Genomic DNA, 57,671 nt, shown 5'->3' with positions numbered 1-57,671 from the left:
ACGTCAGTGGATATGACCTTCCACGGATCTACTTTTGCAATTCTTTCCATAACTTACACGTCCTAACTGAAATAGTGGGTATTGAGTTTACTTTTTGATCGCTTCCAGTAATACTTTGCGTTTTTTAGCACGGTCGCGTTTTTTCACCAGTCGTTCTTTTCGTTCTTCCTCTTCATCTTCGTAGTAAAAGATGGAGAATCCGTTTTGAGACAGCAGCGTTTCATCGTTATCGGCCACGTCGTTCAAACTGAATACTTTTTTCGCGCCTCTAGGAATGAGTGGGATGAACGCTTCTTCTTCATCCTGATTAAAGAAGAAAAATAATTCTCTATTTCCCAGTTTTCTCTTGAACCCTAAGAATTGTTCATCATCTCTCACGTCATGCCACTCAGTATCGCCGGTAATCAGGATATCGGAATACATTTTACGGAATTTAATCAGTTCTTTTGTGAAAGCCAGCATATCCTGGTCCTGCTTGTCTTCATCCCAGATCATGCATTTACGGCAATCAGGATCCATTAATCCGTCCATGCCTACTTCTGTTCCGTAGTACAGACAGGGTGCTCCAGGCTGGGCATATAAAAAGGCCATCGCAGACTTCACTAAATTTTTGTCATTTCCTGCTTTTGACAGCACACGTGGTGTATCATGAGAATCCAGTAAGTTGAACATTACTTCTGTGGTCTGCTGACGATACAGCATCAACTGCGTGTTCAATCCTGAGACCATGCGTGTAGGTGACAAAAACTTCTTGAAGAAGTAGTTTTCGATCGTATCTGTAAAGGCATAGTTCATAACCGCATGGAATTCGTCCCCGTTTAACCAGTTTTGAGATGAATGCCAAATTTCTCCCAATATATATAAATCTTCTTTTATCGCTGTGGTTTCTTTAAAGAATCGTTTCCAGAAGTAGTGATCCACTTCATTGGCAACGTCCAGACGCCATGCATCAATGTCGAACTCTTTGATCCAGTAGGTGGCAATATCCAGAAGATACTCCTGCACATCCGGATTGGCTGTATTCAGTTTCGGCATATGTCCAGTAAACGCAAACGTGTCATAGTTTACACGGCCCACATTTTCCAGTGCTTCTGTACTTAATCCAGCGACATCATCCACTGGGAATGAGTGAATGTAGAACCAGTCTTTGTAAATAGAGTTTTCCTGATTTTTAAGGACATCCAGCCACTGAGGCGAATGAATCCCAACATGATTAAATACAGCATCGATCATCACACGGAAGCCCCGTTTATGTGCTTCATCTACTACTTTTTTGAATAATTTTTTGTCTCCAAAATCTGGATCGACTTCTTTATAATCGATCGTGTCGTATTTATGGTTAGAGTGAGCCTTGAAAATCGGCGTAAAATAAATGCCATTGATGCCCAGATCTTCCAGGTAATCCATATGGTCTAATACGCCTTGGAGGTCTCCTCCATAAAAATCATCACGTGACGGATGCTCTCTGCTTCCCCATGGTAGAGTCCCTTCAGGATCATTTGAGGGGTTCCCATTCGCAAATCGTTCAGGGAAAATCTGATACCAGATTGTTTCGGTTGCCCATTGCGGTGCCCGGAATGCATCTATTTCATGAATATACGGTACACGGAAGTAGAAGTTCATCTGACTTAAGAATGTTTCCTCGAATGGATACACGCCCTGATCAGAATAAAAGATTTCAATTCCATCTTTTCCAATAACTCTAAATCCATACGCCATACGTTTTGTCGGCTCGTGGGTGTCGATCATCCAGTAGTCATGCATATTGGTTGAGGCTATTTTCTTCATTTCTTTTCCTTTTAAAAACCATTTTTCATGATCCAGTGCATAAGGATCTCCACTGATCAGTTCAACGCTTTGAACGTCTTTTGCTTTTGTACGGATTCGAATATGATAGTGTCCCCGTTCATATAAATAAGCATACTCGCTCTCGGCACGGTGATAAATTGCTGCTGTGTCCATAATGATGTCCCCTTCCTTAATAACGGTTTAGTAAAAATAGGTGATTAGTCTTTGTTTTCATGAAGCGGTTTCAATTTGATTCTAGCACTCCCAGTAAAATAAACAAGCGCTTTTAAAGTGTTATCGGTAACAGAAAAATAAGGATTAACAATTTCTCTCCTAAGTTGAAAAATCAACTCATCAATCGATTTTCCTGACTGACAGTATACTACTGGGACCATAAAGCAAATTATCAAAGTTCAAACTCGCCTTTTAGACGAGTGGACTGAAGGGGAATCCCCTTCATACAGCTCAAGCTTTTTCTCTTTGGAGTTTGCTTAACTTCCACCTTCTTTGGCATACTCACACTTGCGGTTAGCCGAGTGGACTGAAGGGGAATCCCCTTCATACAGCTCAAGCTTTTTCTGTCTGGAGTTTGCTTAACTTCCACCTTCTTTGGCATACTCACACTTCCTGCTAGACGAGTGGACTGAAGGGGGTCCCCCTTCATACAGCTCAAGCTTTTTCTGTCTGGAGTTTACTTAACTCCCACCTTCTTTGGCATACTCACACTTCCTGCTAGACGAGTGGACTGAAGGGGAATCTCCTTCATACAGCTCAAGCTTTTTCCTGTCTGGAGTTTGCCTAACTTCCACCTTCTTTGGCATACTCACACTTGCTGATAGCCGAGTGGACTGAAGGGAATCCCCTTCATACAGCTCAAGCTTTTAAGGACTTCGCGTTTGCTTAAGTTATCACATCAAATCTTATTTAATCTGAGCATCAGCTAAAATACAAAAAACCCGAGAAATGTAGTCTCTCAAATGATTGATAGACCTTCTCAGGTTAAGCCTATTTAATTTGGTTCTATAATAATTGATGTGGGTCATAGAACCTTTAATTTTTGTGCTGAATTAAGTTTATAGAAAATGCATCAACTATTCAAATGTGAAAGACTCATTTTCCACCTTTTTATATGGTATTCGTTCTGCCTGATCGCTTCAGCTAAAATGCCCTCCGAAATAGGGTATGGCAGATTATGGATCCCTGGATCATGCTCAATCGAAAGCCAAGCGAGTTTTTCATACAACTCAACAGTTGTGTCCAAACCAAGGTCTTCAAGACACACCGGAAGATGTAAGGACTGGAACAATTCTGCAACTGACGATATCTCGTCTACTTTGTTATTCAAAACCAATTGAACCATTACGCCATAGGCTACCTTTTCGCCGTGTAGCAAGTGATGCACAGAGGGAAAGAAAGTCAATCCATCATGAATCGCATGCGCTGCAGTTGTACGCGCCAGTTCATCTCCAAATCCACCGACCAGTCCGCCCGTCATAATAATGGTTTCGACAATTTTAGTATATGCGTTAGTAAGGTTCCTATTCTCCGCATCTTTTACTGACTGAACCCCGTATTTTTCAATTGTGTCTTTACACATGGCTGCCACTGAACGTGCAATCATCAACGCCGCAGAATCATTTCCTGGTAAAGAAAGGTTAGGTTCTGATTCATACCATTTAGCCAGCGTGTCCCCAATTCCAGCTGCAAAATACCTCACAGGCGAATCCAGAATAATCTCAGTATCCACCAGAAGGAGTGATGCCTGGCGGTGGTGGAAGTCATAGCGTATAAATTCTCCATCGATCGAATACATTACACTTAAGGAGGTCCACGGCGCACAGTTACTCGCAAGAGTCGGGATAAGAATTGAATGCAGGGAGGGCACTTCTGCCGCTACGTATTTTACTGTATCCATAATTTTACCGCCACCAATCCCTATAACAACATCGGCTTTTACAGTTTCAGCTATTTTTTTAAGGCGGGCAACTTCTTCGTAGCTGCATTCACCTTCGAATGTGACCTCTTCAATCTGCTTTAAATCAGCTTCATTTAAAATGAGACTGACTTTAGATTCCACCTTTTCCCAGGACGTTTTCCCGTGAACGATCAGCACACGTTTGAATGCTCTATCGATCAGATAGTCCTTTAAAACTTCAATAATACCCGGGTTACACCTGTAAGCTTCCGGACCCGGTCTGACGGTTAACTGCTCATTCAAACGTCTTCCTCCTCAAATTTACTTTTAATCTAATACTTCATTTCTAATCTCATTTTAATATAGAGAACAGTCTAACAATTGCTTAGGCTCAAGTCAATACTGCTACTTACTAATACTAAATAAGGACTGATTATTAAGCATCAGCCCCCTCTTTCAATTAGTTACTCTTCACTTTCCTTAGTAAACTCAGCTTTGATCAGATATATTGCCTCGTATTCCTCAATTTCCTCTCTATTCTCTTCCGCGTCAGTATAAAAACCACTAGATAATGTGCTTAATCCGTCATCCATACTAGCTGCGATGAGACTTCCCAGAATAATTTCACCACTTGTCAGGTCAATGGTCTGGTTAGATGATGTTCCCCAAATCGTGTTTTCAGAAAATCCATCCTCGTCAGTTTCAGTCCCCAGGTCTGGTAGTGAATCTGATGTCGTCCCATAGTGAGAACTCGTCCCAGTACTGATTCCAACAGTCAATAAAAGCTGATCCTCAGTACCATATAATTCAGCAGGAGTAAACACTATATAGCCACTGTCACTGCCAGTTATTTCCATTGAAACGTGCATTATATCCCATTCAGTCTGTTCTCCGAATTCATACTTTTCGATCCAGACAGCACCCGTATCGTAACTGCTGTCTACAGTATAATCGAATATCAATGATTGATTGTGTACTCCCTGAAGGATAGCTTCTTCTCTCTCAGTAAGCTGAGATTCCGCGATAGTGTTTGTTTGAGTCTCTTCCTCACTCGTTCCTGCAGTGTCACTCTCGTTCTCATCAGTCACTTCATTTGCACATGCACTATGTAGTATAGCTACCGTTAAACCCAAACTTAATCTTTTCATAATACCCTCCAAAATTTTTCCCCATCCACAGCTAGTCATCCTGATTGCTGTCATCTACCTCATTAAATTCCGCTTTAAAAATATAGACGGCCGCATAGTCTTCAATTTCTTCAAGGTTCCCTTCGATGTCTTCATAAAATTCTGGCGAGAGTGACTGCATGCTATTACCTTCCATTGAAATAGAATAGCTGCCTAATAGAATCTCTCCTTCTGGAATATCCGTCTCATCAGTAACAACACTTGCCCAAGTCGTCATTTCAGTATCTGCTTCCTCGCCGATTATTTCATCTATTGAAGTCCCTCCACCACCGCCAGATTCTCCATACACGCCCATGTTGATGGCTTTTTCTCTTGGATTTATATGTGTATCAGAGAATGTAAAAAGGATAAATCCACTGCCTTCGACGTCTGTCCACATTCGAGAAAGATGAGACTCAACTAATTCACCAAACTCGTATTTTTCAATCCAGATGGATGCTTCTTTACTGTCATTGCCCAAATTAAAATCGTATACAAATGATTGATCAGAAGTTGCGAACAACATATATTCTTCTCGCTCAGTCAGTTCAGCTTCTGCAATGGTATTGGGAGACGCAGCTTCATTCCCGTTACTGCAAGCACCCATCAATGATATCAGACCTATTAGCGGAATGATTTGCTTTTTGTTCATTTTATTCCCCTTTTATGAGAACAGTCTCATCTTATTTAGTTTAATTTATCATACATTATTTAACGCCATAAAAGAAGGTACCCTCAACTTTTATTTCAAAATTGAATTCACATCAAAAAAACTAAACCAATCATTACCTGATCAGTTTAGCCTTTTACTTGTTTTATTCACTTCTCGATTGTTTCGGTGGAGTCATTATTCCGGGTAGTCCCGCCCAGTTTCAGTTCTGTTTCAAACAGGAGATTCCCCTGGGGCTCGCCGTTTTCCTTTACTTTGTTCAATACCATCCGTGCACAAGCCGCGCCCATTTCTGCAATGGACTGCTTCAACGTGGTCAAATGCGGATAGGCAATCTGGTCCAGAAAGACCCCGTCATGCCCGATGACCCCGTAGTCATTAGGGATGTCATATCCCCGTTCTTTGATTTCACGGATCACGCCCAAACCTAAACGGTCGGAGGCACACAGAAATAAAGTGTTCTTAGGAAATTGTTCCCAATTCTCTTTAATGAAGGCCGCTGAATACCTGGAGCGGTTTTCAAGACGATACACACATGTTTCAAAGCCATGTTTATCCATCACTTTTGCATACCCTTTTTCCCTAGAATGGGCGAAAGGCTCATCGACATCGATACCAATATACACGATTTTTTCATACCCATTTTCGATAGCGTATTCGGTTGCCCGCTCCATACTGCTTTCATTATTGCTGTCTACAAAGTCAATCCCAAAACTGTTCTGACCAAAAATAACAGTCGGTTTCGTGAGCGTTTCAACCAGCTCTTTATCTTTTTCACGCATGCCACAGACGATATACCCATCCGATTCGCCGATTTGAATATTTCTGTGAGTCAATAGCTGTAAACTATATGCATGTTTGTCCAATTCATTCGCAATGCCTGTTAATAAGAACATGTAGTACGGTTCTGTAGTGTCCATCTCTTCCAGTATCAGTAATTTAATAATTTGAGTCCGATTGTTCGCTAATGCTTTAGCCGCTGCGTTAGGACGGTAATTCAACTCCTGCATCGCTTCATACACTAGCAGTTTCAACTCATCGGTTACTTTTTCCGGGTGATTGATGACACGAGAAACAGTCATTTTGGAAACATTTGCTTTCTTAGCAACGTCGCTTAATGTAACCAAACGCTCTCTCCTTTCTATCTCCCTTATTGCACTTGTTTACTCTTTTATGATAACAAGAATAAAGGACTTGACTGCACACACTCTCAATAAAAAATTGTGTGCATTTTTATCATACACTAAATGTCTACATCAATTAACTCTTCAGTTAAAAACGTCACTTAAAAAACTCATTTTCACATTATTTCTCTACAATTCTTACTTCATAAGGAGCGAGCTCCAACGCTCCTGCAACTGTTTCACCTGACTGAACATCTTTAACTGTTTCCAGAAGTAAAACAGGCTGACTTTCTTCAGTAAAGTTCATAATAAAGATTGTCTGTCTGCCTTCAGCTTCTCTTGCCTGAATGGAAACGCCTCGATTGTGTGTTGCATCAAGAGGAGCTGTCAGACCCAGCGAATCAATCAGTTCACCGTAAAAGTCACGGTGGAAATCATCTTCCATGCGTGCACCAATGTAGAAGGTCTGTCCATTATAATAGGTATGCTTAGTCACCGCTGAGGTATTTTTGTAAAAATCTGCCTCATATGTGCCCAGCGTCTCGGCTTCGTTCACATCAAGTAAAGTCGCGTAATCTCTTACCTCATAAGACTTGCCATTATAGAGGACAGCGTTGCGGTCTGATGGGTAAAACGTATCTGTTTCTGTCGGTTCAATTCCAAAGAGGGCTTTCAGCGGTTTATACCATCCGCCCATATAGGTCAAGTCTGATTCGTTGACCAGTCCAGTGATGTAGGTAGCGACGAGTGTGCCGCCATTTTTAACAAACTGTTCCAGCTTCTTGACAGTTTGCTCTGACATCATGTAGAGCATAGGAACGAGCAGAATTTTATACGAATCAAACGTGTCTTCTTTAGACAGCACATCCACAGCAATATTTCGCTCCCAGAATGCCTGGTAGTGTTTCTGAAGCGTCTCACCGTACTGTTTCGTTTTCAGCCCGAACCCCTGTGTATCTTTCAAAGCCCAGTCACTTTCGACATCATATAAAATACCGACTTCAGCTTGTCTTTGATAGCCGACGACGTTTTTGGAAATGTCTTCCATTGCTTTTCCTAATCGAGCCACTTCTTTAAAGACGCGATTGTCACTCGACCGATCATGATCGACAACTGCACCATGGAATTTTTCTGACGATCCTCGTGATTTACGCCACTGGAAATACAGAATGCTGTCTGACCCATGCGCCAGCATCTGCATAGATGATAAATAATGCATCCCCGGTCGTTTTGCTTTATTAACGTCATGCCAGTTGACCAGACTTGGAGTTGATTCCATCAGTAAAAATGGCTTGTGTTTCATGTTGTAGAAATGATCATTCAAGAAAGCAACCCTTGAAGCCAATGTCGCCGTATCTTCCTGATCATTATGCCAGGCAGGGTAAGCATCCCAGCTGATGACGTCGACTTCTTTCGCGAACGCACTGTAGTCCAATGCTGTAAACGGCACAAACTCAGGATTGTCCGACATGAAATTAGTCGTGATCGGTACTTCAGGTGTCTGTTCTCTTAATGGCACAATCTCGTTTTTGTAAAAATCAATGGTCTGGTGCGACACAAATCGGCGCCAGTCCAGGTTCATGCCATGAACGGCACTCTCCCCAATTGGAGAAGGTGATTCAATCTGTTCCCACTCAGTAATTGTGTGACTCCAAAACGGGCCCCACCATGCGTGATTCAGTTCATCCAGGTTATGATTATATTTATCTTTCAACCAGCTTCGGAAGTTATCCTGACATAAGTCACAGTGACACTCTCCCCCAAATTCATTGGATATATGCCACATCAAAAGTGCCGGATGCTTGCCGTAACGTTCTGCCAGTTTTGCATTCATTTCCTGCGTTTTTTTACGGTAATAAGGCGAAGAAAAGCAGTGATTGTGACGAGCACCGTGAAGCTGCTTGCGTCTTTCAGAATCTACCCGCAGAACTTCCGGATGATTTTTTGACATCCATGCCGGTCTTGCTCCACTTGGTGTTGCTAATATAAAGCGACCGCCAATAGACTCGATCCGCTCGATCACCTTATCCAACCAGTCAAACGTATAGGTTCCTTCTTCAGGTTCCAAAGCTGCCCATGCGAAAATACCGATTGAGAACGTATTGGTGTGTGCCTTTTTCATTAACTGGACATCTTCTTCGAGCACGTCCGGATAGGTCAGCCACTGGTCAGGGTTATAATCGCCTCCGTGCAGTAACCGGTCTTCATTCGTTACATTAAGTCGTTTCATTAAACTCTTCCTTTCCTCTTTGTTATTTACTGTAAAATCGTTTTAAGTCATGAATGATATCATCCACTACATTCATCTGGTAGCCAGGCTGTCGGCGGTCTTTCATTTCATCTTTCAGACAGGCGAGGTAATCTAGATGATGCTTGTCCAAAAGCTTACAGTCTGCGTCCCTTAGATAATCGGTCAGATCTCGTGCGTTTAAATAGGTTTGAATATCCATTTTCCACGTTCTGGACTGGGTTGGATAATGCAAAAGCAGCTCTTCAGCCCGTACAATACTCTTCGGTGTGAAGTCCCCGACAAAGCGCAGTTCAAATCCACTCTCTTCAATGCGGTCAAACACTTCCCACGTTGCACAGTCCCACTTCTCTCTAGGGCAAATCATCGGAATCGAGGGCACTTCATCTAATATGCGCGTAAACAGCTCCGGATTGTCAATCACCCAGACGATGCCTTTCTGATGAGCTGGATAGACAGCCGTCAGTTTAATGACTTCTCTCAGCGGCACTGTCAAGACGCTCCTTGTATGAACGGCCGCTTCCCACATCGCATGATAACCTTTCTGAGTCTCTGCGTAGCAGTTCACGACTGTCACAGCGTCTGATATATCTTCTCTAAAAAGATTGAAATCCTGAAGCAGCTTGTCTTCGGCCCGTTTTGAACCGGGCAAGGTGATCGGTTCGATAGCATGGAGGCGTTTCGTTTCGGATAACACATGCAGCCACAATTTGCCTAAAGGCTGAGAAGGTTGAAAGGCGTCAGCATCCAGAGTAATAATCTGACTGAACACAGACAGCCTGATCGGGCGACTCGGCAGCAGTCGGATCCCTTCTGACAAGTACAGCACGTACTGCTCAAACTGGTGACTGGATTCTTCAATCAGATCCTGAATCCATCTCGTATCGTGAGTATTGCGTCTCAGATAGGCTATCCAGTCTTTAAGCAATGAAAACTCTTCTTCCAGATTCTTAAGATAACCCTTCCGCTCTTCTTTAGTAGACAGAGACAGCAGTTTTTCATCAAAATAAGCTTCAAGCAGTTGTGTCAGATCAAGACCGTTGAATGGTGGACTGTCCAGTTTTCGGTCGAATGCTTCCAGATCGACTCGTCCTTTATTTTTGAGTGACGCTATAGAGACTTGAAAAAAGTGCGCTACTGATTCCAATTCCACTGGGTTAAAAGTTTCTAGTTTGACGTACCCTTTAATTTTGCGGTGTTTAAGTAGTTCCTGTCTGAATAAACTGAATAGTTTGTCCATCCCCGGCTGAGAATGGAAAAATTGAATCGCTTTTTCTAAATCGCTCATTTTAATGAGGTCACACCTTTCCTTCAGCTGATATCCCCTACATAATACCATTAAAATTATTATATCGGCATTTTTTTAACAAAATGTGACAAGACTCTCACATTTCCGATTTTTATAAGACCTTTAACTCATCTTCTACACGTCACTTGTGATAAGATACGGTTAATGATGTTAAAATATTACTAAAGAAAGCTATCAAATAAGTCTTTTTCTGAAAATGTCAGTTGTGAATTCAGTAACTCACTTATGTTTAATTTAGTTATAAATAAAGGAGATAACGTTTAGTGAATAAAAAATGGTTGATCACATGGAATACTGTTTGTACACTCATTTTACTGTTGAGTATTCTGATTCCTTCTACCGGTGCTTTTGCTAGTGACCGTCATTTATCTGATGAGTACATAGATATCATTGTAAGATATCTTGATGAGGTGCCTGATGAAGAGGATTTGGATCCGGACTTTAAAAATGTTCGAACGATGACTCTGATGCCCGTGCAACTGATGACTGTCCCAGCTTCATCCATAAAAGACATCAGCCAGATGGAAAACGTCAGACGTGTCACATATGATCAGGAAATGACGACGACCCAATCCGGTCAAAATGAGTTTATCTATTCTGATGACTGGAACCAGGATATGATTGGTACATTTGACGCCTGGGAAGAAGGCTATACAGGAGAAAATATTCGCGTAGCCGTCCTTGATACCGGCTTTTACAATCATGAGGAAATCACTTATGCCGGTGGATACAGTATCTTTGGTGAAGATCATACAGAAGGCCCAGACAGCTGGGATAACGACCATGATGGACATGGAACACATGTCTCCAGCATCATTGGTGCTCATCAGTACACACGTGCTCAGGGGGTTGCTCCCGGAGTAGACTTGTTTGGTGTTAAAATTTATCATTCAGCTGAAGGAAACCGGACAAATGCCAGCAGTCTCATGGAAGGACTGCAGTGGGCTATCGAAAATGACATGGACATTATTACCATCAGCTCAGGCTATCCCAGTCATAGTGAAGATATTTATGAAATGATTCAGCAAGCTTCCAGAAATGGGATCATGATTGTTGCAGCAAGTGGAAATATGACTGAGAATAAAACTGAAATCGACTTCCCTGCTGCCTATGAAGAAGTCATCGCTGTTTCTAGTGTTGATCAGAATCAGCATCATGTTGAAGATTCAATGATTGCTGAACAAAATGAACTGGCTGCACCCGGCAGGTCGATTCTTGGATTGAACAATCAGCCTGGAGATTACACCACAATGTCCGGGACATCTCAGGCGACCCCACACGTTGCCGGTATAGCAGCACTATTAATGCAGAAATACCCTAATGAAACTGCGGGTCAAATTAGAGCCCGTATGATTCAAAAAGCGCGAGACCTGGGACAAGACGGCCGGGATGAGCTATACGGCTACGGCCTGGTCCATTTCCTCGAAGAAGTTGTCCCAGAACCCGAACCAGTCGAAGAGGATGAGGAAACACCTGAAGAAACCCCAGACGACAGTTTAGAAGAAAATGGTGAGGAGCCTCAGGAACCAGTTGATGAAGACGACTCAGCGTCTGATGAAACAGAAGACCTTCAGACCCCGGATGATGTAACGGAAGAAGCACCGGATAACGAAGAACCTCAAGAGGATACTGACGGTGAGGACGCCGAATCAGATGATGAGGATGACCAGGTCGAAGACAGTGAACCCGATGATACTGAAGAGGAAGAGGATCAAGCTCCTCTTCAAACGACCGTCTGGATACGTCCCTCTGATACAAATGGCATTGCCACAATTGATGACGATGACATTTTAGCCGTTGCTGACAGTGGTGTGCTCGCGATTTCTTTTGATTCAACATTGAACCATATTCAAAATGTCAGCTTAACGTCTGACCAGATCGATCTAATCAGAGAACGCAACATTACATTACTGATTGCCCGTCTCGACATGGAATGGGTCATTCCTGCCGGCAACTTCCAAGCAGGAAATGCTTTTCTTTCTTTTGAGTCACTTGATACTCCTATGGAATACAGTGAGGTTGCTAAAAGTGATCTGATCGATTTCTCAATTGAACAAGACGGTGAAATGATTACGGCTTTCCCTGAAGAAATGGCCTATCGATTCTTTACAGATGAACCTGAACTGAATCAGGACAGCCTCTACCAGTGGAATGCGGCCCAAGAAGAGTGGGTGCTGTCAGGTGAAACGTACACGAACGGTGGAGTTGTCGCAAATACAGCGTCAGTTGGCACCTTTGCTGTTTTTAATCCAAATGAACTGGCCTCAGCCATTTTAAGCGGATCAGAAGACAGTGAACCGGAAGATGTAGAAGATCTACTTCCTGATGAAGAAACGACGCTTGAAGAAGAGGATGAGACCGATTCTTCCGATACAACAAGCTCCTCCTTCGGACAGTCAGACGGTGAACTGCCCGTCGTATTAGTCGGAGCAGTCGTGATTCTAACCTCAGTCGGTGGAGGATTTTACTTCTTCGGCGGTAAATCAAAACAATAAATTAAGAGAATCCTCGTCTCCGGACGAGGATTTTTCCTTTTTATACTTTAACTTCATGCTCAGCTGTTCTTGGAAACTGAGATGGGGGCTAAAAACCATTTAGTCTGCAGCTCGATGTGATCACTTGAGCGAGCTGCACTTTGTGACTACGACTATCCCCTACTCACCAAAAAAAATCACCGAGTTGAAAGCTGTCGTCGCCACTATCTTTAACTCGTCAGCAGCCAAAAAATGAGCAGACTATAAAACAACTGACAATCTTTAACTCAGCAGCACTTCTAAACGAGTAGCATCTAACGTTACTGATAGCCATTTACTCAAAATGATGCAGCACCGAGTTGATGTTAACCAAATGCATTTCGGTAAATACAAAAGAAGCGCTGATCAGCTCATTAAAGTGAGTTGATCAGCGCTTCTTTCCTATTCTATTTATAAGAATACGTGCTGCGTCTTCTGGTTTTGTTTCTTAATTTGTAAACGATTGGGTTTAAAATAGCCAGTACAACTATCCCTATGAACATGTAAAGCGTCAGGGAATCACCGTCCAGGGTAAAGTCTTCGAGAAATGCGTTTTCTACGACCAGCAAAGCTGTCCCAATGACTAAATGCGTAATGGAAATAGCGAGTACTGAGAAGAATGTAACGATAGAGTCTCTGCCTTTTGGAAGAAGAGAAAGAATCAGGAACAGTGCCAAAATAACTAATATAATGCCGAACACCAATCTAAACTGCGTAAATATTTCTAATTCCATTTTATAGTCTCCTTTAATTCGTTTACACCTTATATTCTACAAGGGTGCCAACGAAAATACAATCTTTTTAAATACCGGTCATGCAAAGTCCCTCAGTTCAATAAAACTGACGTCCAAACAACCAGCCCCCAATCATATTCGTCACCGATTCGGGAGATTGTGTCATATCTGTCTCGACCTCTTTCTCTTCTTCGGTCAAATGGAGCACTTCAAATATGACCTGATGCTCGTTATAGAATCCAATATCCAAAAAACGCTCATCCGTCAAACGATACTCATTTCCTATAAGTCTGTTTTCATCTTCAGACCAGTTAACCTCTCCATCCATTCTAATAATAAATTCGTCAGTCTCACCGTATGTAAAATAATGCTGATTATCTCGAGAGCCTATATAGTCGTAGGGAAACCCGCGTGTCACTCGTGCACTTTCATACATATCCAGAGCAGTCAGATTCTCCCCGAGAGTAGCCGATCGTCTGTAGGCGTTAACGATTGCGGGATCTTCCGTTGTTTCAAGTCCTAATATAGTCGCCCGATCTCTGACCCCAGGATGAATATACTCATTTTGGCTCAACCAGCCGCGGTGAGTCAGATGACCGACTGCACTATATGCTACAGCCAATATAAGCAGACTGAAAAAAATGCGGTTTCCGATTTTGCTAGCTTTCGTTCCCTTCTCAGTGTAAATGAGGACAAAAATATACACACTGACGAACAGCACCATGAATATGACTACAAGCGGTATGAAAAAAGTGTAAAAGCGTTCTGCCGCCATCCATTCTTCAAACATTTGACCCTCCTAAATATTATAATGGATTTTTTAAAACTGCTGACTCCCGAATGTCCAGCCGCTGAAGATATCCTCTGTTGACACCATTTGAAACCCAGTCAAATCCTGCAATTCTCTTTGTTCATCCACTGGTAAATATAAGGAGTCAAAAAAAGTATTGAATTGTCCGGTAAAGCCGATCGTTTCAAACCGCTCATCGGTAAGCTGGAACTGCCAGCCTTGTATTTCACGCGTATCATCCGTCCAGTTAATGTCGGTTCGGATCCTGAAGGCATACTGGTCGTCTTCACCAAATGAGAAGTAATGCGTCTCATCCCGTGAGCCTAGGTAATTGTAATTGAAAACCTGCACTACTTTTTCAGCTTCATACATATCCAGCTCTGTTAAGTTTCTCTGAACAGAAGATGCCCGCTGAAAAGCCTGAACAAGCTGCTCATCTTCATCTGTCTGAATTCCCAAAATATAAGTGTGTTTACGGATTCCTGGATGAATGTGATCGTTCTGTTCGACCCAGTAACTATATTCGTTGTGCCCATAGATAAAATAACCCAGACTGAAAACCATCATCAAGCTAAAGCCACCCGTCATCAGTCGTCTGGACTTGTGCCCTTTTTCAGTATAGGACACCACAAACACATATCCAAAAGCCAGGGTTAATAAGATGATCACAATAATAGGCATCGTGAATGTGTAAAAACGTTCTGCTTCCAACCAAAATGCATACATGAGGGTCTCCTCTCAGTTTTTATCCAAAATCAGCTGATTAACCATTGGCAGATATAAGGTGTCTCCTTCAGTTAAAATAAGGGTCGGTTTCGTTTCTTCAAATCGTTCACGGTTCAGTTCGTTCATTTCAAACATATCAGGCGTAATCTGCCTTAAAGTCAGTAACTCCTGATTGTCTTCTTCACTGACGAGATGATAGGGGTTCAAACGTGAATGCAACTCAATGATGTTCTGGTCTGACTCACCTGAAAAAATATAGAGTTCAGATGACCGTGGGCTGATGACGCCTTCTATCGTATATTCTCCTGCCTCGATCTGATTTCCGACTTCGTAATGACCGGCTAAAAGGGTGATTGTCTCCGTTTCTTCTAGTAACGGTTCTGATGCTGCAGTTGAGTCGTCCGTATAGCTGACAAACAGAATCGGATCATTTCCTGTCACTGTAATCGTCTGGCCTTCTCTTAAATCGACCACTGCCTGCATCACACCGACATCGTCCTGGAAATGCTGTTCAAACACGACTGCCTCCTCCCCATCTGTGATCATCACATTGGCGGTATGGATGATCCAGCGGTCTGGGCTGAAATCGCTTGATTCACTCTGCAAGATTACACGTCCTTCAGGAAGGTCTTCTCCTACGATGTAGCTGCCCTCATTCAATTCTACAGGCTCGTTATCTGAAAACTCAAGCGACGGTTCCCATAATGACGCACTTAATGGGTATCTTACATAGAGCGCTTCATCTTCTTCATCAATCTGAGAATGGGCCTGATACAGTTGGATCGCTTCCTCATCCTGTTCAATTGCCTGTCCGTCATACCGCGGTGCACGGAACCCTGTATAGCTGGCACATCCGGATAAAAGGATCAGGGTAAAGCTCAGTCCAGTCACTTTGCTTATCTGTTTAAACCGGTGTTTTAGCATCGTCGTGCCCCCTGTCGTATGAGTGCAGTTCCAGCCCGTATAGATGAGAGTAATATTCTGATGTGCCGAGCGGTCCGACAGTCAGCGCACCTGTTTTCAGTTGTCGAATCAGATGATAAAGGGCTAATTGTTCTTTCTCAGATAAAGACAGCAGCGGAATGCAGAGCATACTGTTTCCAAGATGCATCGATTCTTCCGGCAATGTGACCGATTCTTCCAGCACTTTTGCTTGTTTCTTAGTACACATGACTTTAAAGTAATCCATTTTGTCCTGATGGTGGTCAAAGACAAAGTCGAGTTTTTTATCTTTAAGGAAAAAGACTCTGTCCGCATATTCGTCCAGGTTATCCAGTAAATGCGAAGCGACCATGACGATTTTTCCGTCATTTCTCAAGTCGATGAGTATATCGGAAACCAGTGACACATTTTCCGGATCCAGTCCGTTCATGACTTCATCCATAAACATGACAGGTGTATCTGCGGCAACCACCATAGCGAAACATAAGCGCTGGCGCATGCCTAACGAGTAAGTACTGACTTTCCGGTCGACATAATCAGCCATGTCCAGACGTTTAATGATGGCTTTTACCTCATCCCGCTTCCCGGCCCACATATCCGCGTACATCTCGATGTGTTCTGTTCCGGAAAAGTTTTCGTGCAGATCAGCCTGATTTGGGAAAAAAGTAATCAGCTTATGTAAGGCCAGCACGTCTTTGTCTTTCGCTGAATAAGCTGTCTCATTGACTTCGATTTGTCCAGACTTCACAGGTATAAACCGCATGATCGCATTGAACATCGTGGTTTTTCCCGTTCCATTCGGTGCTACGAGTCCAATGATCTGTCCATCTTCTATTGTAAATGAAATGTCGTCCAGTACGACTCTATCTCCGTAAGCTACGGTCAAATTGCTGATTGTTAATGTCATTTAGACTCTCTCCTTTTTAGTCCCAGTGTCTGTGTTGGAATGAAACTGAAGATGTAGTGGAACACGCCTTCAAGCATCAGCCAAACGCCTACCCCTATCAGAGGAAGCCGCCAGAATTCAATGCCTGGCAACTGATATTGAGCCGCAGATGAGCCTGTTACAACTCCTACTATATTTGTATAAAACGAGGGCTGCCATCCCGTGACCGGTGTGAAAAACTGCCAGATCGTGTAAAACATGACTAGTCCAGCAGTTACAAACAAGGTCAGGTAAACATTTCGAATCATCCAGCTCAATCCTGTTATGATCAGCAGGAACAGATAGCTGACGATCATCCCCATACCTAAAAGCAGCAAAGCGTACTGCCAAAGCGGAATATAAGAGACCGTCTGATTAATGTAAATATCTGAAGGGTAGTTCAAACTGCCGGTTGTTTCAAACACCAGCGAAATCAGATAACTGCAAAGCAGACCAATCAATGCAACGCCCCAGGTCATAGCCCAGAGGAGCGAACTGCGAATGCGCCACTGTCGTTTGATGGGAATGGGAATCCCCTGGGTCACGCTGTAATTCTTCATCTGCTCTTTCGTGAAGTGATCACCCGCAAGGAGTGCAATGACAATAAATAAGATGGTCGTGATGAAGAGCTCCAATTGCTGCTCCAATATTTGTGAGGAAGCATACGGGTTCCATTCGATATCCAGACCATAGTCTTCCAGTGCATTGTAAAATGCCAGCTCCTGCTGCGTTTCAGCTACCGAGGGCAAATAAACAGACTGAAGTAATTCATATGACTCGAATTCGGTGGCTTCATGTAAAAAGAGATTGTTTTCAGCCATTTCCCGTCCATTATTCAAATAATCGGACACGACTTCTTCCCAACCGTCGATTGTATTGCCTTCTCTTTGAGAGAGGATATATCGGTTCAAGCCAATGAGGGTCGAGTTACGTCCCAGTCTCAACTGAACTTCCTGACCGACCTCTCCTTCAAAATGCGAGTCGGGGATCATACGGAAAATCTGATGCGCATCACTGTATTCAGATCTTAACTGAACTTCCGGCAGCGTCACATTCTGCTGTCTGTAAAGCAGTGAAAACGATCCGAGAAAGACGAAAAATCCAATCAGCAGCAGGCGAGTCTTCCAGTCGCGAAGCATCAGTTTGCCATTCCATTTAATCAGTTTCTTCATGTTAACTCGCCTCCTATGCTAAGAATTTTTGTCTCGTATTAATTTTTGTCATCAGATAAGTCACTGCTTCGATTACGACTATAGTAACCCCTAACACGATCAGTCCTCTGGTGTAAGGAATGGGTGCCTGAATATTAGCCTCCGTGTAGCCCGTTACAAAATCGCCAAAGTGGAAATACGTTTGCGGGAACCAGCTCAAGTCGATTCCCAGCAGTTCTGTGGTTTCGTCTCCATAATAAAGCAGTGAGAACAGAAGGGTGAATGTGGAAGCAATCAGAACCACGACGTCCTGCTTCAGTATCAGACTGAATAAGGTGTTCAGACGTGTAAAGCCGTATAATAGAAGAACCGCAAATGGCAATGCCCTTGTAAAGAATGTCGATAAAGGCATCGTAGTCATTAAGGAATGATGGAACGGTTCGCCTTCTGCAGCGACTTCAAAGAAGCCAGCCGGAAGGGATCCGAATCCAAATCCGTATTGTATGCCATTGACCAGATAAAACAGGGTGGTCAGCCCAGCTAAAAATAACGCAACAAAACCGAGTGCTGCCACTGACTGGACAAATAAATAACCGAACCAGTTTTGTGAAACCCCGATTTTCTGGGTCGTCAGTTTACGATCTTTAGTCACAACATCACTGATCATAAAGAGCAGGAGAAAAATCAGCAGATACGGTCCCCACCCAATAAGGAAAAGGTGGAATTGTTGCAGACTGGTTCGTTCATGAATATGATGAAAGTTAAGTGGATCAACTTGGTTTATGTAAATCTGATTTTTCATTGGACGAAAAGGTTCTTCTTTCTCACTACCTAATATGGCTAGATTGAATCCCTCGGGTTCTAATGCGGTATTTTCCTCTATAGGGCGGTACCCTATCTCCAGGTAACGTCTGGCATCTCCCGTGTTCAGTGCACTCAGGAGTTCCCGCTGACTGACATAGTCATTTCGAGCGACCTGATAAGCACTTGTCCCCGTAAACAAAGAGCTGAGAGTCTGACCTGATTCCAGTTGATCCTCAAACGTCTGACGATTAGAGGATATCTCTCTTTGGAGCTGATCAATATCGACTTCATCAAAAGCGGGCATATGGGGTAAAATAAGCAGACTATGTATTAAAACCATCCCCACACATAACATCATCACCAGGCGATTTTTCTTATTTCGCCACATGTATTTCCATGTTTCACCAACTACTTGCTTATACATACATCCAGATCCTTTACTCTTCAAATTTGTACTATTTAAATCAGTTTATCATACAAAAATCATAAAAAAAGTGAATTTATCATTTTTCTCTAATAAACATTAAGATTCATAAAATCTTCAAGTATTTAATAACTGATTGTTTATTAAATATAATCAGTTATGAAAACCCAGGTCCTGAGACCTGGGTTTATAGTGTTTTATAGGTGTTCAGACTCGTCTGGGGCGAGTCTGTTCCTTCTAATTGTGTTTACTCGGTCTTCCTGGTTGGCGCAGTTTGCTGAAGCGAATGGGACTTTGGTTTACTCAATCGTTTTAGTTTCTGAGTCTGCTTAAGGGGGCGACGGTTAGGTACACCCGCTCGATTTAAATGTTCACTAGACCAAACATACATAAGCTTTAGCATACTGACATTAGAAGCAGTTTGAGTTAACCGAACTGCTCTCCTCTTCAACTCACTCGCTCAAATTTCCCTGTTCACTTTGCTCAAGTTTAGCCTTTTTCAGCTCACTCCAGAAAATAATTGCCCGACTCTGCTAAAGCTACGACCACTAAGACAAACTCGGACCTCTTAGATCCTTAACTTTGCCGAACGAGACCTTATCCGTACGAAAAAAGCTGCCCTTGCCTTAATCAAAGCGTTTCAGAAGCCAAGTATCACATGCACTGTGTTCGGTTCCATCCAGTGGCTTGGTCAACTCTTCAAATCCGTACTTTTTATACAAGATATTCGCATCTGAAAGTGACGCAAAGGTCTCAATGTAAAGAGCATCATAATGCTCTTTTCCAAATGCCATCGCTTCTTCCATTAACAGACGAGCGTAGCCGTTACCGCGCTCTTCTTTTAGAATATACAATTTCTGAATTTCTCCCACTTCGTCAGATACGCCAAACGGACCGACACCTACTCCCCCTATGACTGTGCCGTCCTTTTCCAGGACCCAGAACTGTCTGTCCGCTTTCTGATAGTAGCCGTAAAGTGAAAATAAATACGGATCATAATAGGCTGTGCCGGGCATTTTTAATCCCTCTTGTTCAAGACAGGTCTGGACGATTTTCCCGAGAATCTGATTATCTCTTTCTTCGATTTTTCGCAGTTTCACCATCAATACTCCCCCCGTATAGCTATTATTGCCTTTTAATGTCAGTCAAATCTAAATCTGATTAAGCACATGACATTAGAAATGATTCTCCTATTATACCCTACATTAAGATTTGATTAAATGCTCCCTGCTCGACTGGTTCTATATTTAAAAAAATATCGCTTTAACTCTCTATCGCTATAGAAAAAAAGTCAGCGAATGCGTTCCACTTTATGAATGAACTGGCGAGTGCTAGTATTCGAGTTAGATAGGTAATGGACCGTAAACGAATAACCGTCACAATAAGACTACTTACTATTGAAAGGACTGGTTTTAATGGAAAAAGTGTATGATGTCATCGTCATTGGTAGTGGAGTTGCTGGAAAAAGTATCGCTTCCGGACTTGCTACCGAGGACAAACAGGTCGCGATTATTGAAGAAGATCTATGGGGTGGCACCTGCCCGAACAGAGGGTGTGATCCAAAAAAAGTTCTGGTGTCTGCCGTAGAAGCACTGGATCAAGCAAATCAGTTGAATGGAAAAGGAATAAAGAACAGCCCAACAATCGACTGGCCAGAATTGATGGCCTTTAAAAAGACTTTCACCGATCCAGTATCCGAACAAAGTAGAAAAGGACTGGACTCTTCAGGAGCCGAAACGTTCACAGGAACGGCTGAATTTATTGACTCGAAGACGATTAAAGTGGGTGATAGAGCACTGAAAGCCAGCCAGTTTGTAATCGCAACAGGTGCACGCCCGTCGCTGCTGGACATACCGGGAAAAGAACACTTCCTGACCAGTGATGATTTTCTTTCTCTTCCAGAAATGCCTGATACCATTACCTTTGTAGGGGCGGGGTACATTTCGTTCGAACTGGCCGCTATTGCTAACGCAGCCGGTGCAGATGTTCATGTGATCCAGCATAATGACTCCCCTCTGAAGGCTTACGATCAGGGTTATGTCCGAACTGTTATGGCTGAACTGGAATCAAAAGGTGTCCAGTTTCACTTGAACACTGATCTCGCTGAAATCAACAAGACCGATCAAGGTTACCTGCTATGCGATGAGGCAGATTTCAAGCTCACAACTGACCTGGTATTTGGGACTACTGGACGCATTCCAAACACAGAAAAACTGAAGCTTGAAAATGCTGGTGTTGAAGGTGATAAAAAAGGCATACTGGTAAATGAGTACCTGCAGACCAGTAACCCTACCATTTTCGCACTGGGAGACGTCTTGTCCAAAAAGCAGCCGAACCTGACGCCCGTATCCAGTTTTGAATCGGCCTATTTACTCTCATACCTGACAGATAAAACCACTGAGCCGATAGCCTATCCAAGCATACCGACCATTGTCTTCTCCACCCCCAGACTGGCTCAAGTCGGTGTGAGCGCAAAAGAAGCTGGAGACGACCCGGACAGGTTTGACCAGACTGATATCGATGCAACGAAATGGTTCAGCTACAGTCGGTCAAATGAACCTGTGTCAAAAATTAAAGTCATCACAGATAAACAGTCAGGTTTGTTAGTTGGAGCAACATGTCTTAACAATAAAGCAGATGAACTGATTAATTACCTGGCTTTTCTGATTGACCGGAAGATACCTGCAGCTGACCTGTCTAAAATGGTCTTCGCGTACCCGTCCATCGGCAGCGACCTAGCCAGTATCTATTCCTGACACCTGTCCCCTTCCTAAGAGTAAAGGCTTAAGGAAGGGGATTTTTTTGTAAAAAAATGTATCTGTTTTCTTACAATAACAACCCGTGAGTATATGATTACAAGCTTTTGTAACAAATTTGTTATACTTAAAAAATAGAAAATGAGGAGGAAGCGACATGATACGCTTTGAAGAAGTTTATAAGCGGTACAATGGTACTGCTGTCGTTGAAGACTTTTCACTCGAAATCAAAGAGGGCGAGTTTTTTGTTCTGATTGGCCCCAGCGGAAGTGGAAAGACAACAACTTTAAAAATGATCAATCAGCTGATTCATCTGTCTGACGGAACGATCAGAATAGATGGGAAAAGAATCAGTGATTACGACCTGCAGGAACTGCGCTGGAATATTGGCTATGTACTGCAGCAGATCGCTTTGTTCCCAAATATGACGGTGGAAGAAAACATCACGATCGTCCCAGAAATGAAGAAATGGTCTAAAGAAGATATGAAAAATCGGGTTACGGAGTTACTGGATACCGTCAGTCTGGACCCTGAAAAATATCGGGACCGCCAAGTCTCGGAATTATCTGGTGGTGAACAGCAGCGTATCGGCGTTATTCGTGCATTAGCAGCTGATCCGGATATCATCTTAATGGATGAACCGTTCAGTGCTCTCGATCCGATCAGTCGAAACAATCTGCAAAAAGACGTGGTTGAGCTTCAGCATAAACTGAAAAAAACCGTTGTTTTTGTGACGCACGACATGCAGGAAGCCATCAATTTGGGTGACCGTATCTGTGTGATGAATCACGGGAAAATTGAACAAGTCGGCACCGCTGAAGAGATATTGAAGCATCCGGCAAGTGACTTTGTTAAAGAATTTCTACAAACAGGTCTTCCTCATTACAAAGAAGAAAAAACCGTACAGCACTTTATCGATCATGACTTCTATTCGACAGGTGAGTCTCTCTTCACAGCAACCATCGCGTCTGATGCTCCGGTCAATGACCTTATTCTTTTGCTGTCTGACCACTCGTCCGTGAAGGTTCTCAGTGAAATAGAGGACCAGGAAAAAATCATTACGAGAGATCATCTGGTCCATTATTTAGCCAATGATCTAAAAGCGGATAAGGAGGTTTCAGCCTGATGACTGCATTATTTAACACATTCCAGCAGCGAAGTGGCGATTTAGGAACTGCCCTTGTCGAACACATGCAACTGTCCTTTGTCTCACTCGTAATTGCTGTTCTCATAGCTGTTCCATTAGGGATCTTTTTAATGGACCGTAAACGCATCGCCGAGCCGATCATTCAGGTGACCGCTATTTTCCAGACGATTCCATCACTGGCAATTCTTGGCCTGCTTATTCCACTAGTGGGCATCGGAACGGTCCCGGCAGTGACTGCCTTGATTATATATGCCTTACTGCCTATCTTAAGAAATACTTACACGGGTCTGACTGGCATTGATCCATCACTGAACGAAGCCGCTGACGCAATGGGGATGAGTCGCTGGCGTAAACTTGGAAAAGTACAGCTGCCGATTGCCTTGCCAGTCATTATGGCTGGTATTCGAACCGCTATGGTGCTGATTATCGGAACAGCAACCGTTGCCGCACTAATTGGTGCCGGTGGACTTGGGAACCTGATTTTACTCGGAATCGACCGTGGAGATAATAACTTGATCCTGTTAGGCGCCATCCCGGCTGCTTTACTGGCAATCGTCTTTGACCAGCTCTTACGCTATTTCCAGAAAACGTCTCTGAGAAAAACAGCGATTATTATGGGGACAGGTTTAGCCGTCATTTTGATACTCCTAGCCGCACCGTTCTTCTTTGGTGAAGACGAAGACATTATGATTTCTGGTAAACAAGGTGTCGAACCTGAAGTCCTCATGAACATATACAAGCTGCTGATCGAGGATCAAAGTGACATTACAGCTGGCGTTCAACCGAATTTCGGACAGACCAACTTTGTCTTTAATGCACTGAGATCTGGAGAAATCGATATATACACAGAATTTACGGGTACCGTGCTGACGACTTTCTTCGATGTCGTGCCTGAACCTGGCACAAGCGAAGAAGATGTATACGAAGAAGCCAGAAACAGAATCTATGAAGAATATGATATGACGCTTATGGATCCAATGGCCTTTAATAATACCTACGCATTGGCTACCACGTCAGAATTCGCAGAAGAAAATAATATTGAAACCATATCAGATTTGGCAAACGTAACGGATCAGGTCAGTGCCGGCTTCACTCTTGAATTTGCCGACCGGTCAGATGGCTATCCTGGTATCCAGGAAATGTACGGGATCTCATTTGGAAGTGTCACAACAATGGATGCTCAACTGAGATACACGGCTATCGAACGTGGCGACATCAATTTAATTGATGCTTACAGCACGGATGCAGAAATCGAAGAATATAATCTAGTCGTTCTGGAAGATGACTTAGGCAACTTCCCACCTTATCAGGGCGCACCACTGATGCTGAACGCTTTACTCGAAGAATATCCTGAAATTGAGGAGATCCTTTCAGTACTGGACGGACTCATCGATGATGACCAGATGCGGTCAATGAACTATGAGGTTGCCTTTGACGGCCGAGCGGCTGAAGATGTTGCCCGTGACTTCCTGACCGACCAAGGGTTACTTGAAAACGAATAAAAGTATCGTATAAGCAAACTAAATCATCTATAGAAAAAGCAGGTGAACGCCTGATCATTAACGGAGTCATTTTTGAACGTTATTGATTCAGTCGGCCTCCCTGCTTTTTCTTTATTGTTCGTGTTTATCCTGATATATCTGAAAGAAGCCCCTGATCATTCGTGTTTTACCGTCTTAAAGCTGAACGTTCTCAGCTGGAATCACAGAATCAATCATTAGAATTTGATTAGAATTTATATTGCGGGATTTTCTCCAGTAATCGGCATAAGCTGCTCAATCCTTATATGACCGAGTTTCGGACCCTTTATATTTCTTCCCTGTTTAGGCCCATTCTTATAATCATCTCATAATGAAAAATAATTGAAAATACCATTTGATTCTCACCGTTCCCTTTGATACACTAATCCTTAAAATTATCAGGCCGAAACACCAATCTTAAAGGAGGATTTTGTTTAATGTCACAGTGGGAAACGAAATTTGCTAAAAAAGGGTTAACTTTTGACGATGTACTATTAATGCCGCAGGAGAGTCATGTCCTTCCAAACGATGTGGATTTAAGTGTAGAACTGACAGATAAAGTCAAGTTGACGATACCTGTTTTGAGTGCGAGTATGGATACCGTTACGGATTCACGTATGGCGATTGCCATGGCCAGACAAGGTGGACTGGGCATCATTCATAAAAACATGTCGATTGAAGATCAGGCTATGGAAGTCCGCAAAGTTAAACGGTCAGAAAACGGGGTTATTATCGACCCATTCTACCTGACCCCCGATCATCTGATCTCGGATGCAGAAGAATTGATGTCTCGTTACCGTATCAGTGGCGTTCCGCTGGTCAATAACATGGACGACCGCGTGCTGGTTGGTATTTTAACGAACCGTGACTTACGCTTTTTAACAGATTTCACTAAAGAAATCAGCACAGCCATGACAAAAGACGATCTAGTCACTGCGCCAGTTGGTACTTCTTTAGAAGAAGCTGAAAAAATCCTTCAGAAACATAAAATCGAAAAACTGCCGATTGTTGATGATAATGGTCGTTTAAGCGGGCTTATTACCATTAAAGATATTGAAAAAGTCGTTGAATTTCCAAACGCAGCGAAAGATTCACACGGCCGTTTGCTAGTCGGCGCAGCTATAGGTGTGACCAGCGACTCATTTGAGCGTGCTCAGGCCCTTATTGATGCTGGTGTTGACGTTATTGTTATCGATACAGCGCACGGACACAGTGCAGGCGTTATTCGCAAAGTAAAAGAACTCCGTGATGAGTTTACTGATGTGGCTTTGATTGCCGGAAACGTCGCAACCGCTGAAGGCACACGTGCCCTCTTCGAAACAGGCGTTGATGTCGTGAAAGTCGGGATCGGTCCCGGATCGATTTGTACAACACGTGTCGTTGCCGGTGTTGGCGTCCCTCAAATCACGGCCATTTATGACTCAGCGACTGTCGCAAGAGAATTCGGCAAACCCATCATCGCAGATGGCGGAATCAAATACTCAGGCGATATCGTTAAAGCCCTAGCTGCTGGTGGACACGCCGTTATGCTCGGAAGCCTCCTTGCCGGAACGGACGAATCCCCAGGTGAATTCGAATTGTTCCAGGGTCGTCGTTTCAAAACCTACCGTGGAATGGGCAGCTTAGGCGCCATGAAACAAGGCTCTGGTGACCGTTACTTCCAGGATTCAAAAAACGAAGCAAATAAACTGGTTCCAGAAGGCATCGAAGGCCGCATTGAATACAAAGGAAGCCTGCAGGAAGTCATCTTCCAGATGCTTGGCGGACTGCGTTCAGGTATGGGCTACGCCGGTGCTAAAGACATGCAGGCACTACGCGAAGAGACCCAATTTGTTCAGATGAGCGGAGCCGGATTACGTGAATCCCACCCACATGATGTTCAAATTACTAAAGAAGCACCAAACTATTCTATGCGTTAATTAACCATAAATCTATTGAGAAAAGATGTGAAGTGAGTGACCACAATAATCGATACGACAACACTAGAAAAACTGATCGTTTTAGATTTCGGAAGCCAGTACAACCAGCTGATCACACGCCGCATAAGAGAATTCGGTGTCTACTCTGAACTGCTTCCTCATACAACGACAGCTGAAGAACTAAAAGGCATGAACGTCAAAGGGATCATCTTCTCAGGTGGACCGATGAGTGTGTATGATGATGGAGCCTTCTCGATCGATCCTGAGATTTTCAACTTAGGTATCCCGATTTTAGGTATCTGTTACGGCATGCAGCTGATGACCTTCATGCTTGGCGGTGAAGTCAGCCCCAGTAAAAACCGTGAATACGGTAAAGCTGAAATCAGTGTACAAGACCGCACGGCTGGTCTGTTCACTACCCTTTCAGAAGAAGAAAACGTCTGGATGAGTCATGGTGATTACGTTACTAAAAGTCCAGAAGGCTTCACTGTTACGGCATCAAATGACCACTGCCCAATCAGTGCGATTCAAAACACAGAAAAGAACTTCCATGGCGTACAGTTTCACCCGGAAGTGCGTCACACTGAAAACGGAAATGAAATCCTGCGTAACTTTGCTTTTAACATTTGCGAATGTTCAGGCAACTGGACCATGCAGAATTTCATCGATATGGAAGTAGAGAAAATCAGAGAACTCGTCGGTGACCGTAAAGTCCTGCTTGGTTTATCTGGCGGAGTCGACTCAAGTGTCGTAGGTGTCTTATTAAACAAAGCCATCGGAGACCAACTGACGTGTATCTTCGTAGACCACGGTTTACTGCGTAAAGACGAAGGCGACCAAGTTATGGCCAGCTTAGAAGGCAAATTTGGATTGAACGTGATTCGTGTAGACGCAAAAGACCGCTTCATGAATAAACTTGCAGGTGTATCCGATCCTGAACAGAAACGTAAAATCATTGGTAACGAATTTGTCTACCTCTTCAATGATGAAGCATTGAAGCTAGACGGCATCGACTTTTTAGCGCAAGGTACACTCTATACCGACGTTATCGAAAGTGGCACAGCCACTGCACAAACCATCAAATCACACCATAATGTAGGTGGATTACCTGATGACATGACATTTGAACTGATCGAACCCTTAAATACCTTATTCAAAGATGAAGTCCGTGAACTCGGACTGGAACTGGAGATGCCTGAAGCCTTAATCTGGCGTCAGCCCTTCCCAGGACCTGGTCTAGGCATTCGAGTCATCGGCGATATTACCGAAGAAAAACTGGAAATCGTCAGAGAAAGTGACGCGATTCTGCGTGACGAAATCAAAAAAGCCGGCTTAGACCGCGACATCTGGCAATACTTCACGGTCCTGCCTGGCTTCAAGAGTGTGGGTGTCATGGGTGACGCTAGAACCTATGACTACACTATTGGCATCCGTGCCATAACCTCAATCGACGGCATGACTGCAGACTTCGCCCGCATCCCATGGGACGTCCTGCAGAAAATATCTGTCCGAATCGTAAACGAAGTGAAGCACGTCAACCGTATAGTGTATGATATTACGAGCAAGCCACCTTCTACTGTTGAGTGGGAGTAAAAGTTTACAATAGAAATTAAATATTAATGCTGATTTTTATGGGTTAAAGAATTATGGCAAAGCTATTTTCTAGTTGTATTTTAATAATTTTTGCCAAACTTTCTTCCAGAAAAATAGAATATATAAAAAAGTCACATTAAATGTGGCTTTTTTATATATTCTAATATAACACTCTTAATTATAGTATAATTAGAATATACATACTTAGGAGGGTTAAATAATGACAGTAGATGGTTATTTATCAACTTTATCAAATGAGTTGGTAATCAGGGATAGTAAAAAGGATTCTATTACTCTCTCGATTTTAACATTAAATATCAGATTAAAAAGTTATTTTGGAAGTGAAGTTGTTGACATTATCAAGTTTGGTTCTTACTCAAGAGGAACAATTTTACCTCGAAATTTTGACGAAAAATCGGATGTAGATGTTATGGTTATTTTTAAGAACGAACATAATTTCAAACCGCAAACTTTCTTGGATAAATTGAAAAGATTCGCATCTGCAAAATATAGCACTTCAGAAGTATACCAATCAAGTCCCACTATTGTTTTGGAGTTAAACCATATCAAGTTTGAACTGGTACCAGCAAATAAAGTTTATTCCTGGAGTAATGACACTTACAACATACCTAAAAGTTATTCTACTTGGATGCTCACTCATCCAAAATCATTCGATGATACTCTTGTAGAGTGTAATAAAAACAATAATTACAAGATGAAACCAATTATTCGACTACTGAAATATTGGAATATTAAAAAGAATTATCGAGAATTAGCATCTTTTGGATTAGAAAAGAAAACCGCAGAAGAAATGGGACTTGCATACTTCTTCTGTTCAAGTTATTCAGATTATGTAAAGGAAGGGCTGAAAACAATTAGAACATATAATAGCAGCTATCGTTTTGATTTAGCAATAGATAAAATAAATCAAGCTTTAACATTGGAGAAAGAAGGGAAATTGTATGCTGCTGAAATTAAAATTAAAGAAGTATTTCCAGGTGATTAATTATGAGCAAACGTGATGATGTACAAAAATACTACACTTGGTCTTCTATTATCAAGAAAATAGTTAGTTACTCTTTTATTATTAATGCAATCGGAGCTCTCCTATCAATAATTACTTCGGAAAGATTTCTTTTAATTACTATTGTTGTTCAGCTTATTGCTACTTTTGTTAATATCGTTTTAGGATGGATTGACGACAATATTATTTTTCCAAATGCAGAAAGAACTAGAAGGAAATCCAATATTGATAATTCATTTGATATAAATACCACGATAGACATGACAGACGGTTACTATAATAATAAATTAAGTCCGTCTGTTGAAAAGTTTTTATTAAATAATTTTGAGAGTATTTACTTCACAATAAATATTGCTAAAAAAATGGTGTTAAATGAAGCAATAAAAGTACTAATATCTTTAAGCGTTCTTTTCATTGCTTTCAATGTTTTTGCTGGGACTGAAATGCTACTTTTGATTTTTCAATTAGTTTTTTCGGGGACTTATATCTTGGGATTGGCGAGTCTTCTAATTTTTATCAGTCAAATCAACCGGCTTTATGAAGATTTCTATCATAGTCTAATAACGGAAAACCATTATTCTGACAAAAAAACAATTCGTTTGCTAAGTCTTTCTGCTGAATATGAAATTATCAAAGGGAGTCACAGGATAAAACTTTCTTCAAAAATTTTTAATCAGTTAAACCCTACTCTTTCTAGTCAGTGGGATAGTTTACAAAAAGAAAGCTTATTTTATAAAAGCGGAAGAAAAAATGAAACTCAGTACTAAATTCTTACCGAACTACTACAGGAGTAAAAATTTAATGACAGGAAACTTAGCTATTTGGATTAAATTTCTTGGCTCATCTTAACTTTTCAATTAATTATAAATATCTATCTATTAGCAACTACTTCTATTGAGTTCTTATTAGAAAAATAAATTTTAAAGTTAATAGTTAGCTTATTTCGTTAAATATTAAAGAGGAGTAGTAATATTGTATACTGAAATTATTTCTTACATTCTCGAAAACATTGCCCTCTTCTTAGAATTTAGTTTGTTTGTCATGCTTTTAATCACCATATTTCTATTGATTTTAGGCATTTATGCTTTTATAAAAAAATACGAAAGATATATAGAAAAAATTTATATTTTTCTTTGAAATGTAACTCTTTATTTCTTTAAAATCTTTCACTTATAGTTCCTACCCATTTTATGATGCTGTCCAATGCCGCTATTCTTTCCACTGTATTGATTCTTTTAAGTATTTCACTAATAAAACTGTAGCATCTTACCTTGGTTATCACTTTATTCTATACAAGTTTCAATGACTTTATTTTAGCTGTAAAGTAACTGTCTCTTTTCATCAAATCATTTTCTATGACAGATCTTATCTAATATCGACCGCATAAAGACTAAAACTTTACTTTTCATGCGAAAAATGGTTAAATGGGAATAGAAAGAAGCCCTTGCTGGTAACAAGGACTTCCTGCAAGCCGTTAAAGATGGCAGCTTAGTATAAACAGTTAAAAAATAACCGTTAACCTGCTAAAGTTGGACGGTTATTTTTTTTGTCTTTTTTTGTTACTTGAATGATGCCAAGGATAATCGTCGCGATTAAAGAACCGAAACTGATCATCAATGCCATTGCTTCAGCAACAGACAAAAGGCTTATCCTCTCTGGTAGAAGTCCTTACTTTGACATAAGCACCACCCCCCATTTTTAGATTAGCCACCGACTCAACTTCTTGCAATTATTATTATATTACACAAACCACTTTTAGGCAAACGTAAGTTCTCTTAATAATCAAATAATTATACAAAATAAATCAGTTAAGCAGTCTAAGTTTAAAAAATGAACTATTGGTCAATAAAAGGAGCAGTATTGTAAATCTCAAAATAAAAACATAGACTACACTATCTCCTATCATGTTAAAATTTTCAGTTTCAGTATACAGAAGTGTCCTTAGTGTCTAAAGGACTCTTTTCTTGTCAATTCAGTTTTCCCCACCGGGATAGTGTGTTATCTTTATAGAGTGTACTAAGCCACTAAAACTTACTTTTGAAGACCATATAGTCATGCTTGACCCCTATAAAATGATTAGTCCAACTTTGACATTACATAAACAGATTTAACTTACTCATTCATTTCTATTTCAACTAAGGAGGATAACATGAAACAGAATAAACTGTCACTTGATCTAATTAGTCCTGTCAGTCGAAAAGAAAGAAAACAATACCCTTATAAACGCATTGATATGCATTCCATCCAAGCTACAAAACCAATTATTGGAGAAAAATGCACATACCGAGTCATCGGGAATCGCGGAGATAAAGTCGCTGATTTCTTTACGACCTACGCTGTATTCAATAGCGCATTTGAAGAAGTGAAGGACAGCCAAACGATTTCTGAACTGCATGAGTTAACCTTGTATCTCTCTTTAGACTTTTATATAGAAGGACTTCGCAATGCGTTCACGGCTTATGAAGATGATGATGGAGTAATGAACAGCACAACTGAAGTGGTCACACAACCGATTTCTGAACAAAATCTTACTCATTTAGCTAGCTTGTGGGATGCCTATAAAGCGATAAAAACTTATTCTGAAATACCCATTGATGAGGCTAGAATGGTCCGCCAAACATTCATGACTTTTTGGGAAGGCTACAAAGAGCGTTATCAGGAAATTCAACGGTTACCTAGAACGCCGATTAATGAAGAGGGGAATAAAGTTAGAGTTGAAAAAATGTATCTTGAATCCCTAGTGTATAAGCTTACTGAATGGGTCAGTGACGATATAGATAAAACGACCCCCATACCAGATCTGATTCGTTTAAATAGCGATATGCTGCACGAAAGTGAAGTGGATTATACAAACGACAGTTTAACTAAACTTGAAAAAGGGAATGTCTTCCTCATTGAGTACTTACGCCAGTTTATGTTCTACTTCTACCTCCCTTTAGCCATTATTGTCTTTATTCTGACCTTTAATATAATGGTCTTTGCTTTTCCAGTAATCTATTTCTTTGGATTGAAACAGTCCCTCGCCATGCTGGTGCCTGGTTATAGAGCAAAATTAAAGAAAGGCTTCATTGATAGTCACAGGCACAATAAAGCACTTTTAGAAATGTCTGCTAAAGAGACTGCACACAGAACCCTGGAGAAAAAAGGCACAGAACCTTTTGACTGCCAGTTAACGTACAGAAACTTTGGAACAGGGTCACTATATACGGCGCTTGTCTTTTTCGGAGCAGGTATTTGGTTGTTTTTCACTAGACAGCTGATATTACTGTTACTCATTTCGTTTATTTTCGGCTTTATTCTATTACTGCTCTCCTTTGTACTACCGCGTTTAGAGATTTCTAAAATGACGGTGGCCTTTAAAAAAGGGGAAATAACCATAACCAGATTATCGACCGTCTACTCTGAACAAATCGGCAAACTCAGTATCGACCGGAAAAAGAACCGCTTCAAAATCAGAATGGGAACAGAACAGGGTATGGAGCGATCTTTTGCCTTCAAAGACAAAGATCATCTTGAACAGTATCTTGGGAAAATCAAACGCTGGGCTGATGCAGAAAACGTCAACCTGGAGTTGCTTTAAGAGTAGCCTTTCTATAATTTTTAAATCCCATTTGAATTAAGTGCACCATTTGATATTAAAAAAAACATCTAGTCAGCAGTTCAATTGCCTGACTAGATGTTTTTTAACACGCATATGTCCACTCACTAGCTATACTGTTACTCAAAAATGAGCATCATATTCTCCAAGCTGTACAAACTCATATCCTTCTTCTCTTAACATCTGGACGCCTTCTTTTACTCCATTACTGATGTCTGAATGTGGCTTGTTCATATGAAATAAAAAGATGGAACCTTCTTGAGCTGATCCAAAAGCTTGGACGATTTGACTTTCATTAAAAGTCCCACCTGCATCACCTAAGACATTATAGTTCACAGCAGTTAATCCTAGTTCCTCAATAATGTCTACTGCAACATCGTCATAATAAGCCGTTCCGGATCTGAAGTATTGAGGGGTCTCATTTGTTATTTCTTTAATAAGCTCTTGATTTTTATAGATTTCATCAAATACGTCTTCCACATTTTCCGTTCCCATGATTCCATATGCGGATTCTCCCGATACTGATAGGGGCTTATGATAGTAACCATGATTGGCTATTTCAAAAAGTGGATTATCAGCTAACTCAGTAAAAACCTCCCTATTTTCTTCGATCCATTGGGCGTTGATGAATAAGGTTGCCGGTATTTGCTCTTCAATCAGGAAATCGATCAGCTCTTCATCATAAGAGTCCGGCGTGCCGTCACATGCATCAAAAGTTAAGGCCACGACTTTATCATCAGTGTTAAGTTCAGTGACGACTCCGTCTATATTTTCTCCCCAGACTGTTGGAGATGCCATTTCAAATTGTTCAACAACCTTCTGTTTTAATTGCTCATAATCAGGAGCTGATTCTCCAGCTGCCTCATCCTCTTCTGATTCATCAGCGTCATCATTAATCTGCCCTTCATTCGCAATTTCTTCATTATCTGTTAATTCTTCAGGCTCATCATATGTAGTATTGGCAGCTTCGTTCGCGCAGCCTGTCATGACTAAAACCATCATAGCTAGTAGCATTGTTTTCACCGAATGACCTCCTGATTATTTTCTGATGTCGTGTAAACGTCTAACGAGTCTTATAAGATTAGTGTACCTTTACTAAGTGTTCCGGGCATTTTTTTTCTGGTTTAAGTGCATTTTATTAATCAAAAGAGGTAGAATTAATTAATAAGACTACTTTAGGAGGATCCTCTGTGAATTATTCCATCAAACCCGTTGAGAACAAAGAGGCAGCTTTCCTATGGGAAATGCTGTATCAGTCTTTATACGTGCCCATAGGAGAGCAGGCTTTTAGTCAGGGTATACTCAAAGAACCAGCCATCGAGAAATACTTAAAGAATTGGGGGAATCCTGATGATCATGCTTTGATCGCTAAAGATGAACAGAATAACCCACTAGGAGCTGTTTGGATAAGGGTCTTTAATTCAACTAATCCCGGATATGGATACATTGATGACGAAACACCTGAACTAGGCATGGCCATCGCTACCGACTATAGAGGTCAGGGAATCGGGAAACATCTGCTCTCTGAAATGGTAACTTTAGCCCACACCAAAGGCTACCCAGCACTATCATTAAGTGTTAATCCACATAATAAACTGGCATTACAGCTATATGAAAAAGCCGGATTCGAAAAAGTCTACGAAGATGACGGTGGGTCCTGGACTATGAAGCGAGACTTGTAGTATCCACTACTTTTTTTCAGAACAGGTCGACTTCGCCATCTTCACTATCGATACGCTCTTGAAAGTCGTCGATGCGTTCAGCTTGCTGCTCCTGAGTCCAGCCATCAAATGTCACATCCCATATGATATCCCCTACGACTTTGGCATTTTCTTCATAACCTGTAACGGCATAACGAAATAGCTCGTCGAATGGAACAAATGAAATGGCGTATAATGCGTCATCTTCAGCCTTTTTTAGGGATAATCCAAAGTACATTTTCCCCTCATCTAATTCTTCGTGTTGTTCAACTTGCACAATATACTCAGACTCCATCCCCTCAGGAACTTTTCCAATTGTGTCTTGAAGTACTTCTAAATGACCGAGAACTTCATCAATCGATTGGGTTGTCATAAATTCACGTTGAATATAGTCCGCAATCGATAGCTTCAAAGAGGATCTCAATGTATCTGACAAACTTGTTCCTAGACTTTTCATGCGCCTCATCCTTCACTATTCATTTTTCATTAGTATACCATTAAGCATCTTTTTCTCTAGTAGCTAATACTGCCTTCACAAAAGTTTCTTTCATATCAGTATACGCCTCTATCCCCTCGTTCTGTTTAGAGGCAAAGCCAACTTTTAATTGTTCGTATTCTTTTCTAGCTGCTTCGTTCTCATTTAGATAATCTCTATAATAAATCAGGTTATTCCAGAGCTCTCCTTGATAGGGAGTTAAATGAATATACTGGGTTTTAACTTCAAAGGTCTTATCTGTAAATTTAGCAAAGACCACTTCATTTTCTTTTTCTACTTTAAGGCGGTAGAACCCACAGCTTCTCAATTCTTTTTCCAGCGGAGTAAGATCCCTGTCCATAGACTGAACGCCAACCAGCATATCCAGTATCGGTTTAGCTTGAATATCTTTAATCGCTGTACTTCCGATATGCTCGATTTGGTGTTCTTTAAACTCAGTGTTTTCCACTAAATCTTTTTTCGTTTCCTGGAACAGCTTACCCCACGTTGCATCATGGGATACTAATCTAACTTCATTTCGTTTCAAACCAAGTCCCATATTTAAACACTCTCCTTATCTGGATATCTTAAGTATAGCCTGCTGATGTTTGAAATCTATGTGTAAAATAAATGTCGGTAGGGGAAACAGTCTATCTAGACAAAAAGAAAGAAGACCCTTAATCTAGAGATAACGACAACGCTAGAGAAAGAGGTCTTCTTATGCATGAAATTATAACAGATATCGCTAAACTATTAAAGGATTCAACCACACTTTTAGAAACAGAAATAGCTTTAGAAACATTCTTCCAGAACGTAATACAAGAGTTGCTTCAGTCTGCGTTTAAACAGGTTGACTTAGAACTGGTTCACGAGTATAAACAACAGGGGTTTGAAATAGATAGTGTTCCCTGTCGAACCCTTCAATTATCCTTCGGAATTGTTGAAATCATACGACATCGCATGAAAAAAGCAGGCGAGAAAAGTGTGATCCCTTTTGATAAAGCCATAGGCTTGAAACCAAGGATTCGACAGTCTCCACTGGTGGAAATGAAAGTAGCTCAACTGGCTTCTGACGGTGCCTATAGAAAAGCAGCGGATGCCATTAATCTCTTAACAAACTTTTCGTTAAGTCATACCAGTATTCATACGATCACCCAAAAAATCGGAGGCGCTATTCAAGAGTGGACAGAGGAAATCCCTCTTCAAGACGAAACGCCCCAAAAGGATAAGAAAAAGGTTCCTGTTTTGTTTATTGAAGGTGACGGTTTAATGCTTACAAAAGGCAGGGAAAAGAAGCGTCCCGAAATTCATCGTGTTCAGTTCCATGAAGGGGTCGAATATAAAGGCAAACAAAAGCGACCTGTCCTCAAAAATTCCCAACTGTTTGAAAGCACTGTCTCAAGTGAAGAGGCATTCAAGCGAACTAGCCTATGGCTAGAAAAGACCTATGATATTCGGGAAACTATTGTCATTTCAAATAGTGACGGAGGCAGTGGTTATGGGAAGGATAGATTTCACCAAATAATTGGACAATGCCAACGACATGAACACTTTAGAGATACGTATCATGTCAATGAGAAGATCAAACAGCGTATGCATTTTGATAAAGAGATGGAAAAGAAAACGAGGGCAGCTGTGCGAGCTTATGATCATGATTTAGTCGACGTTTGTCTAACCACAGCTGAAAGTCGCATCAATTTTAATGATGAAAAAGCATCAGAGTATCTGGAAGGACTCAATAAATTAAAAGCTTACCTACATAGGAATTGGGACAGCCTAAAACCAATGACTCTGAGGGATTTACCTGTAAGTAAAGGACTGGGCATTTGTGAAAGTAACCATCGACCTTACAGTTATCGCATGAAGCGACAAGGACGAGGGTTTTCCGCTAAAGGCGCGGGCAATGTGGCTGCGATAATCTCTGCCCGAAAAAATGGGACGTATCTTAAAGCATTAACAGACAGAATCCCTGACTTTTTAGCAGAACTCCAGCCGGAGTTTAAAGGCGCTGTAAGAGCGGTATTAAAGAAAGGAAGACATACCCCTTCTATCGGTGTTAAAATGGGCAAAATAGCCAATTACAGCTCTTCTTCAAGTCCGATGGGGCAGTTAGTAAAATTGTTTAAATAGAAAGGTCTCCACCCTTCCTTTTAAAAGCTCGAAGAGCAAAAAGCTAGTAAAAAATAAAAACTAAAATCAGCGTTTTTAAATTTCTAGAATATATTTCCGACAATAACTTTACACATACGTTTGAAATGGCAGTCTGATAATCGTCTTTTTTGTATGATATAATAGTAATAAGAAATGGGTACACTTTTTAGAAAACACATTATGCGGCTCGTCTTCTATTCTTAGGAAGGCGAGCCGTTTTTCTTGTCCGTAGCCCCTGATGATTCTTCCTCTATATGTTACACTTATTTATAACGAGTAGGTTCAGAAATGGCGATTACATTGAAACGCAATACTGAAGTGGCTGGAGCCTTGCTTAAATTTAAAATTTGGGTAAACGATGAACAAGTCACGAAGATCGTACAAGGGGAAGAAAAAGAAATCACTTTGCCAAAGGAACAATCAGAACTTCAGATAAAGCAGCTTAACGGTAAAAGCAACACTCTTATAGTAAATGATGGTGATTATATCGAAATTACCAATGGTCCAGCCATGCTTTGGCTACTAGGTTTGGCACTAGCGTTTGTCCCATTGGCTACTCTCTATGATGGCACTGCCAGAATTTTCAGTCTCTCTCTGGCAATCATCCTTTTCTTTATTTTACTTAGGTCAGTTGATTCATACAAATTAAAAAAGGTAAATGAAAAATCAGCACCTTAATTATGAAAAAAGCAAACATGCTCTTTTAAGAGATGTTTGCTTTTTTTACTCTATCAATTCATGGTCCCCTGTTTCATAATCCAGTTCAATCCCGTCCTGCTGATTCGGAACGAAGACATTAAAGGTCAGTGTTTCGCCGTCATCATCGACAGAGAAGCCTTCCATCAAAATGCCGTGTGATAAAAGATTGTCCTCCTCAAACAGCGGTGTGATGCGGTAACGGACTTGCATCTCTCTGTCTTCAACGACATTAGCAACGAAGTTTTCAAATGGCAGCATGCCTTCGACATTAAACTGACGTGTGCCAGTCATCAGATTGTCACGGCCGTCGTAGCCCGTCATCTGATGTCCAATAAGGTGGCTGCGGTTGTAGAGCCAGTTTCCTGAGACAATTTCATAATTTCCTTGAATCCATCCGGTCGGTTCGATATGCCCGATTGATCCTCTCTGTTCGGCTGGCATTAAGTCGATATCCAGCAAGGCGTCTGCAACTCCTACACGTCCCAAATCATCCAGAGGCGCATATGTATGGAACGGTTCACTGACCTCTAACTCTTCATTGGTAAAGAATGGGATATTGTCATTCACCTCAATATAAACGGTATCCAGCGGCAAATCGTCTGGTCCTGGTATGTTGTCTGTATTTACAGAGGCGTCTCCCAGTAATTCACATCCAGTCAGCAGAAAAATGAACGCCATCATGCCCGTTACTAATTGTTTATGTATCATGTAAACACCACTCCTATGTCATTACTTTACTTATTTCCTGTGTTTAAGATAAGTACACACTTTCTATCATAACAGGTTTTTCCAACAAAGCAAACACCCGTTCAAACTTCAAATCACATTAAAAAGCAGCAAAGCGCATGTCAAGGACGCTTCACTGCTTGAATTAGGGGGGATAAATTTAGAGTACTTTGATGCGTTTGTCTTGAACTAGTTTCAATCGGTCGGGGAAATCGGTTATGACAGCGTGAATGCCATCAATGGCTACTTTTTCCAGATCGGCCAGTTCATTGACTGTCCAGGTGTTGACACCCAATTCAAAGTGATGGGCATGCTCGATAAGTGTTTCATCCAAGCTCAGTGCGTGTGGATGAATGTAGTCCATTCCCAGTTCTTTCGTTAACTTAAGAATGTGGTCATTGCATCCCGGAACAAGCAACCCCGTCTGAATGGCTGGTCGCAGTTTTTTCACACGAGCCATGTTTAGTCGGTGAAAAGAAGAGATAATGATTCTGTCCTCTACTCCATAATGAGAAACAAGATCCAGCACTTTACGCTCAAGTCTGATATCTTCGCCAGTTGGGGTTTTCAGTTCAATATTAGTCAAAAAGTCTTTATCGTGTACCCAGCTTAAATACTCTTCCAGTGTAGGAATTTTCTGCCTGGGCAACCCATCCTGCATCAACCCATCTATCGAAACCCACTTAATGTCTCTCAGCGTCAAATCTGATAGGGTACCTGATCCATTTGTCATCCGGTCAATCATCTTGTCATGGAAAATAACGACTTCGCCATCTCTTGTGAGTTGTACATCAAGCTCCAGACCGTCTGCACCTGCCTGATAAGCCTGTTCAAATGCAATCATCGTATTCTCCGGGTACTGACTGCTGAATCCTCTATGCGCGAGATTTAAAGTTTTCAAGATATGAGACTCTCCTCTCTCCTTTGGCTGAAGGCTTTAAAAGGTGAACGCAAAAGTGAACGCTCCGTCTGTCGATCAAATACATGCCATTTATTCCCGTCAACTTTCAACTGGACAGTGTCCCCAATCATAACGGTGCTTTCGGATGGAATACGTGCAATCAACGGGATCTCTCTCTCAGCTATCGAAACGGAAATATAGGTATCTCTTCCCATATTCTCCACATTTTCGACAACAACACTGATTGTATCTGCATCAGCTTCATCTACCAGCTGAAAGGCTTCCGGTCGAATGCCTGCGTACACGGTTTGAGCCTGCTCACTGAGCTGTAGTCCTAATCGACTCGTTACGCCATTACCCAGCCGTGTTGACTTATTATTCAATTTAATGGTGTTCCCTCTTAGTTCCGTTTCAAATACATTCATCTGCGGACTGCCAATAAACTCAGCTACAAACTTGGTTTCCGGGTATTCATACACATTGAAGGGCGTATCAATTTGTTCTAAATAACCGTCATTCAAAACAGCGATCCGGTCTCCCATGGTCATAGCTTCTGTCTGATCGTGTGTCACGTAAACAAAGGTAGTTTCCAGTTTCCGATGCAGCTTGACGATTTCGGCCCGCATAGCGACTCTCAGCTTTGCATCCAGATTGGACAAGGGTTCATCCAGTAGAAAGACTTTGGGGTTACGGACCATGGCTCTTCCTAGAGCAACACGCTGGCGCTGCCCACCGGAAAGAGAGGCTGGTTTTCTATCCAGAAAATCTGATAACCCTAAAATTCCCGCTGCTTCCCGAACCCGTTCGTCACGTTCACTTTTTTTTATTTTCTTCATTTTTAGAGAGAAACCGATATTGTCATATATTGTCATGTTTGGATACAAGGCATAGTTCTGAAAGACCATTGCGATATCCCGGTCTTTAGGTGCCAGATGATTGACAATATCTCGTCCGATATACAAGCCTCCATCAGAAATCCGTTCAAGGCCAGCTATCATTCTGAGTGTCGTTGACTTACCGCAGCCGGAAGGACCGACGAATACGATGAATTCTTTATCTTTGATATCCAAATCCAATGGTTTGACTGCGACAGTGTCTTCATCATATCGTTTAGTGACTTGCCTCAGTTTCACTTCTGCCATTTTAATTGCTCCTCGCTTTTACTCTGGTGTGTTCACTAAGTTATAATTTTCAATAGCACTGTTTATCTGTTCCGCCATGGCATCGGCGGCTTCATCTGGTGTAACGACTCCGTTCAGCATATTTTCGATTTCATTCTCTACAATCTGACGGGCTTCAGGGAAGACACTTAAGAATGCCCCTTGAGATTCTGGATTAGAATCGTGCAGCTGATCAAGTGCTGTCTGAAATTGTGGAAATTCTTCAATATTCTGCTTAAAGACTTCTTCTTCGTGTGTAGCGGTTGTGATCGGGAAGTAGCCTGTTGCAGCAGACCATTCAGCCTGGATTTCCGGTGAAATCAGGAACTTGACGAATTCCCATGATGCCTGAGCTTTTTCTGCGTCTTCACTTTCCATTGCCCATAAGGATGCGCCCCCGATCGATACGCCACCTTCATCGCCTTCTTTAACAGCAGGCAAGTAAGCTGTGCCGACTTCGAAGTCTCCGCCTACTTCATTAAGGATGCTGGCCAGTCCAGATGTTGAGGCTAATGTCATGGCTGATTGCCCAGAAACGAATTCAGGAGTTCCGCCATCTCGTCCGACATTTGGTGCAGCTTCGCTTTCGTACAGGGCATACCATTCTTCTAAAATGTTCAACATGGCCCCATTATCAACAAAGGACACTTCTGTTGGTGCGTCTTCACGTCCATTGCCATTATTCACCAGCTCTAACCCCTGTTTAGCTGTAAACTGTTCAACTAACCAGCCGTATATCGTTAATGAAATCGGCATAGATGCTCCGCCTTCATTAACCAAGGCATCGTGCATGTCTTCAATTTCTGCTAGCGTTGTTGGGGCTTCTTCTATGCCAGCTGCCTCGAACATATCGACGTTATAATATAAAAGGGGGGTTGATGAATTAAACGGCATAGAGTACAGCGTGTCTTCTGCTGTGTAGTAAGCGGCAATATTTGGTTCGATTTGAGAAATATCATAGCCTTCTTCATCGATAAACTGCTGCATCGGGATCACTAATCCTGAATCCAGCATATATCGTGACCCTATATCGTATACTTGCACCACATCAGCTTCCAGGTTTCCTAAAGAGGCACTTCTCAGTTTGGTAATGGCGTCATCATACGTTCCCTGAAACTCGGAAACGACTGTAATATCCAGCTCATTTGTTTCGTTAAAGGTTTCAACCAGCTGATCAACTGCAACACCCAGATCTCCACCCATAGCGTGCCAGAACATGATCGTCTGGCCTTCGCCAGTGGCTTCATCTGATACTGTTTCTGATTCTGGTGCCGGAGCGGCTCCATCTGACACAGCTTCAGTTTCCGTATCATTAGTTGTGCATCCTCCTAAAGTAATCAAAGCTGCTGCAGATAACGTCATCGTTTGAATCTTATTAGATAATCTCATTTTTTCTTTTCTCCTTTTAGTTGGGGTAGTTTATCCTTTAACTGAACCTGAAAATAATCCTTTTACTAATGATTTCTGTCCGAATACAAAGATAATCAGTGAGGGCACTAATACAATCACGACTCCCGCCAGCATTAAAACAATCGACTGAGAATCGACACTGTTCATCATACTGACACCTATTTGAACCGTGCGGTATCGATCTGACCCGCTCACCAGTAACGGCCACATATACATATTCCATGCATTGATAAAAGCATTGACCGATACTGCACCGATCGCCGGCTTGCTGAGGGGTAATAGAATCTGAAAAACAAACCGGATATTGCTGCAGCCATCCATTTTCGCTGACTCATACAAAGCAATCGGAAAACTGCGGTAAAACTGTCTGAATAAGAAAATGGTTGTTGCTGAGGTCAGAAAGGGAATAATCAATGCCCGGTAACTGTCAAGCCATCCCCACTGTCCTATTTGTAAGTAGTTTGATACGATGGTTGCTTCTCCGGGCACCATCAACGTTGCTAGAACTAAAGCAAAAATGAGTTCTTTTCCTTTTGATTCCAGAAACTGAAAGGAAAAAGCAGCCAGAGCGCCCGATATTAATTGACCGATCGTAATCGATAGTGCGACTACAAACGAATTGAAGATGTACTGCCCAAGTGGTGCCACGTTAAAAGCATCCCGGTAATTAGAAAACTGAAGGGCTTCCGGAAAGAAACTAAATTCGGAAGAGTAAACCTCACTGGCTGATTTAAGAGACATAGAAACTGCATATAACAGCGGGAACAAAACGATTATCATGACGATACTATTGATAATGAGCAAAAAGCCTTTTCGTATTCTGATTCTCGCTTCCTGTTTTCTGACTAAAGCCAATTGTTCATTGTCCAGGACGAAGGGTTCTGTTTCTTCCATATTGATATCCACTTTATGCCTCCTTTCGCTGGGTTCTAAACATAAAGACTGTCAGAATTGCAATGATTATGAATAAGATGACCGACTCAGCTGAAGCCATTCCGAACCTGAAGTTCAAAAATGCGTTCCGGTAAATGTCATGCACGATGACGTTTGTTGATTCACCTGGTCCACCCGATGTCAGTATACGGATCTGACCGAACGACTGAAACGCTCCGATGACATTGATGACAATGATGTAAAAAGAGATGTGTTTGAGTCCCGGTAAGGTGATGTATAAAAACTGATTCAAGCCATTTGCTCCATCAACTGATGCACTTTCGTAGAGACTTTCATCTATGTTAGACATGCCGGCACTAAAGTACAGGAAATTGATTCCGCTATTCAGCCAGCCTGTCAGGACTGCGACACTGATCAGAGCCCACTGCGGATTTGCCAGCCAGCTAATATTAGTTCCTAAAATCTGATTGACTGCTCCGATTCGCTGGTTAAGCATGATGCTGAAAACCATCGCTATCCCACTTGAAGCAACAGCCATCGGCATCGCATAAACAGTTGAAAACAGGCGTATGCCTGGAAAAGACTGATTGCAGAGAATTGCAGTCATAAAACCAAATCCCATTCCCAGAACCAGTACGATCAGAACATATTGGACCGTAACGATCAGACTGTTTTGAAAGGAAGCTGATGTCAGCAAGTCTGTATAGTTTTGAACGCCTATAAAAACGCGTTCGATCCCCCGATTGTCTGTTAAAAAGAAACTTCTGTAAATCGTTCTTAGAAATGGCCAGTACGTGAACAAGAAAAAGATGATCAATGCTGGAATTAAATAAATATAAGCTTCTATATTCCATTTTTTCCGCGCACCTCTTTTTTTCAACCCCTCCCCCTTGTCATCAAGTAATGGTTGATTGAATTCCATAGTTTTCCCCCCATTCGAATATTCCTGCTCTTTCATCTTTACTTTTTCTTTGCTACACAAAAAGCTTAACAACGGAGTGTAAATTCGAGCACATTGTTCAGACGTTTTTTGGTAAACAATGTAAATTATCAGTTGTTATGTAATGGTTCTGTATAGACTGTAAATAATGGCTTGAATCTATGGCATTTGATGCACCTGTCCTCTATCATTAATTGTTCAGACTATCTGCATGGGGGGATCTGCTTGAGTATAAAAAGAAAAGGAAGGCTATTTGGGGTCTTTGTCTTGCTGACGTTGTCACTAAAATGGACCCCATTTGATCAGCCGACTTTACCAGCAGACTTCCTGCTGATAGCCCACCGAGGAGCGAGTGCCTATGCCCCAGAGCATACCCTTCCTTCATATCAGTTAGCGTATGATTTGGAGGCGGATTATATTGAGATTGATCTTCAGCAGACTCAAGACGATGTTCTTGTGGCTTTTCATGATGAAACGATAGAACGGACAACTAATGGAACTGGGGCAGTCTCAGATTACACTTATGAGGAATTAAAGGCTCTGGATGCCGGCAGCTGGTTTAACGAGGCATTCCCTGAACAGAAGCAGTTTCAAGAAGAAGGAATTGTAAGGCTGGAAGATATAGTTGACGAGTTTGGCAAGGAAGTGAAGTATTATATCGAAACTAAACAGCCCTTTACTGATGGTCAGTTGGAAGGTCAACTGGTGCAGCTATTAGAAGAATATGGGTTACTGGAAAATGTTGCAGTCACCCGGCAAGTGATTCTCCAGTCCTTTAGCGAAGAGAGCCTTCTCACATTACACGGATTGGATCCGGATATCCCTCTTATTCACTTGTATCATTTCAAAAAAGAGCCAGCAGAACTTAGTGCAGATGAATTCGACAGACTCGCTTCCTATGCTTCAGGTATTGGTGTTAACCAGTCTGCTCTAACCCGAGCCTTTGGCGATCAGGCCGCTGAATGGGAATTGGACCTTCACGTCTACACAATCAATACCTACAGCGAAGCCATAGACGCTTACAAAAAAGGAGCCGATGGAGTATTTACTGATAATCTTCTGGAGTTTATCGATCCGCTTGATAATGAACTATAAAAACACATTCTCTTTAAACAAAAAAAGCCAGGACTGACGCTTAAAGCGTCAGTCCTGGCTTTTCATTGTTCAATAAATATATCCTTACGGCAGTAAATGTATTAAGACAGTTAAAAAAGAAACGATCATCAGACTGATTTTCACATGGTTAAATCAGTTCATTTTGACTGCTGTTCTGTCATCCAGTAACTGTTTAATCTGGTCAAAATTAAAACCATACATGAATTTCTTTGACCCCTTTTTAATCAGCTGAAGTTCCAGGCTGCCCACCCGACTGCTGCTAAAGAAATCATCAGCAGCTGCATGATCAAGGCAATGACAGCTAGTTTCCGAATCCATCTATCAACCGGATGTGTCTTGGAGTATATCAGGACATAGGATGAGAAACCGATTCCCACTACAGGGACAATATACGACAGTAAGACAAGGACGGAAAATTTCAGATCTTCACTCGTAAATCTGTTTTCACTACTTTTCATCGCGTCAGACTCCTTCTACTCAAAATACTACCTATTATATCACTTGCGCCTCACCCTTACCCTTTTTCTACGAGACAAAAGAGTGAATAAAGCAAATAGTGAAAACAAGGCAATATAAACTATTCTTAGATTAATAAGTGTCTGATTAATGGAAAACTCATAGGCATAATTATACAGCAATAAAAATAGAATGAACGAAAAGGCCATAGCTCTGGTTGAATTTTCTTTTTTCATAAGAATGGTCTCCTTTTAGGAACCGTTTTGTTTGTTTATATATTACCATACAAAATGACTAAACTACCTTATTGATGGACTCGATGACAGAAAAAATTAAAATGCCGCTATCTGATCTGCTTGTATGGTTTTTAGTCGATCAGGATAATCGGTGATAATCCCGTTTACTCCGAGTCTATTAGCGGTTTTTAAATCGTCCACCTCATTAACTGTCCAGGTATTGATCAGCAAACCAAACCCTTTCGCCATCAGGATGTTTCTAGGATTTAAACTCCCTTTTTTTAAATGAATATAATCGGCATTTAGGTCATCCGCTAACTGGATACTCTTTTCCGTGCAGGAGTGAAGCAGCAGCGCTGTTTTCAGACTGGGCATAAAGTGTTTAACTCTCTGAATGTATTTACTATTAAAAGAAGAAATAATCAGGTTTTCTTCCAGATCAAATTGACGAATAATACTGACAACCTGCATCTCCAGTCCATCTTCAAGCTCATCTTTACTTTTTAATTCAATATTTGTCAATAGCGCTTTACCTTGTACCCACGAGAGATACTCCTTTAGGGTGGGAATATACTGCTGTTTTTGATCACTCTGAAGTGGGTTCGTGATTGGGATAGCCTGTAGTTCCTTCACAGTCAATTCGTTGACTTTTCCAGTTCCGCTAGTCAGTCTGTCAATTGTTTCATCATGGAAGATAACAGCTTGACCATCTTTGCTCATACGCACGTCCAGCTCTATCCCATCAGCACCTGCTTCATAGGCCTTTTCAAAGGCAAGCAGTGTATTCTCCGGGTAACGTCCGCTGAACCCTCTGTGAGCTAGGTTTAAAGTTCTCATATGACTACCGTCCTTCCCCTTGGTTTGTCACCCTCATTCTATCTTGTTTACTATTCAGATGCCACATTACCGCTTTGAACAAGGATACAAAATAGAGTAAAAAAAATGACTACTGAATTAGAGCAGCACACTCCAAAACAGTAGTCATTCCCTATTTTTATTTGATTAAAGATATTAAATTAGTCATTTGCCGGTAAATCTTCGACAGAGTCTATATCCATATAGTCTGGCACAACCAGTCCTATCAGGGTACCGGTCATGTTGACTCCTAGATCATCAATATTTTCACCGTACGTATCCATAAAGGAGCCATGCGTCGTTGGAAGCCACGGGGCTAAACTTGCATCGCCATCTCCAGTTCCTATAGCCTGAAACATAATGACCGGATCGACATTTGTAATGGTGACATCGTATCCCTGTTCCTCCAAAATAATCTGCATGACATGAGCAGAAGACCGTTCAGTGTCCCATGGCGTCGAAATAAGTTGGATAGAGTCCCCATCGACCATGTCTACACCAGCAACCAGTTCATCAACATAATCCCGATTAGCATCTACCCAACCACCTGCAGCCTCTTCAAAAGGAAGATCCTGTGCCGCTAGAATAACACCCTGCATATCCTCTGTTTCCCAGTGGAAGTTGTCCAGTATTTCATAGGCTTCAGGCATATCTTCTGCCAGACCTTCTCTCGCTATCGTATGTACATCTTCTTCTTCTCCAAAGGTATTTTCAGGATCATCCAAGAATTTTAGATTATATTCCTCAAACTTCCAGTGCGGAATCCATCCTGTCACAACAATCGGTTCTTCATTTTGAATGGCCTGATCAAGAGAAGTAATCATTCCGGCAGTTGAACTTGTCTCAATCTCCCAGTTACTTAAATTGTCGTAATCAACCGTCAAATTATCAGCCAGCTCCATGGTTCCAGCTCCCGGTTCAATTCCCGTCACCGTGTAATTCAGGTCTTTTCCAAGATCCTCGGCACCCTCTGCACCTGTATCTCCATTACATCCCAGTAATAAAAATGACAGCGGTAGTAGTGTTAACATCTTTCTGTTTCCTTTAATCATTGTTTCCCTCCTATGTTTTTGTCAGTTTTCAGCCTGTCCTCAATGCACTGACAGTATCCTTGCTTTTATTATGTAAGGATTCAACTTAAAACAGACACGTTTATTAGCCTAACATAGATAGTTGTATCAATCAAATGATAATAAAACAGAAAGAAACCCGAAAGCATCCTCTAATATTCAGGATACTTCCGGGTTACTTCACTATTTAAATTTATTCTGCTGGAACCGTCATATTCAGGTGTTTTGCAACGCCTTCGGCCAGTTCAGGTGTCACCTGGTTGAATAATTTCAGTTGACGTTCGACGATCTGCTGATCACGGACGCCGCTTAAGTGGTCCGCAAAGTTCTTGTAAAGACGCCCACGTTCGTCTTCGCTCATAACGTCTAAAATTAACTGACGCGGTTGAGAGAAATGATCACTCTGGTCGTGAGGAACGCTGTTAGCTTCACCAGACACTTTGAAGGGCTTGATATTGTCTTCTTTAGATTCTTTAATCTCATCATAGCTGTTTGGCTCATAATTTACTGCGCTTCCGCCATTGTGATAAGCCATCGAACCGCCTCGCTGGTGATTTCTCACTTCAGCTTTTGGTGAGTTGATTGGTAGCTGGTTATGATTCACTCCCACACGGTAACGGTGTGCATCTGCATAAGCGAATAAACGTCCTTGAAGCATTTTATCAGGAGATGCCTCAACACCCGGTACAAAGTTTCCTGGTGAGAATGTAGACTGTTCAACTTCTGCAAAGTAGTTTTCAGGGTTACGGTCCAGAACCATTTTACCCACTTCGATCAATGGATAGTCTTTGTGAGACCATACTTTCGTTACGTCAAACGGATCATAAGCATATTGAGCCGCCTCATCTTCCGGCATGATTTGAACTTTCAACGTCCATGACGGGTGGTCTCCTTCTGCAATCGCATTGAAGAGGTCTTCTGTGTGATAGTCCGGGTGCGTTCCGGCAATTTGGTCGGCTACTGCAGGGTCCATGTTTTTGACACCCTGATCTGTTCTAAAGTGATATTTAACCCAGAACGATTCGCCTTCTTTATTCACCCATTTAAATGTATGACTGCCATAACCGTGCATATGACGCAACGTAGCTGGAATACCACGATCACTGTGTAATATAGTGATCTGGTGCAGTGATTCTGGAGATAATGACCAGAAGTCCCATACCATATTCGCTTCTTTCAAATTTGTCTGCGGGTTACGTTTTTGCGTGTGAATAAAATCTGGAAACTTAATCGCGTCACGGATGAAGAAAATAGGTGTGTTGTTTCCAACAATGTCATAATTTCCCTCTTCAGTATAAAACTTGACTGAGAACCCACGTGGATCGCGAACAGTATCCGCTGAACCCATTTCACCGGCGACGGTAGAGAAACGGATAAACATTGGCGTTTCTTTTCCTTCATCAGAGAACAAGTCTGCTTTGGTGTAGTTTGCAATTTCTGGATTTGTGACAGTAAAACGCCCATGGGCACCGGCACCTTTTGCATGTACCACACGTTCAGGCACACGTTCACGGTTAAAGTGAGCCAGTTTTTCCAGCAAATGAACGTCTTGAATGAGAGTTGGGCCATTCTGCCCTGCAGTTTGTGAATTCTGATTGTCTCCTACTGGTGCTCCAGTAGATGTTGTCAGCTTATTATTTTTTTCAATCATTATATGTATCTCTCCTTACTTTTTATCGACTACTATATTATAATAGATATAATCTGCCAAATACAATAGATTATGTAAAAGTTCTCCGTTTTTTCATTAATAGTCTAATTCTAGTTGAAATAAGGGGTACTATATGTTAATTTTATAGTAATGAATTTAATCCATCATTATACATAAGGAGATTGGTCTATATGAAAAAAATCAACACAAAAACACTTTTGTCAGCTTTATCTGTGCTTGTCACTATGCTGTTAATCGCTTTATTTACTGAATTAATGCCAGCTTACAGTGAACATGGTCGTTCAATGCTCGTCGGAACCCTTGCTTACATAGCAATGGGTGGTATAGTTATTTCCAAGCCAATGAATAACAAACATATCGCTATCGTATCAGGTATTATGAGTGTTGGCTTTATTGCTACTCACATTCTCATTGAAGCTGCTTTATTCTCATCTATCGGAATAGCAGCTGTCACTAGTGTCTTCGGATATGCAGCTATTGCAGCTTTCGTCTTAGCGGGCGCAGCTTATCTGGTCAGTCGCTTTAAATCGCTGGAAAACTTCAGCTTATACATTAACGGATTCATGACGACCGGTGTAACCCTTGTTTATTACCACGTGGCTTCACTGGCACCCGTCAGATCCTCAGCATTATTCTTCATCCCGTTCACACTGTTCTTTGTCTGGACAGTTGCTCAATACGGACTTGAAGTGTCTGAAGTGTTCAAAACACGTAGACAGACGGCTTAATATGTAAACTTTAAAGCTCACTCTTTCTGTAATCTTACAGAAAGAGTGAGCTTTTTTGTAATCTTGAGAGCTGAGAAGTGACTTATGAAATTCAGCTCTGTAACACTGTCTGAACTTCTTTTTATAGAGAAAAAAGTGAGTTCATATTCTGTTAACCTTAATGAACTTCATCGAAAAGAAAATCTGTATAATTTATACAGTACTTACCAGGCTATACTCCGTTTTTCGTCGGTAAAATGCAGTTCATTCTGTTAAGCTTCTCAGAACTGTAGGAAAGTAATAGCTGTTCTGCTATTTTACGGTAGTTTTTTGACTAGTCCTCTAATTTTATTTTGACGTCCATTTGTACTCTCTTAATACCGCATAAATAATAACAGCAATTGCTGCAGTAGTCCGTATGACTAGCTCTGTAACACTTCTATCATCATCAAAAAACAGCATGGGAATTAGAAGAAACAACCCGCTCATGATCAGTAGCCCGATATATACTCTGCTGTTTTTGTTTACCTCTGTTTTCAGTTCCCACCCCAGATACAACATGGACACTAATGTAACCACAGCCAATGCCGTCACAATCCATGAAGTCATTATAGGATAGAGCACGAGGTACAGATTCGAAAGGAGAATCCTCACTGGGCCCATTATGGATCATGATCGGCATCCCGCTAACCGCTATTCTTGTTGCCGCAGGTTTGAGGCAGTTTCAAAAACACAAAAGAGCCTCTGAAGAAGCTGATGACGAAGAACAGAATTTTGATAAAAAAGATGGCTAAATTTGTACTCCTAAACAACTCTGCAACCTGTCTGAAACCCTTTATTATAATAAGTATAGCGAAGAAAACAGTTTTTCGCTATTTTTTGGTAGGGGTCCCAAAAAATATAAAGCTCAATTTTTTATGTATCCTTATCCGATCCCTGTCGAAACTCTTCACTGAAAAAAGACTTGAAAAGTTTCCCTATAAGAAGACTGATGACAAATCCCATTAGAAATTTAACTATCAGTGGCAGCTCACTTATCGGATTAATACTGACTACCTGACTGACTATAACCACTGACAACCCTACTTGAAATCCGAATAAGTATCTGTCTTTTCTGGACATCTTCCCACTCCATGCGCGTCATCCTTTACTCATTAAGAGTAACATAAATAGGAACTCAGACAAGCTGGCTCCTCTTTAATGTTTTATCCTTTTATCAGACTTTTTTCTTGACGGGTATCCATATCTCGCAGAACAAATCGTCTTCACTATTGGCAGGATACAACTCAAAATCGGTATCATCGAGCATTTCATAATCAGATCCGGGCAGAAACTCTTTAAAAATTCTTTCCCAAGTCTCCCCAATACAGTCTGGGGTGTCGCCTATACATGAAAAAACGGCCCATAAAGTCGGATTTACATCCCAAACCTGGTAGCCTTCCGGGACACTGCTTCCGTTATATACCATGCCTATGCCATAATCGAAATAGTCACTGCCTTCAGAAATAGGGGCACATACACCATAAAAATCATTTGTTGCTGCGTGAGCCTTCAATATATCGTACACATTCGACTTCATGCTTTCCTCCCAGAAACCAGGAATCTCATTAACCTCTTCACCAGCTTCATTGACTGACTCATTTGGAAACTGCTTTACTTTGGCAATCAACTTGAACGGTTCTTTTTCTACGATTCTGTAGTTCATGATCGTTCCTCCTTCTGTCGTTAATTTAATGACGAGGCGGTTGAAGCTGTTGAGTTGCGTGCCCGCTTTCTTGGCTTTACTCGGCGACACTCCATGAAACCGGCTGAATGCTCTGGAAAAACTTTCAGGCGTTTCATAGCCGTATTTGTGTGCTAATTCAATAACCTTTACGTCAGACAGGGTAATCTCCTGGCCAGCCATCGATAAACGTCTATTACGGATGTATTCACCCGGGGTCACATCTGTAATCAGACTGAATACTCTCTGGAAATGAAAGTTAGACAAGTAGACATGTCTGGCTGCATCTCTGTAACTGATATCCTCCAGCAAATGGTCTTCCATGTATTGAATAGCTTCCTGAATCATTATGAAATAATCCACTTAACTCACCTCATCCATAGTATAGTTGGATTTATTGGTACTATCATGACCGGAATTGCTCGATTTTGTCGGATTATTTCTATTTCTCTGCTTCTATCTTTTATGTATACCATAACCCGCTCTAGATTCAGTAGGCTAAACACTATAGTGCAGGACGTACTCATTAAACTCTTTATTGAAGGAATGGTCCGCGAACCCGAGATTACGGAGCAGTTTCCCCATCGCATCATTCCCCTTTACGTAATCCGCAATCAGGACAGTATATTGTGGGTCCTTTTCAGCCATTTCAATGACTTTTTGAATGGTTTGCTTGCCGTAGCCTTTGCCTTGGTACTCTTTGTCGATCATCAGTCGCCAGATCATCATTTCCTCTTCTTCCGCATCCAAATCCAACAGCAGAAACCCGACTAGTGTGCCATCGGCTTCAATTGCATAGGGAAAGACGTCGTCATTTTTCCGGTAAAGATAACACTCTGCCAGTGACCGCACATTAGGCGCGACAAACTGGCTTTGACTCTCCTTAACTTCAAGTCTGATAACGTGTTCAAAATTAGCTTCTTCAACTGGAACAAATTCAAGCATTAATATCCCTCTTTCCTTAGACTCTCAAAGTCTCAACCACTCACATTATTTTTTCACTTTAAATACAAAGAAATCCGGTTTTCTTAAATCTTCTTCGAAACTTGGATACTGCTCTATCTGTTCTCTGGACGGTTTGGGTTCAACCAGTTCTTCTACGGTGAACCCAGTTTTGATAAGCGTATTTATATAGGTCGACACTGTCCTGTGAAAAGCAAAAACAGGGTCATTGGTTCCAAAACGCTGTTCGAATTGCCTTTCTTTAAAGTAGTCATCTATTTTCCAGTGCAGTTTCTCGCCTTGTTCATCTTTTTCCCACCGACTTTCAGGGGTGATAAAGCAAGGGTGCAGAATTGAAAAGACAAAATGCCCCTCACTTTTCAGGACCCGATATAGTTCATTCAGTGCCATAGACAAATCTGATACATCTTGAATGACCATATTGGACACCACAGCATCAAATTGACTGTCCGTAAACTGACTGAGATTTTCCAGGTTTGCCTGTTCATACTGAATGGATTCACCTTCAGTTGTTCTCTCTGCAGCCAGCTCGATCATTCGATCTGAAAAATCGACCGCTGTAACAGTTGCTCCGTTTCCAGCCAGCAGACGACTGAGGTACCCTTCTCCACACCCGGCATCCAAAACTGTCTTTCCCTTTATCTCTCCAATCAACCTCAATAGATTCGGAGTCAGCAATACTTCTTTATGTAAGTCTCCGTACTTTTTGGTCATCTGGGCATAGTCATCCGCGAATTCATTCCATCTGCGCTTGGATTCATTTGTCAGTTGCTCATTCATGTCTCTACCTTCTTTCTGTCAGTCTTGATCCTATGTAACATAAGTATCCAGCGACTCCCCAGGGTCATACTCATAACAGTTTACGGCAGCGTAGGCGAACGGATCAACGGTGTCAGCCTCTATTGAAACAGTGTTATACTGACTGATTAATCCATCAATCACTTTGGTGTAAAAAGGCAGATAGGATTTAATTGCTTCACTCTCTCTCCCACCGATATAGCCTATTTCAATTTCGTCATTGTCTTCTATCCCGTAACAAAGGATATACGCCTCAATCCTGTTGTTAGCGATTAGAAGCATCGACTGCCGTTGATCCAGCTCTTCAAAAATAAGATTTCTCCAGCTAATTACGGATATAGTCTCATTTAAAGGATTTATTGCTTTGTGAGTGAGTTTATAATTCTCTAGCTGCAGGGACACTAATTGTACCTTAACGGTTTCATCTACCTGTTCAACTGATCTAACTACCCCTTTAACGACTGTTGATCTGGTGGCTGAAACTTTTTTAAGGTCTGGCGTGTAGCACTTTCTGGCCAACTTAAATTCTAAAGACTTTAAGAATAAGGTACCTTCCTTATTCTTTGAAGATATCGCAGCCTGAAAATCAGAGGTGTCAGTTTTCTCCTTTAACTCATTGACCAGATCTGTTCCTAATCCCTGCCTGCGGTATACAGTATCAACATACACGCCAATATAATCTCTATTAGGGTGTATCTCATTTGTGTAAAGACTAGCCACACCAACAACTTTGCCAGAGGTTATGGCTACCACTGTTTTCTCTGCATTGTTTCCCCAGACTAAACGTGCAGTATTGTCTTTCAGTAATCGAGAAACGTCTTGAGCATATTGTTCATCATAATCAATGATCATCTTCTAAACTCCTCATTTTTATACTTACATCACTTAGTGTCTTATAATTAATCTTACTTTAGAGTGTTTTCTTTAAGGTCACACAAGGTACCCCATCTTCTTCGTAGACGCCTGGCTCCCTTCTGTACCCCAGTTTTTCGTAAAAACCCGCGGCGCTTAGTTCACCATGAATGACAGAAGTGTGACACCCTTCATTTTTTGCATACTTCTCCAGCTCAGTAATAACGAGGTCTCCAAACCCCTTATTCCGGTAGTCTTTTAAAACCGCAATTCGGCCAGGACGGACAGCATGGTCGTCTGTCTTCAAGAATCGACCCGTTGCGACAGGCTGATCCCCATCATACACTACTACGTATACCGTCTGGTCGTGATCGTGTCCATCGAACTCATCTTCAAGAGCAATTCCTTTTTCCAATACAAAAACCGACATTCGAATATAATATGCAGCTGCCTGATTCCAGTTCTCATTACCTATATGTATTTTCATGGCTTGTCTCCTCTTTTACACGCCTTTTTCCCGATATAATTATTATGCATGACCTCCATTATAAAGTACAACGGTTTCCTTAATCTATTAGTTATTTCTGCAAATGTGTGAGATTATTAAACTGAACCATTTAGAACAGTTTTCACCACGTTTAACTCATTTACAAAAAATTAAAGATTAAGAGGGATAACATGAGAAATATTAAATTGACAATTGAATACGATGGAGGCCGTTACTTAGGATGGCAGAGGCTTGGTGATTCAGACAAGACGATCCAGGGGAAAATCGAAAATGTCCTGTCACAATTGACAGGTACTGATGTTGAAATTGTAGGGTCTGGACGAACAGATGCCGGAGCTCACGCAAGAGGACAAGTAGCTAACTTCAAGACAGAATCCGATATAGAGCTACCAGCTATGCAGGAAACCCTGATTCGCAACCTTCCTCAAGACATTATTGTCAAAAAGATAGAAGAAGTGCCCGAACGGTTCCATTCACGCTACAACGCCAGTGGAAAACAATATAGCTATTATGTATGGAACGAGACTATTCCATCTGCTTTTGAACGGAACTACAGTTTTCATTATCCTGAGCAGCTGGACCTTGAAAAAATGCAGGCAGCTTGTCAAAAACTCATAGGCACTCACGACTTTATCGGTTTTTCAGCACTTAAAAAAACGAAAAAGTCGACAGTCAAGACAATCAATAACATCACGATCGAAAAAGAAGGAAGTCTTTTGCATTTTACATTCGTGGGAGAAGGATTCCTGCATAAAATGGTCAGGGTCATCACTGGTACACTATTAGAAATCGGTGCAGGAACCATCGAACTAGACAGTATTGATGAAATATTCGAGAGTGGCATTAGAAGCGATGCTGGAATAACAGTACCTGCGCAGGGGTTATTTTTGGATGAAGTGTATTACGATTAATGATTACCGACTTGTTAACTTGCACTTTAGAAAGGGATGGTATAGGTGAACCTGAAAACTAACTTTATCCATAAACTTTTCCGACTATCTTTTGTCTCACTCTTTTTTGTAATGGTCCTAGCAGGCTGCCGGTCAAATGATTTATTTGGTGATGAATCAGAAAACGTATCATCTATAGAGGTAAGGGATTATGATGCCAACGAACTGGTTACCGTAATAACTGATCCTCAGATAATAGAACCACTAGTGGAAGAGCTGGAACATGCTTATACAGGTTCGACCGCTAACATGGATTTAATGAATCCTGAATACCTCCTATTATTTCTGGACAGTGACGACCACATCATTCAAGAATTTGGTTATTATATAGAAGAACTGAGTCTTGGGGTAGTCGGTCGCTATCATAGCAGAGAGCTAGGGGCTCTGCTCTCAGTCACCACAGAACTACACATAGAAGAAACCGAATAAACTTTGAAAGACCTTCAACATAAAGGAGATGCCTTTTTGCCCGTAGCTGAAACCGTGCAGCTCATGGTTGGTTTTCGGAAGTCTTTTGATTTCCTTAATCAGTCTAGTTGTTGTGCTGATAAAGCTCAACAATGACAAAAAAATAACCGTCCTTAACTTTAGCGAGTTAACGGTTATTTTTTAACTAAAAACTATGCTACCGTCTTTAACGGTTCTACACAGAGAATGAATTTACAAGATCACTAACTTAATATCTACGCATTTTCAGAAACAAAAATTAAACTTTCAACAAATTTGTCGTTAAACTTAGATTTTTCCTTTAAACTTGACACTCAACTATAGAAAGGTGATAATCATGCTTATTAATAAACTAGAAAAAAAATAAAAAATCCAAATTGCTTCTAACAGGTCTTTCTGCTCTGATGCTTTCCACAGTTATAACTCCAGCCGTTGTTTCAGTCCAAGCAGCTTCAGGACCAAACATTGATTCATCTGCTGAGAGTATTCTAATTGATGATCAACTAGAAAAAGAACTTGCATTTAACATTAATCAATATATATTGGAAAATGACATAGGTCCAGAGCCTTCAATGATCCAACCCAACTCTGTATCTTTGGGACTATTAGCAGCACTAACTTTGAAATACGGTTCTGTTTTTGTGACAACAACGCTACCAAAACTTGTCTTCTCTACTGTAGGTCTAAGTGGAACGATTAGCCAAGCAGCATTTATTAGAATTTTCAACAATGCACTAACTGCTTCGTCTCAAACTGCTTTCAATAGAATAATGGCAAATGGTTTAAGATCTGCAGGTGTAAATGCAAGTACTGCTGAATCTATAGCTGGATCTATTTCTGCTGTTGTATTTCTATTTTTATAAACAAACTAGTTTGACTTTTTTTACAAATTATGAACATTAAGGTGTTGAATATGAATAAAACTAAAGATACTTACTCTATAAGTATATTATTAGGCTTATTGGGTATAATTTCGTTTATTATGGTCACATCAAGCCCTAATATAGATAGTTTTCTATTAGAATTGACTATTGGCTTAGTAATAGGTGGTCTAATGTCATATGGATATGAAATCGTCAAAGTACTATATGAAAAAAAAATAGCTAAAAAAATTAAACGACACATAATTATCTATGGAATTCCCATCATGCTATTTGTTTCTGTTATTAACTATTTTTATAGTTCACTTCTTGCTTCTGCTGTAGGAGCAGTTATGAGCTTCTTATTAGTATCTTCAATCTACAAAAAATACTAACAGCATAATGGTAAAAGGAATAAATGGATTTGTAATACTCAAAAGCACTCGCCGGCGAACCGACTGAACGGTTCGAAGGCAAGTGCTTTTTTGTGATTTCATAATACTTATTGTTATTGATTTCTTTGTAAATTTCAAGTTTAAGTTAGCCACTTGTTAAAAATAATTTTCATGTGAAATTTAGCGTTCATTTTCCTTGTAGAGAGGGCTTGATAATGAGC

At 41.3% G+C, this 57,671-nt stretch carries 57 protein-coding genes (1 of these 57 running past the window's edge); 20 read left to right on the top strand and 37 right to left on the bottom strand.

Annotation, left to right across the window (positions count from 1 at the left end; translation table 11 throughout):
- From CLV38_RS04405 to CLV38_RS04365, 8 genes are all read right to left on the bottom strand, one after another.
- Positions 1-50 carry the 5' end (the start) of a glycoside hydrolase family 65 protein gene (locus CLV38_RS04405; RefSeq protein WP_106192056.1) on the bottom strand. 2,221 nt of this gene lie to the left of the window's left edge, so 50 of the gene's 2,271 nt are visible here — the first part of the coding sequence; it begins with the start codon at positions 48-50; its stop codon lies beyond the left edge, outside the window.
- A 37-nt stretch (positions 51-87) separates the two neighbouring features.
- Complete coding sequence (locus CLV38_RS04400; protein WP_106192053.1) at positions 88-1,962, bottom strand: glycoside hydrolase family 13 protein; 1,875 nt, start codon at positions 1,960-1,962, stop codon at positions 88-90.
- Positions 1,963-2,875: 913 nt separating this feature from the next.
- Positions 2,876-4,006, bottom strand: coding sequence for an iron-containing alcohol dehydrogenase family protein (locus CLV38_RS04390; RefSeq protein ID WP_106192047.1), 1,131 nt, complete (start codon positions 4,004-4,006; stop codon positions 2,876-2,878).
- Between the two features lie 161 nt (positions 4,007-4,167).
- Complete coding sequence (locus CLV38_RS04385) at positions 4,168-4,851, bottom strand: hypothetical protein (protein WP_106192045.1); 684 nt, start codon at positions 4,849-4,851, stop codon at positions 4,168-4,170.
- A gap of 31 nt (positions 4,852-4,882) precedes the next feature.
- The gene (locus CLV38_RS04380; protein ID WP_106192042.1) at positions 4,883-5,521 is read right to left on the bottom strand and encodes a hypothetical protein; all 639 of its coding nucleotides are present in this window, start codon (positions 5,519-5,521) and stop codon (positions 4,883-4,885) included.
- Between the two features lie 167 nt (positions 5,522-5,688).
- Positions 5,689-6,666, bottom strand: coding sequence for a LacI family DNA-binding transcriptional regulator (locus tag CLV38_RS04375; protein WP_106192039.1), 978 nt, complete (start codon positions 6,664-6,666; stop codon positions 5,689-5,691).
- A gap of 178 nt (positions 6,667-6,844) precedes the next feature.
- A complete protein-coding gene (locus CLV38_RS04370; RefSeq protein WP_106192037.1) occupies positions 6,845-8,893 on the bottom strand; it encodes a beta-galactosidase in 2,049 nt (682 codons plus the stop codon).
- Positions 8,894-8,915: 22 nt separating this feature from the next.
- Positions 8,916-10,199 (bottom strand): TIGR02679 domain-containing protein, encoded by a 1,284-nt coding sequence (locus CLV38_RS04365; protein ID WP_170068811.1) that lies wholly within the window; start codon positions 10,197-10,199, stop codon positions 8,916-8,918.
- 284 nt (positions 10,200-10,483) lie between these two features.
- Between CLV38_RS04365 and CLV38_RS04360 the strand changes: the two genes are divergently transcribed.
- Positions 10,484-12,715 carry a S8 family peptidase gene (locus CLV38_RS04360; protein WP_106192032.1) on the top strand — a complete coding sequence of 744 codons (2,232 nt, stop codon included), beginning with the start codon at positions 10,484-10,486 and terminating at the stop codon, positions 12,713-12,715.
- Positions 12,716-13,140: 425 nt separating this feature from the next.
- On the opposite strand, the gene CLV38_RS04355 is transcribed toward CLV38_RS04360, so the two are convergent.
- From CLV38_RS04355 to CLV38_RS04320, 8 genes are all read right to left on the bottom strand, one after another.
- Entirely contained in the window at positions 13,141-13,467 is a 327-nt protein-coding gene (locus tag CLV38_RS04355; protein WP_106192029.1) for a hypothetical protein, read from the bottom strand.
- A 97-nt stretch (positions 13,468-13,564) separates the two neighbouring features.
- Entirely contained in the window at positions 13,565-14,257 is a 693-nt protein-coding gene (locus tag CLV38_RS04350) for a hypothetical protein (RefSeq protein ID WP_106192027.1), read from the bottom strand.
- A gap of 30 nt (positions 14,258-14,287) precedes the next feature.
- On the bottom strand, positions 14,288-14,983 hold the full coding sequence (locus CLV38_RS04345) for a hypothetical protein (protein WP_106192024.1): 696 nt from the start codon (positions 14,981-14,983) through the stop codon (positions 14,288-14,290).
- Between the two features lie 12 nt (positions 14,984-14,995).
- Complete coding sequence (locus CLV38_RS04340) at positions 14,996-15,907, bottom strand: hypothetical protein (protein WP_106192021.1); 912 nt, start codon at positions 15,905-15,907, stop codon at positions 14,996-14,998.
- Complete coding sequence (locus tag CLV38_RS04335) at positions 15,888-16,832, bottom strand: ABC transporter ATP-binding protein (protein WP_106192019.1); 945 nt, start codon at positions 16,830-16,832, stop codon at positions 15,888-15,890. The genes CLV38_RS04340 and CLV38_RS04335 overlap by 20 nt, the downstream gene beginning before the upstream one ends.
- A complete protein-coding gene (locus CLV38_RS04330) occupies positions 16,829-18,022 on the bottom strand; it encodes a hypothetical protein (protein ID WP_106192016.1) in 1,194 nt (397 codons plus the stop codon). The genes CLV38_RS04335 and CLV38_RS04330 overlap by 4 nt, the downstream gene beginning before the upstream one ends.
- Positions 18,023-18,035: 13 nt before the next feature.
- Entirely contained in the window at positions 18,036-19,229 is a 1,194-nt protein-coding gene (locus CLV38_RS04325; RefSeq protein ID WP_106192013.1) for a hypothetical protein, read from the bottom strand.
- 626 nt (positions 19,230-19,855) lie between these two features.
- Entirely contained in the window at positions 19,856-20,332 is a 477-nt protein-coding gene (locus CLV38_RS04320; protein ID WP_106192010.1) for a GNAT family N-acetyltransferase, read from the bottom strand.
- A 312-nt stretch (positions 20,333-20,644) separates the two neighbouring features.
- Between CLV38_RS04320 and CLV38_RS04315 the strand changes: the two genes are divergently transcribed.
- The 7 genes from CLV38_RS04315 (at position 20,645) to CLV38_RS04285 (ending at position 29,955) form a co-directional block, all read left to right on the top strand.
- The gene (locus tag CLV38_RS04315; protein ID WP_106192008.1) at positions 20,645-21,985 is read left to right on the top strand and encodes a dihydrolipoyl dehydrogenase family protein; all 1,341 of its coding nucleotides are present in this window, start codon (positions 20,645-20,647) and stop codon (positions 21,983-21,985) included.
- Between the two features lie 157 nt (positions 21,986-22,142).
- Positions 22,143-23,111 carry an ABC transporter ATP-binding protein gene (locus CLV38_RS04310; RefSeq protein WP_106192005.1) on the top strand — a complete coding sequence of 323 codons (969 nt, stop codon included), beginning with the start codon at positions 22,143-22,145 and terminating at the stop codon, positions 23,109-23,111.
- Complete coding sequence (locus CLV38_RS04305) at positions 23,111-24,634, top strand: ABC transporter permease/substrate-binding protein (RefSeq protein ID WP_106192003.1); 1,524 nt, start codon at positions 23,111-23,113, stop codon at positions 24,632-24,634. Before CLV38_RS04310 ends, CLV38_RS04305 begins: the two co-directional genes overlap by 1 nt.
- Positions 24,635-25,089: 455 nt before the next feature.
- A complete protein-coding gene (guaB, locus tag CLV38_RS04300) occupies positions 25,090-26,571 on the top strand; it encodes an IMP dehydrogenase (protein ID WP_106192000.1) in 1,482 nt (493 codons plus the stop codon).
- Between the two features lie 36 nt (positions 26,572-26,607).
- Positions 26,608-28,164: a glutamine-hydrolyzing GMP synthase gene (gene guaA, locus CLV38_RS04295; RefSeq protein ID WP_106191998.1), complete on the top strand. Its 1,557-nt coding sequence runs from the start codon at positions 26,608-26,610 to the stop codon at positions 28,162-28,164.
- Between the two features lie 220 nt (positions 28,165-28,384).
- Positions 28,385-29,170, top strand: a complete 786-nt coding sequence (locus CLV38_RS04290) for an SMODS domain-containing nucleotidyltransferase (RefSeq protein WP_106191996.1) — start codon at positions 28,385-28,387, stop codon at positions 29,168-29,170.
- Between the two features lie 2 nt (positions 29,171-29,172).
- The gene (locus CLV38_RS04285; RefSeq protein WP_106191993.1) at positions 29,173-29,955 is read left to right on the top strand and encodes a hypothetical protein; all 783 of its coding nucleotides are present in this window, start codon (positions 29,173-29,175) and stop codon (positions 29,953-29,955) included.
- 748 nt (positions 29,956-30,703) lie between these two features.
- Here CLV38_RS04285 and CLV38_RS13855 read toward each other — a convergent pair.
- Positions 30,704-30,838, bottom strand: coding sequence for a putative holin-like toxin (locus CLV38_RS13855; protein WP_211295418.1), 135 nt, complete (start codon positions 30,836-30,838; stop codon positions 30,704-30,706).
- Between the two features lie 499 nt (positions 30,839-31,337).
- On the opposite strand from CLV38_RS13855, the gene CLV38_RS04275 reads away from it, so the two are divergent.
- Positions 31,338-32,768, top strand: coding sequence for a hypothetical protein (locus CLV38_RS04275; protein ID WP_106191991.1), 1,431 nt, complete (start codon positions 31,338-31,340; stop codon positions 32,766-32,768).
- A 141-nt stretch (positions 32,769-32,909) separates the two neighbouring features.
- Here CLV38_RS04275 and CLV38_RS04270 read toward each other — a convergent pair whose 3' ends face one another.
- On the bottom strand, positions 32,910-33,800 hold the full coding sequence (locus CLV38_RS04270; RefSeq protein WP_245920537.1) for a polysaccharide deacetylase family protein: 891 nt from the start codon (positions 33,798-33,800) through the stop codon (positions 32,910-32,912).
- Positions 33,801-33,976: 176 nt separating this feature from the next.
- Between CLV38_RS04270 and CLV38_RS04265 the strand changes: the two genes are divergently transcribed.
- A complete protein-coding gene (locus CLV38_RS04265) occupies positions 33,977-34,468 on the top strand; it encodes a GNAT family N-acetyltransferase (protein WP_106191987.1) in 492 nt (163 codons plus the stop codon).
- Between the two features lie 16 nt (positions 34,469-34,484).
- On the opposite strand, the gene CLV38_RS04260 is transcribed toward CLV38_RS04265, so the two are convergent.
- Both CLV38_RS04260 and CLV38_RS04255 read right to left on the bottom strand, forming a co-directional pair.
- The gene (locus CLV38_RS04260; protein WP_106191985.1) at positions 34,485-34,943 is read right to left on the bottom strand and encodes a DUF6557 family protein; all 459 of its coding nucleotides are present in this window, start codon (positions 34,941-34,943) and stop codon (positions 34,485-34,487) included.
- A gap of 40 nt (positions 34,944-34,983) precedes the next feature.
- Positions 34,984-35,520 carry a GrpB family protein gene (locus tag CLV38_RS04255; protein WP_106191982.1) on the bottom strand — a complete coding sequence of 179 codons (537 nt, stop codon included), beginning with the start codon at positions 35,518-35,520 and terminating at the stop codon, positions 34,984-34,986.
- 161 nt (positions 35,521-35,681) lie between these two features.
- On the opposite strand from CLV38_RS04255, the gene CLV38_RS04250 reads away from it, so the two are divergent.
- Together CLV38_RS04250 and CLV38_RS04245 are read left to right on the top strand one after the other, a co-directional pair.
- Positions 35,682-37,091: an ISLre2 family transposase gene (locus CLV38_RS04250; protein WP_106191980.1), complete on the top strand. Its 1,410-nt coding sequence runs from the start codon at positions 35,682-35,684 to the stop codon at positions 37,089-37,091.
- A 309-nt stretch (positions 37,092-37,400) separates the two neighbouring features.
- The gene (locus CLV38_RS04245; RefSeq protein WP_106191977.1) at positions 37,401-37,790 is read left to right on the top strand and encodes a hypothetical protein; all 390 of its coding nucleotides are present in this window, start codon (positions 37,401-37,403) and stop codon (positions 37,788-37,790) included.
- A 45-nt stretch (positions 37,791-37,835) separates the two neighbouring features.
- Here the strand turns inward: CLV38_RS04245 and CLV38_RS04240 are convergent, their stop codons facing one another.
- The 6 genes from CLV38_RS04240 to CLV38_RS04215 all read right to left on the bottom strand — a co-directional run bounded on the left by CLV38_RS04240 (position 37,836) and on the right by CLV38_RS04215 (position 43,824).
- Positions 37,836-38,519 (bottom strand): DNA/RNA non-specific endonuclease, encoded by a 684-nt coding sequence (locus CLV38_RS04240; protein ID WP_106191975.1) that lies wholly within the window; start codon positions 38,517-38,519, stop codon positions 37,836-37,838.
- 178 nt (positions 38,520-38,697) lie between these two features.
- Positions 38,698-39,438 carry a glycerophosphodiester phosphodiesterase gene (locus CLV38_RS04235; protein WP_106191972.1) on the bottom strand — a complete coding sequence of 247 codons (741 nt, stop codon included), beginning with the start codon at positions 39,436-39,438 and terminating at the stop codon, positions 38,698-38,700.
- Positions 39,435-40,580, bottom strand: coding sequence for an ABC transporter ATP-binding protein (locus CLV38_RS04230; RefSeq protein WP_106191970.1), 1,146 nt, complete (start codon positions 40,578-40,580; stop codon positions 39,435-39,437). The genes CLV38_RS04235 and CLV38_RS04230 overlap by 4 nt, the downstream gene beginning before the upstream one ends.
- A gap of 18 nt (positions 40,581-40,598) precedes the next feature.
- Positions 40,599-41,987: an ABC transporter substrate-binding protein gene (locus tag CLV38_RS04225; RefSeq protein WP_106191967.1), complete on the bottom strand. Its 1,389-nt coding sequence runs from the start codon at positions 41,985-41,987 to the stop codon at positions 40,599-40,601.
- Between the two features lie 30 nt (positions 41,988-42,017).
- Positions 42,018-42,914, bottom strand: coding sequence for a carbohydrate ABC transporter permease (locus tag CLV38_RS04220; RefSeq protein ID WP_211295416.1), 897 nt, complete (start codon positions 42,912-42,914; stop codon positions 42,018-42,020).
- A gap of 1 nt (position 42,915) precedes the next feature.
- Positions 42,916-43,824 carry a carbohydrate ABC transporter permease gene (locus tag CLV38_RS04215; RefSeq protein WP_106192163.1) on the bottom strand — a complete coding sequence of 303 codons (909 nt, stop codon included), beginning with the start codon at positions 43,822-43,824 and terminating at the stop codon, positions 42,916-42,918.
- A 243-nt stretch (positions 43,825-44,067) separates the two neighbouring features.
- Here CLV38_RS04215 and CLV38_RS04210 point away from each other — a divergent pair, with 243 nt between their 5' ends.
- Positions 44,068-44,937: a glycerophosphodiester phosphodiesterase family protein gene (locus tag CLV38_RS04210; RefSeq protein WP_170068810.1), complete on the top strand. Its 870-nt coding sequence runs from the start codon at positions 44,068-44,070 to the stop codon at positions 44,935-44,937.
- A gap of 245 nt (positions 44,938-45,182) precedes the next feature.
- Here CLV38_RS04210 and CLV38_RS04205 read toward each other — a convergent pair whose 3' ends face one another.
- From CLV38_RS04205 to CLV38_RS04185, 4 genes are all read right to left on the bottom strand, one after another.
- Positions 45,183-45,416, bottom strand: a complete 234-nt coding sequence (locus tag CLV38_RS04205) for a hypothetical protein (protein WP_106191962.1) — start codon at positions 45,414-45,416, stop codon at positions 45,183-45,185.
- Between the two features lie 330 nt (positions 45,417-45,746).
- A complete protein-coding gene (locus CLV38_RS04195) occupies positions 45,747-46,487 on the bottom strand; it encodes a glycerophosphodiester phosphodiesterase (RefSeq protein WP_106191957.1) in 741 nt (246 codons plus the stop codon).
- A gap of 179 nt (positions 46,488-46,666) precedes the next feature.
- Complete coding sequence (locus tag CLV38_RS04190; protein ID WP_106191955.1) at positions 46,667-47,557, bottom strand: glycine betaine ABC transporter substrate-binding protein; 891 nt, start codon at positions 47,555-47,557, stop codon at positions 46,667-46,669.
- A gap of 211 nt (positions 47,558-47,768) precedes the next feature.
- On the bottom strand, positions 47,769-49,226 hold the full coding sequence (locus tag CLV38_RS04185) for a catalase (RefSeq protein WP_106191952.1): 1,458 nt from the start codon (positions 49,224-49,226) through the stop codon (positions 47,769-47,771).
- 191 nt (positions 49,227-49,417) lie between these two features.
- Between CLV38_RS04185 and CLV38_RS04180 the strand changes: the two genes are divergently transcribed.
- Entirely contained in the window at positions 49,418-49,975 is a 558-nt protein-coding gene (locus CLV38_RS04180; protein WP_106191949.1) for a hypothetical protein, read from the top strand.
- A gap of 327 nt (positions 49,976-50,302) precedes the next feature.
- Here the strand turns inward: CLV38_RS04180 and CLV38_RS04175 are convergent, their stop codons facing one another.
- Positions 50,303-50,563 (bottom strand): hypothetical protein, encoded by a 261-nt coding sequence (locus tag CLV38_RS04175; protein WP_146128988.1) that lies wholly within the window; start codon positions 50,561-50,563, stop codon positions 50,303-50,305.
- 62 nt (positions 50,564-50,625) lie between these two features.
- Between CLV38_RS04175 and CLV38_RS14040 the strand changes: the two genes are divergently transcribed.
- A complete protein-coding gene (locus tag CLV38_RS14040) occupies positions 50,626-50,748 on the top strand; it encodes a hypothetical protein (RefSeq protein ID WP_281260042.1) in 123 nt (40 codons plus the stop codon).
- A gap of 121 nt (positions 50,749-50,869) precedes the next feature.
- Here CLV38_RS14040 and CLV38_RS04170 read toward each other — a convergent pair whose 3' ends face one another.
- The 6 genes from CLV38_RS04170 to CLV38_RS04145 form a co-directional block, all read right to left on the bottom strand.
- Complete coding sequence (locus CLV38_RS04170; protein WP_106191943.1) at positions 50,870-51,076, bottom strand: hypothetical protein; 207 nt, start codon at positions 51,074-51,076, stop codon at positions 50,870-50,872.
- Between the two features lie 94 nt (positions 51,077-51,170).
- Positions 51,171-52,040, bottom strand: coding sequence for an AraC family transcriptional regulator (locus tag CLV38_RS04165; protein WP_106191941.1), 870 nt, complete (start codon positions 52,038-52,040; stop codon positions 51,171-51,173).
- Positions 52,041-52,175: 135 nt separating this feature from the next.
- Positions 52,176-52,622: a GNAT family N-acetyltransferase gene (locus CLV38_RS04160; protein ID WP_106191938.1), complete on the bottom strand. Its 447-nt coding sequence runs from the start codon at positions 52,620-52,622 to the stop codon at positions 52,176-52,178.
- 45 nt (positions 52,623-52,667) lie between these two features.
- A complete protein-coding gene (locus CLV38_RS04155) occupies positions 52,668-53,420 on the bottom strand; it encodes a class I SAM-dependent methyltransferase (protein WP_106191935.1) in 753 nt (250 codons plus the stop codon).
- 30 nt (positions 53,421-53,450) lie between these two features.
- The gene (locus CLV38_RS04150) at positions 53,451-54,290 is read right to left on the bottom strand and encodes a GNAT family N-acetyltransferase (RefSeq protein ID WP_106191933.1); all 840 of its coding nucleotides are present in this window, start codon (positions 54,288-54,290) and stop codon (positions 53,451-53,453) included.
- A 58-nt stretch (positions 54,291-54,348) separates the two neighbouring features.
- Complete coding sequence (locus CLV38_RS04145) at positions 54,349-54,777, bottom strand: GNAT family N-acetyltransferase (RefSeq protein ID WP_106191930.1); 429 nt, start codon at positions 54,775-54,777, stop codon at positions 54,349-54,351.
- Between the two features lie 191 nt (positions 54,778-54,968).
- On the opposite strand from CLV38_RS04145, the gene truA reads away from it, so the two are divergent.
- From truA to CLV38_RS04120, 5 genes are all read left to right on the top strand, one after another.
- Positions 54,969-55,709 (top strand): tRNA pseudouridine(38-40) synthase TruA, encoded by a 741-nt coding sequence (truA, locus tag CLV38_RS04140; RefSeq protein WP_106191928.1) that lies wholly within the window; start codon positions 54,969-54,971, stop codon positions 55,707-55,709.
- Between the two features lie 45 nt (positions 55,710-55,754).
- Positions 55,755-56,177 (top strand): hypothetical protein, encoded by a 423-nt coding sequence (locus CLV38_RS04135; RefSeq protein ID WP_106191925.1) that lies wholly within the window; start codon positions 55,755-55,757, stop codon positions 56,175-56,177.
- 67 nt (positions 56,178-56,244) lie between these two features.
- Positions 56,245-56,361: a putative holin-like toxin gene (locus tag CLV38_RS13950; protein ID WP_281260041.1), complete on the top strand. Its 117-nt coding sequence runs from the start codon at positions 56,245-56,247 to the stop codon at positions 56,359-56,361.
- A gap of 238 nt (positions 56,362-56,599) precedes the next feature.
- On the top strand, positions 56,600-57,058 hold the full coding sequence (locus CLV38_RS04125; RefSeq protein ID WP_106191920.1) for a hypothetical protein: 459 nt from the start codon (positions 56,600-56,602) through the stop codon (positions 57,056-57,058).
- Between the two features lie 50 nt (positions 57,059-57,108).
- On the top strand, positions 57,109-57,450 hold the full coding sequence (locus CLV38_RS04120) for a hypothetical protein (protein WP_106191917.1): 342 nt from the start codon (positions 57,109-57,111) through the stop codon (positions 57,448-57,450).
- The last annotated feature ends 221 nt before the right edge of the window (positions 57,451-57,671 follow it).

The sequence above is a fragment of the Alkalibacterium olivapovliticus genome (assembly GCF_003003275.1).
Lineage (GTDB): Bacteria > Bacillota > Bacilli > Lactobacillales > Carnobacteriaceae_A > Alkalibacterium > Alkalibacterium olivapovliticum.
The sequence above is the reverse complement of the archived record's forward strand: the minus strand, read 5'-3'. Positions and strand labels throughout refer to the sequence as shown.

What these genes read in the sequence shown, in the direction of transcription:
- CLV38_RS04400 (WP_106192053.1), bottom strand. Translation starts at nt 1,962, where the DNA reads ATGGACACAGCAGCAATTTATCACCGTGCCGAGAGCGAGTATGCTTAT.
- CLV38_RS04385 (WP_106192045.1), bottom strand. Translation starts at nt 4,851, where the DNA reads ATGAAAAGATTAAGTTTGGGTTTAACGGTAGCTATACTACATAGTGCA.
- CLV38_RS04380 (WP_106192042.1), bottom strand. Translation starts at nt 5,521, where the DNA reads ATGAACAAAAAGCAAATCATTCCGCTAATAGGTCTGATATCATTGATG.
- CLV38_RS04370 (WP_106192037.1), bottom strand. Translation starts at nt 8,893, where the DNA reads ATGAAACGACTTAATGTAACGAATGAAGACCGGTTACTGCACGGAGGC.
- CLV38_RS04365 (WP_170068811.1), bottom strand. Translation starts at nt 10,199, where the DNA reads ATGAGCGATTTAGAAAAAGCGATTCAATTTTTCCATTCTCAGCCGGGG.
- CLV38_RS04355 (WP_106192029.1), bottom strand. Translation starts at nt 13,467, where the DNA reads ATGGAATTAGAAATATTTACGCAGTTTAGATTGGTGTTCGGCATTATA.
- CLV38_RS04350 (WP_106192027.1), bottom strand. Translation starts at nt 14,257, where the DNA reads ATGTTTGAAGAATGGATGGCGGCAGAACGCTTTTACACTTTTTTCATA.
- CLV38_RS04345 (WP_106192024.1), bottom strand. Translation starts at nt 14,983, where the DNA reads ATGTATGCATTTTGGTTGGAAGCAGAACGTTTTTACACATTCACGATG.
- CLV38_RS04340 (WP_106192021.1), bottom strand. Translation starts at nt 15,907, where the DNA reads ATGCTAAAACACCGGTTTAAACAGATAAGCAAAGTGACTGGACTGAGC.
- CLV38_RS04335 (WP_106192019.1), bottom strand. Translation starts at nt 16,832, where the DNA reads ATGACATTAACAATCAGCAATTTGACCGTAGCTTACGGAGATAGAGTC.
- CLV38_RS04330 (WP_106192016.1), bottom strand. Translation starts at nt 18,022, where the DNA reads ATGAAGAAACTGATTAAATGGAATGGCAAACTGATGCTTCGCGACTGG.
- CLV38_RS04325 (WP_106192013.1), bottom strand. Translation starts at nt 19,229, where the DNA reads ATGTATAAGCAAGTAGTTGGTGAAACATGGAAATACATGTGGCGAAAT.
- CLV38_RS04320 (WP_106192010.1), bottom strand. Translation starts at nt 20,332, where the DNA reads ATGGTGAAACTGCGAAAAATCGAAGAAAGAGATAATCAGATTCTCGGG.
- CLV38_RS04315 (WP_106192008.1), top strand. Translation starts at nt 20,645, where the DNA reads ATGGAAAAAGTGTATGATGTCATCGTCATTGGTAGTGGAGTTGCTGGA.
- CLV38_RS04310 (WP_106192005.1), top strand. Translation starts at nt 22,143, where the DNA reads ATGATACGCTTTGAAGAAGTTTATAAGCGGTACAATGGTACTGCTGTC.
- CLV38_RS04305 (WP_106192003.1), top strand. Translation starts at nt 23,111, where the DNA reads ATGACTGCATTATTTAACACATTCCAGCAGCGAAGTGGCGATTTAGGA.
- guaB (WP_106192000.1), top strand. Translation starts at nt 25,090, where the DNA reads ATGTCACAGTGGGAAACGAAATTTGCTAAAAAAGGGTTAACTTTTGAC.
- CLV38_RS04290 (WP_106191996.1), top strand. Translation starts at nt 28,385, where the DNA reads ATGACAGTAGATGGTTATTTATCAACTTTATCAAATGAGTTGGTAATC.
- CLV38_RS04285 (WP_106191993.1), top strand. Translation starts at nt 29,173, where the DNA reads ATGAGCAAACGTGATGATGTACAAAAATACTACACTTGGTCTTCTATT.
- CLV38_RS04275 (WP_106191991.1), top strand. Translation starts at nt 31,338, where the DNA reads ATGAAACAGAATAAACTGTCACTTGATCTAATTAGTCCTGTCAGTCGA.
- CLV38_RS04270 (WP_245920537.1), bottom strand. Translation starts at nt 33,800, where the DNA reads ATGCTACTAGCTATGATGGTTTTAGTCATGACAGGCTGCGCGAACGAA.
- CLV38_RS04260 (WP_106191985.1), bottom strand. Translation starts at nt 34,943, where the DNA reads ATGAAAAGTCTAGGAACAAGTTTGTCAGATACATTGAGATCCTCTTTG.
- CLV38_RS04255 (WP_106191982.1), bottom strand. Translation starts at nt 35,520, where the DNA reads ATGGGACTTGGTTTGAAACGAAATGAAGTTAGATTAGTATCCCATGAT.
- CLV38_RS04250 (WP_106191980.1), top strand. Translation starts at nt 35,682, where the DNA reads ATGCATGAAATTATAACAGATATCGCTAAACTATTAAAGGATTCAACC.
- CLV38_RS04245 (WP_106191977.1), top strand. Translation starts at nt 37,401, where the DNA reads ATGGCGATTACATTGAAACGCAATACTGAAGTGGCTGGAGCCTTGCTT.
- CLV38_RS04240 (WP_106191975.1), bottom strand. Translation starts at nt 38,519, where the DNA reads ATGATACATAAACAATTAGTAACGGGCATGATGGCGTTCATTTTTCTG.
- CLV38_RS04230 (WP_106191970.1), bottom strand. Translation starts at nt 40,580, where the DNA reads ATGGCAGAAGTGAAACTGAGGCAAGTCACTAAACGATATGATGAAGAC.
- CLV38_RS04225 (WP_106191967.1), bottom strand. Translation starts at nt 41,987, where the DNA reads ATGAGATTATCTAATAAGATTCAAACGATGACGTTATCTGCAGCAGCT.
- CLV38_RS04215 (WP_106192163.1), bottom strand. Translation starts at nt 43,824, where the DNA reads ATGGAATTCAATCAACCATTACTTGATGACAAGGGGGAGGGGTTGAAA.
- CLV38_RS04205 (WP_106191962.1), bottom strand. Translation starts at nt 45,416, where the DNA reads ATGAAAAGTAGTGAAAACAGATTTACGAGTGAAGATCTGAAATTTTCC.
- CLV38_RS04195 (WP_106191957.1), bottom strand. Translation starts at nt 46,487, where the DNA reads ATGAGAACTTTAAACCTAGCTCACAGAGGGTTCAGCGGACGTTACCCG.
- CLV38_RS04190 (WP_106191955.1), bottom strand. Translation starts at nt 47,557, where the DNA reads ATGATTAAAGGAAACAGAAAGATGTTAACACTACTACCGCTGTCATTT.
- CLV38_RS04185 (WP_106191952.1), bottom strand. Translation starts at nt 49,226, where the DNA reads ATGATTGAAAAAAATAATAAGCTGACAACATCTACTGGAGCACCAGTA.
- CLV38_RS04180 (WP_106191949.1), top strand. Translation starts at nt 49,418, where the DNA reads ATGAAAAAAATCAACACAAAAACACTTTTGTCAGCTTTATCTGTGCTT.
- CLV38_RS04175 (WP_146128988.1), bottom strand. Translation starts at nt 50,563, where the DNA reads ATGACTTCATGGATTGTGACGGCATTGGCTGTGGTTACATTAGTGTCC.
- CLV38_RS14040 (WP_281260042.1), top strand. Translation starts at nt 50,626, where the DNA reads ATGATCGGCATCCCGCTAACCGCTATTCTTGTTGCCGCAGGTTTGAGG.
- CLV38_RS04170 (WP_106191943.1), bottom strand. Translation starts at nt 51,076, where the DNA reads ATGTCCAGAAAAGACAGATACTTATTCGGATTTCAAGTAGGGTTGTCA.
- CLV38_RS04160 (WP_106191938.1), bottom strand. Translation starts at nt 52,622, where the DNA reads ATGCTTGAATTTGTTCCAGTTGAAGAAGCTAATTTTGAACACGTTATC.
- CLV38_RS04155 (WP_106191935.1), bottom strand. Translation starts at nt 53,420, where the DNA reads ATGAATGAGCAACTGACAAATGAATCCAAGCGCAGATGGAATGAATTC.
- CLV38_RS04150 (WP_106191933.1), bottom strand. Translation starts at nt 54,290, where the DNA reads ATGATCATTGATTATGATGAACAATATGCTCAAGACGTTTCTCGATTA.
- CLV38_RS04145 (WP_106191930.1), bottom strand. Translation starts at nt 54,777, where the DNA reads ATGAAAATACATATAGGTAATGAGAACTGGAATCAGGCAGCTGCATAT.
- truA (WP_106191928.1), top strand. Translation starts at nt 54,969, where the DNA reads ATGAGAAATATTAAATTGACAATTGAATACGATGGAGGCCGTTACTTA.
- CLV38_RS04125 (WP_106191920.1), top strand. Translation starts at nt 56,600, where the DNA reads ATGCTTTCCACAGTTATAACTCCAGCCGTTGTTTCAGTCCAAGCAGCT.
- CLV38_RS04120 (WP_106191917.1), top strand. Translation starts at nt 57,109, where the DNA reads ATGAATAAAACTAAAGATACTTACTCTATAAGTATATTATTAGGCTTA.